General features: G+C 60.5%; 40 protein-coding genes, 1 pseudogene and 2 riboswitches (1 of these 43 running past the window's edge). Of the genes and pseudogenes, 24 read left to right on the plus strand and 17 right to left on the minus strand.

All coding sequences use genetic code 11. The annotated features are described in order from the left end of the window. The 3 genes from uvrC to KGA98_RS07690 form a co-directional block, all read right to left on the minus strand. A partial coding sequence (uvrC, locus tag KGA98_RS07680; RefSeq protein ID WP_223501966.1) for an excinuclease ABC subunit UvrC occupies positions 1–825 on the minus strand: 825 nt, incomplete at its 3' end. 2 nt (positions 826–827) lie between these two features. Beyond that, entirely contained in the window at positions 828–1,469 is a 642-nt protein-coding gene (uvrY, locus tag KGA98_RS07685) for a UvrY/SirA/GacA family response regulator transcription factor (RefSeq protein WP_032829778.1), read from the minus strand. 97 nt (positions 1,470–1,566) lie between these two features. Next, the gene (locus KGA98_RS07690) at positions 1,567–2,040 is read right to left on the minus strand and encodes a GNAT family N-acetyltransferase (protein WP_223502070.1); all 474 of its coding nucleotides are present in this window, start codon (positions 2,038–2,040) and stop codon (positions 1,567–1,569) included. 653 nt (positions 2,041–2,693) lie between these two features. Here KGA98_RS07690 and KGA98_RS07695 point away from each other — a divergent pair. Further along, on the plus strand, positions 2,694–3,770 hold the full coding sequence (locus tag KGA98_RS07695) for a 3-deoxy-7-phosphoheptulonate synthase (RefSeq protein WP_223501967.1): 1,077 nt from the start codon (positions 2,694–2,696) through the stop codon (positions 3,768–3,770). Positions 3,771–3,830: 60 nt separating this feature from the next. On the opposite strand, the gene KGA98_RS07700 is transcribed toward KGA98_RS07695, so the two are convergent. Further along, positions 3,831–4,895, minus strand: coding sequence for a hypothetical protein (locus tag KGA98_RS07700; protein ID WP_223501968.1), 1,065 nt, complete (start codon positions 4,893–4,895; stop codon positions 3,831–3,833). 335 nt (positions 4,896–5,230) lie between these two features. Between KGA98_RS07700 and KGA98_RS07705 the strand changes: the two genes are divergently transcribed. The 12 genes from KGA98_RS07705 to KGA98_RS07765 all read left to right on the plus strand — a co-directional run bounded on the left by KGA98_RS07705 (position 5,231) and on the right by KGA98_RS07765 (position 21,443). After that, on the plus strand, positions 5,231–6,112 hold the full coding sequence (locus tag KGA98_RS07705) for an esterase/lipase family protein (protein ID WP_223501969.1): 882 nt from the start codon (positions 5,231–5,233) through the stop codon (positions 6,110–6,112). Between the two features lie 106 nt (positions 6,113–6,218). After that, a complete protein-coding gene (locus KGA98_RS07710) occupies positions 6,219–6,500 on the plus strand; it encodes a peptidylprolyl isomerase (RefSeq protein WP_008051985.1) in 282 nt (93 codons plus the stop codon). 135 nt (positions 6,501–6,635) lie between these two features. Next, complete coding sequence (locus KGA98_RS07715) at positions 6,636–8,504, plus strand: extracellular solute-binding protein (RefSeq protein ID WP_223501970.1); 1,869 nt, start codon at positions 6,636–6,638, stop codon at positions 8,502–8,504. After that, positions 8,504–9,565 carry a microcin C ABC transporter permease YejB gene (locus tag KGA98_RS07720; protein WP_057714611.1) on the plus strand — a complete coding sequence of 354 codons (1,062 nt, stop codon included), beginning with the start codon at positions 8,504–8,506 and terminating at the stop codon, positions 9,563–9,565. The genes KGA98_RS07715 and KGA98_RS07720 overlap by 1 nt, the downstream gene beginning before the upstream one ends. After that, positions 9,565–10,587: an ABC transporter permease gene (locus KGA98_RS07725; RefSeq protein ID WP_154909245.1), complete on the plus strand. Its 1,023-nt coding sequence runs from the start codon at positions 9,565–9,567 to the stop codon at positions 10,585–10,587. Before KGA98_RS07720 ends, KGA98_RS07725 begins: the two co-directional genes overlap by 1 nt. Before the next feature lie 26 nt (positions 10,588–10,613). Beyond that, complete coding sequence (locus KGA98_RS07730) at positions 10,614–12,191, plus strand: ABC transporter ATP-binding protein (RefSeq protein ID WP_057714606.1); 1,578 nt, start codon at positions 10,614–10,616, stop codon at positions 12,189–12,191. 139 nt (positions 12,192–12,330) lie between these two features. Then, the gene (locus tag KGA98_RS07735) at positions 12,331–13,746 is read left to right on the plus strand and encodes a sigma-54 interaction domain-containing protein (protein ID WP_223501971.1); all 1,416 of its coding nucleotides are present in this window, start codon (positions 12,331–12,333) and stop codon (positions 13,744–13,746) included. A 286-nt stretch (positions 13,747–14,032) separates the two neighbouring features. Next, complete coding sequence (locus KGA98_RS07740) at positions 14,033–15,424, plus strand: GntP family permease (RefSeq protein ID WP_223501972.1); 1,392 nt, start codon at positions 14,033–14,035, stop codon at positions 15,422–15,424. Between the two features lie 7 nt (positions 15,425–15,431). Then, positions 15,432–16,205: a 3-hydroxybutyrate dehydrogenase gene (locus tag KGA98_RS07745; protein ID WP_223501973.1), complete on the plus strand. Its 774-nt coding sequence runs from the start codon at positions 15,432–15,434 to the stop codon at positions 16,203–16,205. 205 nt (positions 16,206–16,410) lie between these two features. Beyond that, positions 16,411–18,366 carry an acetoacetate--CoA ligase gene (locus KGA98_RS07750; protein ID WP_223501974.1) on the plus strand — a complete coding sequence of 652 codons (1,956 nt, stop codon included), beginning with the start codon at positions 16,411–16,413 and terminating at the stop codon, positions 18,364–18,366. Between the two features lie 193 nt (positions 18,367–18,559). After that, entirely contained in the window at positions 18,560–21,097 is a 2,538-nt protein-coding gene (locus KGA98_RS07760) for a PAS domain-containing sensor histidine kinase (protein WP_223501975.1), read from the plus strand. Between the two features lie 70 nt (positions 21,098–21,167). After that, positions 21,168–21,443 carry a peptidylprolyl isomerase gene (locus KGA98_RS07765; RefSeq protein WP_007898282.1) on the plus strand — a complete coding sequence of 92 codons (276 nt, stop codon included), beginning with the start codon at positions 21,168–21,170 and terminating at the stop codon, positions 21,441–21,443. A gap of 145 nt (positions 21,444–21,588) precedes the next feature. Here KGA98_RS07765 and KGA98_RS07770 read toward each other — a convergent pair whose 3' ends face one another. From KGA98_RS07770 to KGA98_RS07785, 4 genes are all read right to left on the minus strand, one after another. Further along, positions 21,589–22,521 carry a sugar kinase gene (locus KGA98_RS07770; protein WP_223501976.1) on the minus strand — a complete coding sequence of 311 codons (933 nt, stop codon included), beginning with the start codon at positions 22,519–22,521 and terminating at the stop codon, positions 21,589–21,591. Between the two features lie 128 nt (positions 22,522–22,649). Then, a complete protein-coding gene (locus tag KGA98_RS07775) occupies positions 22,650–23,867 on the minus strand; it encodes an amino acid deaminase (protein WP_223501977.1) in 1,218 nt (405 codons plus the stop codon). Positions 23,868–23,906: 39 nt separating this feature from the next. Beyond that, positions 23,907–24,671: an IclR family transcriptional regulator gene (locus tag KGA98_RS07780; RefSeq protein ID WP_223502071.1), complete on the minus strand. Its 765-nt coding sequence runs from the start codon at positions 24,669–24,671 to the stop codon at positions 23,907–23,909. A 171-nt stretch (positions 24,672–24,842) separates the two neighbouring features. Beyond that, complete coding sequence (locus tag KGA98_RS07785) at positions 24,843–25,232, minus strand: RidA family protein (protein WP_057714589.1); 390 nt, start codon at positions 25,230–25,232, stop codon at positions 24,843–24,845. A 293-nt stretch (positions 25,233–25,525) separates the two neighbouring features. On the opposite strand from KGA98_RS07785, the pseudogene KGA98_RS07790 reads away from it, so the two are divergent. The 3 genes and pseudogenes from KGA98_RS07790 to KGA98_RS07800 form a co-directional block, all read left to right on the plus strand. Next, positions 25,526–25,639, plus strand: a pseudogene (locus KGA98_RS07790) (GGDEF domain-containing protein); the annotation flags it as partial. 185 nt (positions 25,640–25,824) lie between these two features. Continuing rightward, on the plus strand, positions 25,825–26,550 hold the full coding sequence (locus tag KGA98_RS07795) for a hypothetical protein (RefSeq protein ID WP_223501979.1): 726 nt from the start codon (positions 25,825–25,827) through the stop codon (positions 26,548–26,550). Positions 26,551–26,746: 196 nt separating this feature from the next. Further along, complete coding sequence (locus KGA98_RS07800) at positions 26,747–27,970, plus strand: NADH:flavin oxidoreductase/NADH oxidase family protein (protein ID WP_223501980.1); 1,224 nt, start codon at positions 26,747–26,749, stop codon at positions 27,968–27,970. Between the two features lie 145 nt (positions 27,971–28,115). Here KGA98_RS07800 and KGA98_RS07805 read toward each other — a convergent pair whose 3' ends face one another. From KGA98_RS07805 to cobW, 4 genes are all read right to left on the minus strand, one after another. Continuing rightward, positions 28,116–28,661: a vWA domain-containing protein gene (locus KGA98_RS07805; RefSeq protein ID WP_317848785.1), complete on the minus strand. Its 546-nt coding sequence runs from the start codon at positions 28,659–28,661 to the stop codon at positions 28,116–28,118. Between the two features lie 119 nt (positions 28,662–28,780). Continuing rightward, the gene (locus KGA98_RS07810) at positions 28,781–29,788 is read right to left on the minus strand and encodes an ATP-binding protein (RefSeq protein WP_102671353.1); all 1,008 of its coding nucleotides are present in this window, start codon (positions 29,786–29,788) and stop codon (positions 28,781–28,783) included. Positions 29,789–29,938: 150 nt separating this feature from the next. Next, positions 29,939–33,775, minus strand: a complete 3,837-nt coding sequence (gene cobN / locus KGA98_RS07815) for a cobaltochelatase subunit CobN (RefSeq protein ID WP_223501981.1) — start codon at positions 33,773–33,775, stop codon at positions 29,939–29,941. 3 nt (positions 33,776–33,778) lie between these two features. After that, positions 33,779–34,849, minus strand: coding sequence for a cobalamin biosynthesis protein CobW (cobW, locus tag KGA98_RS07820; RefSeq protein ID WP_317848786.1), 1,071 nt, complete (start codon positions 34,847–34,849; stop codon positions 33,779–33,781). A gap of 102 nt (positions 34,850–34,951) precedes the next feature. Next, positions 34,952–35,165: riboswitch (cobalamin riboswitch) on the minus strand. A 177-nt stretch (positions 35,166–35,342) separates the two neighbouring features. Then, positions 35,343–35,569: riboswitch (cobalamin riboswitch) on the plus strand. 120 nt (positions 35,570–35,689) lie between these two features. On the opposite strand from cobW, the gene KGA98_RS07825 reads away from it, so the two are divergent. The 4 genes from KGA98_RS07825 (at position 35,690) to cobM (ending at position 37,838) form a co-directional block, all read left to right on the plus strand. Next, positions 35,690–35,881 carry a CbtB domain-containing protein gene (locus KGA98_RS07825; RefSeq protein WP_057714565.1) on the plus strand — a complete coding sequence of 64 codons (192 nt, stop codon included), beginning with the start codon at positions 35,690–35,692 and terminating at the stop codon, positions 35,879–35,881. Positions 35,882–35,892: 11 nt separating this feature from the next. Continuing rightward, positions 35,893–36,600, plus strand: a complete 708-nt coding sequence (locus KGA98_RS07830) for a CbtA family protein (RefSeq protein ID WP_150814461.1) — start codon at positions 35,893–35,895, stop codon at positions 36,598–36,600. Further along, the gene (locus KGA98_RS07835) at positions 36,597–37,010 is read left to right on the plus strand and encodes a cobalamin biosynthesis protein (protein ID WP_102671349.1); all 414 of its coding nucleotides are present in this window, start codon (positions 36,597–36,599) and stop codon (positions 37,008–37,010) included. The genes KGA98_RS07830 and KGA98_RS07835 overlap by 4 nt, the downstream gene beginning before the upstream one ends. Positions 37,011–37,091: 81 nt before the next feature. Then, on the plus strand, positions 37,092–37,838 hold the full coding sequence (cobM, locus tag KGA98_RS07840; RefSeq protein ID WP_223501982.1) for a precorrin-4 C(11)-methyltransferase: 747 nt from the start codon (positions 37,092–37,094) through the stop codon (positions 37,836–37,838). Between the two features lie 142 nt (positions 37,839–37,980). Here the strand turns inward: cobM and nfuA are convergent, their stop codons facing one another. Then, positions 37,981–38,565 (minus strand): Fe-S biogenesis protein NfuA, encoded by a 585-nt coding sequence (gene nfuA, locus KGA98_RS07845; protein WP_007912592.1) that lies wholly within the window; start codon positions 38,563–38,565, stop codon positions 37,981–37,983. Positions 38,566–38,751: 186 nt separating this feature from the next. Continuing rightward, complete coding sequence (locus KGA98_RS07850) at positions 38,752–41,061, minus strand: fatty acid cis/trans isomerase (protein ID WP_223501983.1); 2,310 nt, start codon at positions 41,059–41,061, stop codon at positions 38,752–38,754. A gap of 156 nt (positions 41,062–41,217) precedes the next feature. Between KGA98_RS07850 and metH the strand changes: the two genes are divergently transcribed. Next, positions 41,218–44,928, plus strand: coding sequence for a methionine synthase (gene metH / locus KGA98_RS07855; RefSeq protein ID WP_223501984.1), 3,711 nt, complete (start codon positions 41,218–41,220; stop codon positions 44,926–44,928). Between the two features lie 54 nt (positions 44,929–44,982). On the opposite strand, the gene KGA98_RS07860 is transcribed toward metH, so the two are convergent. Further along, positions 44,983–51,561, minus strand: coding sequence for an NEL-type E3 ubiquitin ligase domain-containing protein (locus tag KGA98_RS07860; protein ID WP_223501985.1), 6,579 nt, complete (start codon positions 51,559–51,561; stop codon positions 44,983–44,985). A 175-nt stretch (positions 51,562–51,736) separates the two neighbouring features. Between KGA98_RS07860 and KGA98_RS07865 the strand changes: the two genes are divergently transcribed. Continuing rightward, positions 51,737–51,955: a DUF2970 domain-containing protein gene (locus KGA98_RS07865; RefSeq protein WP_057714552.1), complete on the plus strand. Its 219-nt coding sequence runs from the start codon at positions 51,737–51,739 to the stop codon at positions 51,953–51,955. A 6-nt stretch (positions 51,956–51,961) separates the two neighbouring features. Here the strand turns inward: KGA98_RS07865 and KGA98_RS07870 are convergent, their stop codons facing one another. Continuing rightward, positions 51,962–53,047: an ABC transporter substrate-binding protein gene (locus KGA98_RS07870; protein WP_223501986.1), complete on the minus strand. Its 1,086-nt coding sequence runs from the start codon at positions 53,045–53,047 to the stop codon at positions 51,962–51,964. 523 nt (positions 53,048–53,570) lie between these two features. On the opposite strand from KGA98_RS07870, the gene KGA98_RS07875 reads away from it, so the two are divergent. Further along, positions 53,571–55,229, plus strand: coding sequence for a nitrite/sulfite reductase (locus tag KGA98_RS07875; RefSeq protein ID WP_057714379.1), 1,659 nt, complete (start codon positions 53,571–53,573; stop codon positions 55,227–55,229). Then, positions 55,213–55,707: a DUF934 domain-containing protein gene (locus tag KGA98_RS07880; RefSeq protein ID WP_057714377.1), complete on the plus strand. Its 495-nt coding sequence runs from the start codon at positions 55,213–55,215 to the stop codon at positions 55,705–55,707. The genes KGA98_RS07875 and KGA98_RS07880 overlap by 17 nt, the downstream gene beginning before the upstream one ends. Positions 55,708–55,758: 51 nt before the next feature. Here KGA98_RS07880 and KGA98_RS07885 read toward each other — a convergent pair whose 3' ends face one another. Continuing rightward, a protein-coding gene (locus tag KGA98_RS07885) for a dermonecrotic toxin domain-containing protein (RefSeq protein ID WP_223501987.1) crosses the window boundary here: on the minus strand, positions 55,759–57,671 show its 3' portion. 1,975 nt of this gene lie beyond the right edge of the window; only the last 1,913 of its 3,888 coding nucleotides appear in the window; its start codon lies beyond the right edge, outside the window — the gene reads right to left on this strand; the stop codon is at positions 55,759–55,761.

The raw sequence follows: 57,671 nt of genomic DNA on the forward strand, positions 1-57,671 counted from the left end.
TACCCGCCCGCCCCGCACGCTGATCAAGTGAACACAGGCGCCGCCCGGGTTGACGAAGGCGGCAATCACATCGACGTCCCCGGTCCCGCCCTCCATGCTCTGTTGATCCTGGACCCGGCGCAGTAACGCAATCTGGTCCCGCAACTCGGCTGCTCGTTCGAATTCGAGATTGATCGCCGCCTCTTCCATCCCGGCGGACAACTCGTCAGTCAGCGCATTGCTGCGCCCTTCAAGAAACATCACCGAATGGCGGACATCCTCGGCGTACACCTGCGGCTCCACCAGCCCGACACAGGGCGCCTTGCAGCGTTTGATCTGGTATTGCAGGCAAGGGCGCGTGCGGTTCTTGTAATAACTGTCTTCGCATTGCCGAACGAAAAACGTCTTTTGCAGCAGGCTCAGGCTTTCGCGGATCGCGCCGGCACTCGGATAAGGCCCGAAATACTTGCCCTTGGCCTTTTTCGCGCCGCGATGAATGCTCAGGCGCGGAAACTCTCCGTCGGAGAGAAAGACGTAGGGGTAGGATTTATCGTCGCGCAGCAGGATGTTATAGGGCGGGCGCCATTCCTTGATCAGCGTCTGCTCAAGCAGCAAGGCTTCGGTTTCGTTGGCGGTGATCGTCGTCTCGACCTGGGCAATACGCGCTACCAGCGCGGCGGTCTTGGGGGCAAGCCCGGTCTTGCGAAAGTAGCTCGACAGGCGATTCTTGAGGTTCTTCGCCTTGCCGACGTAGAGCAACCGCGCTTCGCTGTCGAACATGCGGTACACACCGGGGCGCCCGCTAACGGTCGACAGAAAGGCGCTCGGATCAAAGGTGTCGTTCATTTTCAGAGGCTGGCGTCGACCATGCCATGACGAACCGCCAACAGCGTCAACTCGACATCACTGCTGATCGAAAGCTTTTCGAAGATGCGGTAACGGTAGGTGTTCACGGTTTTCGGGGACAGGCACAGTTTATCGGAAATGATCTGTACTTTCTGGCAGCCGACGATCATCAGCGCGATCTGGATTTCCCGCTCCGACAAGGCATCGAAAGGCGAATCGTTGGTCGGCTGGAAGGACTTGATCGCCAATTGCTGGGCAATTTGCGGACTGATGTAGCGTTGCCCGGCAAACACCAGGCGAATGGCCTGGACCATTTCCGGCAAACCTGCCCCCTTGGTCAGGTAACCTGCCGCACCGGCCTGCAACAGCCGCGTAGGAAACGGGTCCTCTTCACACACGGTCACCGCGACGACCTTGATATCCGGATGACTGCGCAATAATTTTCGAGTGGCTTCAAGACCGCCGATACCCGGCATCTTGACGTCCATCAACACCACATCGGGTTTCAGCTCGCGCGCCTTGATCAGGGATTCCTCACCCGACTCGGCCTGGCCGACTACTTGCAGGCCATCGATGTCAGCCAGCATTCGTGTAATGCCTGTACGAACGAGATCATGGTCATCGACTACTAGCACCCTAATCAAGCAGACACCTCGCGATTTGGTCTTATTGGGTTGTCAGACACCTTAGCAAAAAGCATCTGGCAGACCTAGCGGAAAGCGTCAGATTAAAAGTTTCAATTCATCTTGAAAGGCTTGCCGCAAGCGTGTTGCAGCGATCCAGGCCGGGGATATCCAGCTGCATCCTCAGGAAACATTCGTCCTTGCCCACCACCCTCAATCCCTTACGCTCGTACAACGCTTGCGCCGGGTTGTTTTCGAAAACCGTCAGGCGCAACGCCGGGCGCCGTTCCTGGCGCGCCAGAACCAGTACCTGATCGATCGCCCAGGATCCAGCGCCCTGCCCACGAAACGCTTCGACGATATGCAATTCACGGATATACAAGGCCCTGGCATCACGGCTCAGGCTGACATAACCCAGCACTTTGTCGCCCCATGCGATCAAGCGGTTGTCCCGCCCGGCCCAGGCCACGTCAAACGCTTCGTCCAGCCACAACAGGTCATGCTCAATGTAGTAACGCAGCATGCCCCTACGGGTCAGTTCGCGGGCAAATTCCAGGTCATCCGGTGTTGCCGGGCGCCATTGGCGTTCCATCATTCCAGCTCCACGGCGAGGGTCAGGTGCGTCCTTGTGACGATATGTTTTTTATTGAAGCGCAGAGTGTGTCACATCCTTCGGGGTACTCAAGCGATAGAAAGGGACGACGTTGGCCGATAGCATTTTCTGATTGAATCTGCGTACCGGCCTCTAGTAGGCTCGACCCATCCATCGGAGACAGACCATGTTCAACGCCCTCTTACAGCTTGGTACCGCCAGCGCCCCGCGCTCGGTTGCTGCTGCCCGGGTGAACGACGGTTGTGCTCCGGTCAACTTTTATTTTGGGTATTGGTTTAGCCACTGGCGCGCCTGATACCCACACGGCGCCCACTTTAAACGGGTCGCCACCAGAGAATTCTCAACCCCCGGTCGGCCTCCCGACCGGGGGTTTTGTTTTTTCAGCCCCAACACTTTTAGCGACACACCAGACATTCAGAGGATTAAGAACATGAACTACGCCACTTATTACCGTTACGACAGTTTTACCGCCTGGCGATTTACCACCCTCCGCTCGGGACAGCCTGCCGCCTCCGATCGGTCACCCACAGGTGGCAAGCACACACACGCAGCCAATCCGGCCAATTGTCGAACACCCCAGTAGGGCCGAGCGCGCGGGCACGAACCCGCCACCAGCCCAGGAAGCCTTGAATATGAACTCGTCCGTCTCTGCACTGCCGCTGTCCACCTTGAGCCCTGCCAATGAAGCGCTGACCCTGCGTCTGCCCAGCTCATTGCAACTCAAACAGCAATTGCCACTCGGCAACGCCCTGACCCGGCAAGTCACCGCCCACCGCCAGGCGGTTCGCGCGATCCTCAACGGTGAAGATTCCCGCCTGCTGGTCATCGTCGGCCCCTGCTCGATACACGATCCCGAATCAGCCCTCGAATACGCTGGCAACCTTGCCCGCCTCGCCGCCGAAGTCAGCGACGAAATGCTGCTGGTGATGCGTGCCTACGTCGAAAAACCCCGTACCACGGTTGGCTGGAAAGGCCTGGCCTACGACCCGCACCTCGATGGCAGCGATGACATGGCCGCCGGCCTGACGCTGTCCCGCGAGCTGATGCGCGAAATGCTCCGCCTGGGCCTGCCCGTTGCCACTGAACTGCTGCAACCGATGGCGGCCGGCTACTTCGATGATCTGTTGAGCTGGGTCGCAATTGGCGCCCGGACCACGGAGTCGCAGATCCATCGGGAAATGGCCAGCGGCCTGGGCATGCCTGTAGGGTTCAAGAACGGGACAGACGGCGGTGTCGGCGTCGCCAGCGACGCCATGCGCTCCGCCGCCCATCCCCATCGCCATTTCGGTGTCGATAGCCAGGGACATCCGGCGATCATTCAAACCCCGGGTAATGCGGACACGCACCTGGTACTGCGCGGCGGCCATCGCGGCCCGAACTACGACAGCGCCAGCATCGCCCAGGTGAACAGCGACCTGACCAGGCTCAGGATTCCGGCTCGAATCATGGTCGATTGCAGTCATGCCAACAGCGGCAAAGACCCGTTGCGCCAGCCAGCCGTTTTCAACGATGTACTTGAACAACGCCTGCAAGGTGACCGTTCGCTGATCGGCATGATGATCGAGAGCCATTTGTTCGAAGGCTGCCAGCCATTGAGTTCGTCATTGAAATACGGTGTGTCGGTGACCGATGGTTGCCTCGGTTGGGTCGGGACAGAACAACTGTTGCTTGAAGCGGCAGATCGGCTGCGAGCGTCAAACAACGCCTGATAATCGGCATCATCTGTGCGCCCTCCGGCCTTCATGGGAGGACTGGAGGGCAAATGGCAATCAATGTCCCATCAGGGACTGCACTTGAACCAGCGTCACCTCCGATTGCTGTCGGGTGCCGTCAAGGCGCTCGACTGAATAGGAAACACGGATCGCCGAATCTCGATGTTCCCTCCAAAACGGGTAGGGCACGATGAACACCAACGGCTCGCCAGCGGTGCCCCTGGTTATTTCGCGGTCGTCATGGTGATTGAGTTTCTCCCCGTCGCACTCCAGGTAAATCCGTTCTCCTTTTTCAGCGCTGGCGTTCTCGATGACGACGGTCACGCCATCCTGCGCATCCTGCAGGTCCACCCAACCTTCGTCGGCTTCCAGCACAGTGGGTGCTTGCAGTGGTCGGCGCTCCAGGATGCCAATCATCAGTGCCGTTACTTCAGAATAACGAGGCCCCTGCCCTACTTGCTTGACGCAATAATCGACGGACACTGAGGAGCCCAGATTCAGCGTAATGCACTCCGGACTGACCCAAAACGACAGTTCGTCCCCCACAGCGAAGGACTCGACCTTGAGTGCATCACTGAAACTTGAGTCGACCGAAACGCCCGCCCAGGTCAGCAACACCCAGTCGCCCGCTGCCATGCGCGCATAGGGTTTGATCGTAACGATCGCCCCTTCTTTCACCCTATCCGGATCAAGCGTTCTACCCACCGCATCGTTCACCGTCGCGGGCAACAGGTCGCATTGCACGTCACCGACACTCAGCTGCAGACGATGGGAATGCACGGGCTCGGCAAATCGAGTGCTCGTCAGTGAGTAACCGAGTTCCAGTGAACCACCCTCAAGCGCCGCGATATGTGCACCACCTACGGCAAAGATGATGTCCTCGCCGACCCGTTCCTCACTGACGAAACGCGCCACCTGATGATTGCAGGCGAGGCCATCGGCATCCAGCCCCGCCCAACTCAATAGTAATTTGTCGCCGCAGGTCATGCCTGGATACGGCTGGACCCTGATGACGGCTTTTTTGTCGGAAGGGTTCAGAACACCGTTTTGCGCCTGCTCCAGCATGGGTGGTGGTAATGGTTGCTGCGCGAGATTCAGGGCATCGTGTTCATAAACAGTCATTCATTCGCTCCATTCCCTGGAATAGACACCGGACAGGTGGCCGGCTCTGGAGGGCTATTTAACCCCATGGCAAACAATCGCGATGTCGGCCTCAAACGCTGACCCGCTCGGAAAGTCGATACACGCAAAGTAGGTCTTTGATCAGCAGCAAGCTGATTGCCGCGAAAAGTCCTCAAACGATTCCGACCAAGGCTTCAGCCACTCTTGGGTATTCGCACTTGTTCTATTCCGTTTTCCGCAAGTTTCGCCGGACTTTTCATACATCGCGCCAACCTCGAGTGTTTTAGAGTGAAGCGCCATGCAGCCCCAATGAACTTCTGCGTAAAGGTATGAACATGCAAAGGAATGCAAGCACTTGTTACCCAATACTGCTGGTCCACGGCCTTTTCGGCTTCGAAAGAATCGGCAAGTTCGAGCTCTTTCACGACATCAGGCAGGCGCTGAGGAACGCCGGAGCCAGGGTGTTCGTTCCCCACTTGTCGGCCATCCATGATAACGAGGTACGCGGAGACCAATTGCTCGCTCAGATCGAGCGGGTACTGGAAGGAACCGGTGCACACAAAGTCAACCTCATAGGTCACAGCCAGGGCGCACTGACCGCACGTTATGCCGCGGCGATTGCGCCACACAGCGTGGCATCGGTCACCTCCGTCAGCGGGCCGAACCATGGTTCGGAACTGGCCGATTTCCTGCGCAAGGCATTGACACCGGGCTGCCTGCCGGAACATGTGGCCGAGACAGTGGTGACCCTGTTCGCCGACTTCCTCGCGGCATTAAGCGACAATCAGTATCTACCGCGGAACGCCATTGCCGCCCTCAACGCGCTGACCACCGAAGGCGTAGGCGCATTCAACGACAAATACCCACAAGGACTGCCTGCCACCTGGGGTGGCAAGGGGTGCGAACGGGTCAACGGTGTTCATTACTACTCGTGGAGCGGCGTGCTGCCGTCGAATGCGCTCGAAGAAGGGCTTTATGCGCTCGATCCGCTCAACGCCTTCTGCCGAGCCCTTTCCGGTTATTTCGTCACGGAAAGCGAGCAGAACGACGGTTTGGTCGGTCGTTTCAGCTCCCATCTGGGAACGGTTATCCGGTCCGACTATCCACTGGATCATCTGGACACCATTGGCCAACCGGCCGGTCAACTGCGTAAAGGTGTCAACCCGATTGAACTGTATGTCCAGCACGCCAGGCGCTTGAGGGACGCCGGCCTTTGAGGTGCGACTGCCGCGGATCCCGCGTGGAACGGAACTTTGAGGAGAAATAGCTCACTGAATCCGGTAGGCTCAGCACTTTATCGAGTATTGAAAGGAGTATTTTCCCATGGCTAAAGCCACTGCCCGTCACATCCTTGTTGCCTCCGAAGCCAAGTGCAACGAACTCAAGGCCCAAATCGAGGCTGGCGCCGATTTCGCCGAAGTTGCCAAGGCAAACTCCACCTGCCCTTCCAGCCGCCAGGGCGGTGACCTGGGTTCGTTCGGTCCGGGCCAGATGGTCAAGGAATTCGACACCGTGGTCTTCAGCGCACCGCTCAACGTGGTCCAGGGCCCGGTCAAGACCCAGTTCGGTTTCCACCTTCTGGAAGTGACCAGCCGTCAGGACTGATCGACGCTTGAGCTATTCACTCAACGGCCCGCCTATTGGTGGGCCGTTGTGTTTTCAACGCGCAATACGGCTGGCGAGGGACGCGCCGCTAGCGTACAAATTGTCGTTAACGACCTCCCGGTTCTAAGGCTGACAATGCGACTGGCTTTCCCTACTTTGCTGTTCACGGCCGTGGCCCTGCTGATGGGTGCCTCGGGTGTGCATGCGGCACCGCAACCGGCAATGACCGTGTACGGCGAACCGGCGAAATACCCTCCCGGCTTCAGTCATTTCGCCTACACCAACCCGCAGGCCCCCAAGGGTGGCACGATGCGGCGCTCGGCGATTGAAATCGGTCAGTTCGACCATGTTTTGCCTTACATCGACAAAGGCATCGGCGTTACACAGATTGACGGCTTGATCTACTCGCCACTGGCCCAACGCTCGCTGGACGAGCCTTATACCGTTTACGGTCTGGTGGCTGAGAAGATGGAGCGTTCAGAGGACGGCCTGTCCCTGCGCTTTTACCTCAACCCCAAGGCGCGTTTTGCCGATGGCAAACCGATTACCGCCCAAGACGTGCGCTACACCTTCGACCTGCTGATGACCCAAGGCAGCCTGCGCTACCGAACCCAATTCGCCGACGTCAAAAGCGTCGAAGTGGAATCGCCACTGACCATCCGCTTTGATTTCAAGAACAACGAAAATCGCACCCTGCCCCTCGATATCGCAACCTTGCCGGTGTTTCCCGAACACTGGTGGAAGAGCCGCGATTTCGCCGGTGGCGGCGGCTATGAAGCGCCGTTGGGCAGCGGCCCCTACAAAGTAGGCAAGATCGATTCGGGGCGCAGCATCACGTTCGAACGCAATCCCGACTGGTGGGGTAAGGATCTGCCGGTCAGCCGTGGCCTGTACAACTTCGATCATTTCAGCATCGAGTACTTCGGCGATACCGACGTGGCGCGCCAGGTCCTGCGCGGGGGCGCCTATGACTACAACCGGGAATTTTCCGCCACCGCTTACTCCATCGGCTACGAAAGCCCGGCCCTGAGCGACGGTCGCCTGCAAAAAGCCCACCTCGCCACAGAGGCGCCGCAACCGGCCCAGGGTTTTGTGTTCAATCTGCAAAAGCCCCTGTTCCAGGACCGTCGCGTGCGCCAGGCGCTGGTGATGCTGTGGGACTTCGAGTGGAGCAACCGGCAGATGATGCGCGACATGTACATCCGCCAGCAGAGCTTTTTTTCCAATACCGATCTCGCGGCCCGGCAACTGCCGGATGCCGGTGAGCGGGCGATTCTCGAACCGCTGCGCGGGCAGATTCCGGACGAAGTCTTCACCCAGGTGTTCGAGGCGCCGAAGACCGATGGCAGCGGCGTGATTCGTGACAAGCAGTTGCAGGCCCTGGACTTGCTCGAACAGGCCGGCTGGAAACCCGATGGCGACCAACTGGTCAATGCCCACGGCGAACCGCTGAGCTTCACGTTCCTGGTCAGTCAAAACGGCATGGACCGCCTGCTGTTGCCCTATAAACGCACGCTGAAACAGATCGGCATCGACCTGAACATCCGCCGCATCGACTCGTCCCAGTACGTCAATCGCCTGATGAGCCGCGACTACGACATGATCGTCACCGGCTACCCGGTCACCACCTCTCCGGGGGGCGAACTGGTCAATTACTTCGGTTCGGAGGCGGCCACCGACCCTGGCTCCAACAACTACATGGTGTTGCAGAACCCGGCGGTGGACACCCTGATCACCGGGCTGATCCGCGCCAATACCCAGGCTGACATGTTGCATTACGCCCATGCCCTGGACCGGGTGCTGCAATGGAATTACTACTGGATTCCCAACTATTACCCGCCGGGCACCTCAACGGTGTGGTGGAACCGCTTCGGCATCCCGAACGTGCAAGCGAGTAATGACGAAGCCATCGAGAGCTGGTGGGAGATGAGCACCACGCCATTGACCAACCAACAGATGACGGCCGAGCGTATCAGCCGAGGCAAACCCGGAGGGCCGCACTGATGTGGGCTTACATATTGCGGCGCCTGCTGCTGATCATTCCGACGCTGGTGATTATTCTCCTGGTCAACTTTGTCATCGTCCAGGCCGCGCCGGGCGGGCCGGTCGAACAGGCCATCGCGCACCTGCAAGGCATTGGCGGCGCCGCGGTTGGCGGCGGTTCCGGCGAGTCCGTGAGCGGCAAGTCCCGTGCCAGTCGCGGGCTCGACCCGCAGCTGATCAAGGACATTGAAAAACAGTACGGTTTCGATAAGCCGGCACACGAACGCCTCTGGCTAATGCTCACCAGCTACGCGCGCCTGGACTTCGGCAAGAGTTTCTTCCGCGGCGCCACCGTCACCGACCTGATCCTCGAAAAAATGCCCGTGACCATTTCCCTCGGACTCTGGGCGACGCTGATCACCTACCTGGTGTCGATTCCCCTGGGCATCCGCAAGGCCGTGCACCATGGCAGCCAATTCGACATCTGGAGCAGTACCGCGATCATCATTGGCTATGCCATGCCGGCGTTCCTATTTGCGATGTTTCTGATCGTGATCTTTGCCGGTGGCACTTCGCTGAACTGGTTTCCAGTCCGCGGGTTGGTCTCGGACAACTTCGAATCGCTGTCGACCCTTGGCAAGGTGGCCGACTACTTCTGGCATCTGGTGTTGCCCGTGACCGCCCTGGTGATCGGCGGATTCGCCACGCTGACCATCCTGACCAAGAACTCGTTCCTCAATGAAATCACCCGCCAGTACGTAGTCACCGCCCGGGCCAAGGGCTTGAGTGAACGACGGGTGCTCTACGGGCACGTGTTCCGCAACGCCATGCTACTGGTGGTGTCGGGCATTCCCCAGGCGTTCATCAGTGTGTTTTTTGCCGGTTCCCTGCTGATCGAGGTGATCTTCTCCCTCGACGGTCTCGGTCGCATGAGCTACGAAGCGGCAGTATCCCGGGACTATCCGGTGGTGTTCGGCTCGCTGTTCATCTTCACCTTGTTTGGCCTTCTGATAAAACTGGTCGGCGACCTCTGCTACACCCTGGTCGACCCGCGTATCGACTTCGCCGCGAGGAACGCCTGATGCTCAAGCTTTCACCGCTGGCGCGTCGCCGCTTCGAGCGCTTCAAGAAAAACCGTCGGGGCTGGTGGTCGCTCTGGTTGTTTGTCGGCCTGTTCCTGATGACCCTGGGCGGCGAACTGATCGCCAACGACAAACCGCTGATGGTCAGCTATCAGGGCCAGTGGTATTTCCCGGTCTTCAAGCGCCACACCGAACAGGCCTTCGGCGGGCAACTGCCGTTCCAGGCCGACTACCGCAGCGACTATGTGCAGAAACTGATCAAGAAGGATGGCGGCTGGTTGCTGTTTCCACCGATTCCGTTCAGTGACGACACCCCCAACTACGACCTGAACAAGCCTGCCCCCAGCCCACCCTCCAGCGTCAATTGGCTGGGCACCGACGACCAGGCACGGGATGTCCTGGCCCGGGTGATCTTCGGGGCACGGGTGTCGATCCTGTTTGCCTTGATGCTGACCTTTGTCAGTGCCCTGATCGGCATCGCGGCCGGAGCCCTGCAAGGCTATTACGGCGGCTGGGTGGATTTGCTCGGCCAGCGTCTGCTGGAGGTGTGGTCCGGGTTGCCGGTGCTGTACCTGCTGATCATCCTGTCGGGCTTCGTCGAGCCGAATTTCTGGTGGCTGCTGGGAATCATGGCGCTGTTTTCATGGCTGGCGCTGGTGGACGTGGTGCGCGCCGAGTTCCTGCGCGGGCGCAACCTGGAATACGTCAAGGCCGCGCGCGCGCTGGGCCTGACCGACCGCAAAGTCATCGTGCGGCACATTCTGCCCAACGCCATGAACGCGACCTTGAGCTACTTGCCGTTCATTCTGACCGGGGCGATTTCCACCCTGACGGCGCTGGATTTCCTCGGCTTCGGCATGCCTGCGGGCAGCGCTTCCCTGGGTGAACTGATTGGCCAGGGCAAGCAGAACCTGCAAGCGCCATGGCTGGGCCTGACGGCGTTCTTCACCCTGGCGCTGATTCTTTCTTTACTGGTGTTCATTGGCGAAGCACTGCGCGACGCTTTTGATCCCCGGTCTTGACCCTCGATCTTGATGCGGATGTTAATATGACCAACCTGATCGAAATCCGTGACCTCAGCGTGGCCTTCAGTGGCCAGACCGTGGTGCGCAATCTGTGCCTGGACATCCGCCCCGGCGAATGCCTGGCGCTGGTGGGCGAATCGGGCTCGGGCAAGTCGGTGACGGCCCACTCGATCCTGCAACTGCTGCCGCAAACCGATACCGAGACGACAGGCAGCATCCGCTATCGCGGCCAGGAACTGGTGGGCGCCGATGCCGGCAAGTTGCGCAAACTGCGCGGCAATCGCATCGCGATGATCTTCCAGGAGCCGATGACCTCCCTCAACCCGCTGCACAGCATCGAAAAACAGATCGGTGAAACCTTGCTGGTGCACAAAGGCCTGGCGGGCAAGGCGGCGCAAGCGCGGATCCTCGAATTGTTGCATCTGGTAGGTATCCAGAAACCCGAAGAACGCCTCAAGGCCTATCCCCATCAATTGTCTGGCGGACAGCGCCAGCGGGTGATGATCGCCATGGCCCTGGCGTGTGAACCGGAACTGCTGATTGCCGACGAACCGACCACCGCGCTGGATGTGACGGTGCAGCGCAAAATTCTGCTGCTGCTCAAATCCCTGCAACAGCGGCTGGGAATGTCGCTGCTACTGATCAGCCATGACCTCAATCTGGTGCGCAGCATCGCCCAGCGCGTGTGCGTAATGAAGGCCGGGGAAATCGTCGAGCAGGCACCGTGCGAAACCCTGTTCACCGAACCCAGGCACCCTTATAGCTGCATACTGCTGCACGCCGAACCCGAGGGAGAAGCCTTGCCCCGGGACGAGCGCGAAAACGTACTGGAGGTGGACAACCTGCAGGTGCGGTTTCCCGTCGGTGGTGGCCTGTTTCAGCGCAAGACCTGGCTGCGTGCAGTGGATGGCATCAGCCTGAATATCCAACGCGGCAAGACCCTGGGCATCGTCGGCGAGTCCGGTTCGGGAAAGTCCACCCTTGGCCAGGCGATCCTGCGTTTGCTCGACTCCGAAGGCGGTATTCGCTTTCAAGGCCAGGCACTGGACGGTCTGACGCAAAAACAGCTACGGCCGTGGCGCAAGAAGATGCAGGTGGTGTTCCAGGACCCTTTCGGCAGCCTCAGCCCGCGAATGTCGGTCGCGCAGATCATCAGCGAAGGCCTGGAAGTGCACAGCCAGTTGAGCACTGAAGAGTGCAATGCCGAAGTGATCCGGGCACTGAACGAAGTCGGCCTTGACCCCCAAAGTCGCCATCGCTATCCCCACGAGTTCTCTGGCGGGCAGCGTCAACGTATCGCCATCGCCCGGGCGCTGGTGCTGAAACCGGCACTGATCCTGCTCGACGAACCAACCTCGGCGCTGGACCGCACGGTGCAAAAACAAGTGGTCGCCCTGCTCCGCCAGCTTCAGGAAAAATACGGATTGACCTATCTGTTCATCAGTCATGACCTGGCAGTGGTGCGCGCCCTGGCCCACGACATGATCGTGATCAAGGACGGAAAAGTGGTGGAACGCGGCGCCAGCCATGAGGTGTTTGACTCACCGCAGCATCCGTACACCAAGGAGCTATTGGCGGCGGCGATGTTGGGGCAGGCATAATCTGGCCGTTAGACCGCATCGCGGCCATCGCGAGCAAGCTCGCTCCCACAGTTGATCGGTGTCGTTCACAGATCCCATGTGGGAGCGGGCTTGCTCGCGAAGGGGCCGCCACAGGCAATAAATCATCAGGATCAAACCCATGAACACCACCGAAAGCCTCAAGGACTACCAGCGCGTTCGCTTGCTGGCGATCCGTTCGCTGTTCGAAATCATCGAACAATCAAGCGAGGGCACGGTGATTGTCGACCGCGATGCCAACATCGTCTGGATGAACGAGCGCTATGCCCGGCGCTTCGGCCTGCCATCGGCCGAAGTCGCGATCGGCAAGCCCTGCGAAAGCGTGATCCCCGGCAGCCTGCTGCGTGAGGTGGTGCGCACCGGCCGGCCGATACTGCTGGATATGCAAGACACCTCCAAAGAACCGCTGGTGGTCATGCGCCTGCCGATTCACGACGATGCCGGCGTAGTCATCGGTGCCATCGGTTTCGCCCTGTTCGACGAGTTGCGCAGCCTGTCGCCGATGCTCAAGCGCTACATGAGCATGCAGGAAGAACTGGCCTCCACCCGCTCGCTGCTGCGGGCGCGGCAGACCAGATACAACTTCGCCCACTTCATCGGCACCAGCGCCGCCAGCCTGGAAGTCAAACGCCGCGCCCGGCGCAGTGCGAGCACCGAATCGCCGGTATTGCTGCTCGGAGAAACCGGCACCGGCAAAGAGTTGCTGGCCCAAGCCATCCACAACGCCTCGCCCCGCGCGCACAAGGCGTTCGTGAGCATCAACAGCGCGGCGATTCCTGAATCGCTGCTGGAAGCCGAATTCTTCGGCACTGCCCCCGGCGCGTTTACCGGTGCCGACCGCAAGGGCCGCGCCGGCAAATTGCAGATCGCTCAGGGCGGCACGCTGTTCCTCGACGAAATCGGCGACATGCCGCTGCCCCTGCAAAGCAAACTGCTGCGTGTGCTGCAGGAAAAGGAATTCGAGCCGGTGGGCTCCAACGAAGTGATCCAGAGCGATGTGCGGGTGATCGCCGCGACCTCTACGGACCTGGAAGCCGCGATCAAGCGCGGCGAATTCCGCGCCGACTTGTACTACCGGCTCAACGTGCTGCCGATCCAGGTTCCACCCCTGCGTGACCGCCTCGATGACGTGCCGGCGCTCAGTGAGGCCATTCTCGAAGAACTGCGCAGCCAGCATGAATTGCACCACGAAGCCCTGGAACTGCTGGGGCAACACGCCTGGCCGGGGAACATCCGGGAGCTGCGCAATGTGCTGGAGCGGGCCGCGCTGCTCAGTGATGATTTGCGCCTGACGGTGGCGGACATCCGCGGGGCGATTGGTACATTCATACCGGTGGAACGCGTGGCGCCCTTGACCATCGAACCGCTTGCCCACGAGACGTTCAGTGTGGCGCGGGAGCGATTTGACCGGCAATTGATCGAAACCACCCTCGCGCGATGCGGGGGCAAGGTGGTTGATGCAGCGGCGCGGCTGGGGCTTGGGCGGTCGACGTTGTACAAGAAGATGGTGGCGCTGGGGATTGTCGAGTCTCAATAAAGAGACATTAGTCTCCATTGTTAGACAAACCATCGCGAGCAAGCTTGCTCCTACAGTAGACTGCGTTCTACTGAACTACTTAGTCCCCCTGTGGGAGCGAGCTTGCTCGCGATGAGGCCAGCACCATCGCCAAAAGTCTCGAAGTAGAGACAAAGCATTCGAACCCAGCCCACAACAATCAAATATATCCTTATATTTCAATAACTTAGCAAGATGGCACAAAACTCGCTATACGCCTCTCCCACCAGGCTTCACCCAACAAAAATAACAACCCAGGAGACACACCATGAGTGTGATCATTGCCTTGGCAGCCCTCGCGCTGCTGATGCTGGCTGCCTACCGTGGCTACAGCGTTATCCTTTTTGCCCCGATTGCCGCCCTCGGCGCTGTCCTGCTGACCGACCCGTCTGCCGTCGCCCCCGCTTTCACCGGGGTGTTCATGGAAAAAATGGTCGGCTTCATCAAGCTGTATTTCCCGGTGTTCCTGCTCGGCGCGGTGTTCGGCAAGCTGATCGAACTGTCCGGTTTCTCGCGCTCCATCGTCGCGGCAGCCATTCGCCTGCTCGGCACCCGCCAGGCGATGCTGGTGATCGTGCTGGTCTGCGCCTTGCTGACCTACGGCGGCGTATCGTTGTTTGTGGTGGTGTTCGCGGTCTATCCGTTTGCCGCTGAAATGTTCCGCCAGAGCAACATCCCCAAGCGGCTGATCCCGGCGACCATTGCGCTGGGCGCCTTCTCGTTCACCATGGACGCCCTGCCCGGCACGCCGCAAATCCAGAACATCATCCCCAGCACCTTCTTCAACACCACCGCCTGGGCGGCGCCGTGGCTGGGCGTGATCGGCACGATCTTCGTGTTCTGCGCCGGCATGCTGTTTCTCCAGCGCCAGCGCAACAAGGCCCAGCGTACCGGTGAAGGCTATGGTTCGGACCTGCGCAACGAGCCGGAAACCGCCGCCGACCTGAAGCTGCCCAACCCGTGGCTGGCGCTGTCGCCACTGCTGGCGGTGGGCATCATGAACCTGCTGTTCACCCACTGGATTCCACAGGTGTACGGCAAGACCCACAGCCTCGCGCTGCCGGGCATGGCCACGCCGGTGACCACGGAAATCGCCAAGCTCACGGCGATCTGGGCGGTACAGGCAGCCTTGCTGGTCGGCATCCTCATGGTGCTGGTGTTCGGCTACAAGGCGATCAGCCGCAAGCTGGCCGAAGGCAGTAAAAGTGCGGTCAGCGGTGCCTTGCTGGCGGCGATGAATACGGCCTCGGAATACGGTTTCGGCGCGGTGATCGCGTCCCTGCCGGGTTTCCTGGTACTGGCCGACTGGCTCAAGAGCATTCCCAACCCGCTGGTCAACGAAGCGATTACCGTGACCCTGCTGGCCGGCATCACCGGTTCCGCCTCGGGCGGCATGAGCATCGCGCTGGCGGCGATGTCCGAGCAGTTCATCAGCGCAGCCCATGCGGCGAACATTCCGCTGGAAGTGCTGCACCGGGTCGCCGCGATGGCCAGCGGCGGCATGGACACCCTGCCGCATAATGGCGCGGTGATTACCCTGCTGGCGGTCACCGGGCTGACCCACCGCGAAGCTTACAAAGATATTTTCTGTATTACGCTGATCAAGACCCTGGCGGTTTTCGTGGTGATCGGCACTTTCTACGCCACTGGCATTGTGTGAGGTATTCATGACGACTCTTTCGGGCAAGACCGCACTGGTCACCGGCTCCACCAGCGGCATCGGCCTGGGGATCGCCCTCAGCCTGGCCAAGGCCGGGGCCAACCTGATCCTCAATGGCTTTGGCGATGCCTCCCAAGTGATCGCCCAGGTGCAACAGTTTGGCGGCAAGGTCGGCCATCACCCGGCCGATGTCAGCGATCCGGCACAAATTGCCGACATGATCGCCTACGCCGAGCGCGAGTTCGGCGGCGTCGACATCCTGGTCAACAACGCTGGCATTCAACACGTGGCAGCAGTGGATGAGTTTCCGGTGGAGCGTTGGGATTCGATCATCGCCATCAACCTGTCGTCGGTGTTCCACAGCACCCGCTTGAGCCTGCCGGGCATGCGCGCCAAGGGCTGGGGCCGGGTGATCAACATTGCGTCAGTGCATGGTCTGGTCGGTTCGGCGGGCAAGTCAGCCTATGTCGCCGCCAAGCATGGGGTGATCGGCTTGACCAAAGTGGTCGCGCTGGAAACCGCAACCACCCAGGTCACCTGCAACGCGATCTGCCCAGGCTGGGTATTGACGCCGCTGGTGCAAAAGCAGATTGATGATCGTGCCGCCAGCGGAGTTGACCCGCAGCAGGCGCAGCACGATTTGCTCGCTGAAAAGCAGCCATCGCTGGAATTCGTGACACCGCCGCAACTGGGTGAACTGGTGCTGTTCCTGTGCAGCGAAGCCGGCAGCCAGGTGCGGGGCGCGGCGTGGAATGTTGATGGTGGGTGGTTGGCGCAGTGACTGGCTGATAGACCCTTGTGGCGAGGGGGCTTGCCCCCGTTGGGTGGCGAAGCCGCCCCAAAAACTCACAGACGATTCAGGTTGTCTGATTCACGACTGCTTCGCAGCCGAACGGGGGCAAGCCCCCTCGCCACACAAGCTCCCTCGCCACAAAAGCCGGCTCCACATCAGCCTGTGTGAAGGCATAAAAAAGAAGAGGCAAACCATGTCCGACATCCTCTGGCAACCCGACGCCAAACGCATTGGCAAGACCCGCATGGAAGCCTTTCGGCGCTTCATCAATCAGCGACACCACCTCAAGATCGACGACTATCCTGCCCTGCACCAGTGGTCCATCGATCAGCGCCCGGACTTCTGGCAGGCCATCGTCGACTTCTTCGACATCCGCTTCCACGAGCAACCCGACGCCGTGCTGCTCGAAGGCCCCCGGATGCCCAGCGCCCAATGGTTCCCCGGTGCAACGCTGAACTTTGCCGAACACCTGCTACAGCGTCGCGACGATGCGATCGCCGTGATAGCCGTCGGCGAAAACGGTCAGCGTGAGCATTTGACCTGGGCTGAACTCGCCGAGCAGGTCGCCGGTTTTCAGAATGGCTTGATCGCCGCCGGCGTCGGTGTGGGTGACCGGGTCGCCGCGTGCATGCCCAACACCTGGCAGACCCTGGTGGCCATGCTCGCCACCACCAGCCTTGGCGCTATCTGGTCCTGCTCCTCACCGGACTTCGGCACCCAAGGGGTGGTTGACCGTTTCGGTCAGATCGAACCGAAAGTACTGGTGACCTGCGCCGGCTACCGCTATGCCGGCAAGGAGATCGACCAGAGCGCCAAGGTCAACGAGATCCTCCAGCGTCTGCCTTCGCTGCAACAGCTGATCGTCGTGCCTTACGCCCGGCCACAGGCGCACATCGAAGAATTCCACACCCAGGCCAACGTGACGCTGTGGGACGATTTCTACGAACCCGGCGGCGAGCCGGATTTCGTCCCCGTGCCCTTCGCCCATCCGCTGTACATCCTCTACTCCAGCGGCACCACCGGCGTGCCCAAATGCATCATCCACAGCACCGGCGGCGTGTTGCTGCAACACGTCAAGGAACACGGCCTGCATGGCGATCTAGGCCCCGGTGAACGGCTGTTCTACTACACCACCTGCGGCTGGATGATGTGGAACTGGTTGGTGTCGGCACTGGCCACAGGCAGCTCCGTGGTGCTGTACGATGGCTCACCGTTCCAGCCCGAGCCACAACGCTTGATCGACCTGATCGACGACGAACGCATCAGCGTCTTCGGCACCAGTCCCAAATACCTCGCAACCTTGGAAAGCAGCGGTATCAAGCCCCGCGAAAGTCATGACCTGAGCAGCCTCAAGACATTGCTTTGCACCGGCTCGGCGCTGTCGCCGCACAGTTACGACTTCGTCTATCGCGACTTCAAGGCTGACGTGTGCCTGGCTTCGATGTCCGGCGGCACCGACATCGTCTCGTGCTTCGTCAACGGCAACCCGATGTCGCCCGTGCGGCGCGGCGAAATCATGGGCAAGAGCCTGGGCATGGCCGTTGAAGTGTGGAACGACGAAGGCCACCCGGTGATCGGTGAAAAAGGCGAACTGGTCTGCACCCGGCATTTCCCGGCGATGCCCATTGGCCTGTGGAACGATCCTGATGGCGAAAAACTGCACAAATCCTATTTCAGCCTGTTCCCCGGCGTCTGGGCCCAAGGTGATTACGCCGAACAACTGCCCCATGGCGCAATGATGATCCACGGACGCTCCGATGCCGTGCTCAACCCCGGCGGGGTGCGCATCGGCACGGCGGAAATCTATCGCCAGGTGGAGAAAGTCCCCCAGGTGCTCGACTGCGTGGCGATCGGTCAGCAGTGGCAGGATGACGTGCGAGTGGTGCTGTTCGTACGCTTGCGCGACGGGCTCGAACTGGACGAGGCCCTGCAACAGCAGATCCGCCAGGTGATTCGCGCCAATACCACGCCGCGTCATGTGCCGGCGAAGATTGTGGCAGTGACGGACATTCCCCGGACCATCAGCGGCAAGGTCGTTGAGTTGGCGGTGCGCAATGTGGTGCATGGGCAGAAAGTGAAGAACACTGATGCCTTGGCCAATCCCGAAGCGCTGGAGCAGTACCGAAACAGGCCCGAACTCCAGTCTTGAAGCGCCACAAAAACCTGTGGGAGCGGGCTTGCTCGCGAAGGCGGCAGGTCAGCCAACAAAGATGTCGACTGACACGCCCTCTTCGCGAGCAAGCCCGCTCCCACAGTAACCGCTCAAGCCTTCGAATCAACCTGCGCCTGTCACCTGTGCAAGAATAGACGCCAGCTATAGCGAATTGGTGCAGGACTCCTTGATGAACGCAATACCAACCGCCAGCGATGCCCAGGCCTTGATCGCCCGAATCGACTGGGCGAGCAGCCCGCTGGGCGCTGCCAGCACTTGGCCACAAAGCCTGCGAACCGCCGTGGACATCGTCATTCACTCACCGATGCCGATGCTGCTGTTATGGGGCCCGCAACTGACGCAAATCTACAACGATGGCTTCGCCCTGCTCGCCGGAAGCAAGCATCCGCACGCTTTCGGACAACCGACGCACCTGATCTGGCCAGAGTTGCAAGACTTCACCGACCCGATCTACAGCGCCGTCCTGCAAGGTCAGGTGCGCACCTACAGCGAGCAGCGCTTTACCCTGCAACGCGGGGGCCGGGAGTCTGACTTCTGGCTCGACCTGACCTACAGCCCGATCCGTGACGAAGGTGCCCAGGTGTCCGGGATCCTGGTCACCGCCATCGAAACCAACGAACGCCGGCGCATCGCCCTCGAACTCGAACAGCGCTCGGCGGCCAGCCTCAAGGCCCAGCGTGAAACCGAGGAACGCCTGCAACTGGCCCTCGCCGCCACCGATGCGGTCGGTACCTGGGACTGGGACATCAGCGAGGACCGTTTCATCGCCGATGCGCATTTTGCCCAACTGCATGGCATCGACCCGGCCATGGCCAGTCAATTGCCGATCAGTGAATACCTGCACGGCGTACACCCCGAAGACCGCGCCCTGATCGCCCGCAGCATCAAGCATTGCATCACCCATGGCACCGAATACGCCGAGGAGTATCGCCTGCTGCAAACCGACGGCCAGATGCGCTGGGTATTTGCCCGCGGTCGCTGCTACAAGGATCACCATGGCCGGCCGGTGCGCTTCCTCGGCGCCGCCCTGGACCTGACCGAGCGCAAACACACCGAACAGGCCCTGCGCCAGAGCCAGACCGAGCTGCAACTGATCATCAACGCCATGCCGGTCCTGATCAGCTACGTCGACCGCGAAGAACGCTTTCGCCTGAACAATGCGGCGTACCTCGACTGGTACGGGCTGACGCCGCAAGAGCTTTACGGGCGAACCATTCTTGAAGTGCTCGGCGAAGAAGCCTATGCGCTGCGCGCTCCGCACATCAAGGAAGCGCTGTCTGGCCGGCCCTGCTGTTTCAGCATCAGCACGCCACACCGCGACGGCAGCATCCGCCAGGCCTTGATGAATTACCTGCCACGCCACGGCGCGGATGGCGCCGTGAACGGTTTCTACATCTTCGTGATCGACGAAACCGAGCGCAAAAAGACCGAAGAAGCCCTGCGCAACCTCAACGAAACCCTTGAAGAACGGGTTGCCGCCCGCACCCGCCAACTGGCCGAAGCCAACGAGCGCCTGCAGAACGAGATGTTCGAGCGCGAACGTGCCGAAGACGCCTTGCGCCATGCGCAGAAAATGGAGGCGGTCGGCCAGCTTACCGGCGGCATCGCCCATGACTTCAACAACATGCTCACCGGTATCATCGGTAGCCTCGACCTGATGCAACGCTACATTGCCGACGGCCGTGCCAGCGAGATCGGTCGATTCACCGAAGCGGCCGTGTCCTCGGCCAACCGCGCCGCCGCCCTCACCCATCGCTTGCTGGCGTTCTCCCGGCGCCAATCACTCAATCGCAAGCCGCTCAACCCCAACGAGCTGATCCACTCTCTGGAAGACTTGTTCAGGCGTACCAAGGGCGACCATATCGAGCTCAACCTGCAACTGGCCGAGAACATCTGGCGGGTCAACACCGATGTCAGCCAGCTGGAAAACGCCCTGCTCAACCTGGTGATCAACGCCCGGGACGCCATGCCCGATGGCGGCGAATTGCAGATCGAAACGGCCAACGTGTACCTCGACGGCAGTGACATGACGACCCTGGAACCGGTCAAGGCCGGTGACTACGTGATGATTGCCGTCAGCGACAACGGCACCGGCATGACGCCCTCGGTGCTGGCCAAGGCATTCGACCCCTTCTTCACCACCAAGCCAATCGGCCAGGGCACCGGTTTGGGCTTGTCGATGATTTACGGTTTCGCCCAGCAATCGGGGGGCCACGTCACTCTGTTCAGCCTGCCGGGACGGGGCACCAGCGTGCGTTTGTACCTGCCGCGCCTGCATTCGACCGAGTCGGAAAAAGTTTTGTCGCCCGTCATCGGCGAGGCACCGGCGGCGATTGCCGGCGAAACCGTGATGCTGGTCGAGGACGATGCGGCGGTGCGCATGCTGGTATTGGACCTGCTCAATGAGCTTGGTTACCGAGCCCATGAAGCCGAAGATGCCAAGGGCGCCCTGCCGCTGCTGGAGTCGGACCTGCGGGTGGACCTGCTGGTGACCGACGTCGGGTTGCCGGGCATGAACGGCCGCCAACTGGCGGAAATCGCCCGCCAGCATCGTCCCGAACTGAAAGTGCTGTTCATGACCGGTTACGCCGAGATCGCCGCCGAGCGCCAGGGTTTTCTCGAAGAGGGCATGGACATGGTAGCCAAGCCGTTTTCCATCGATCTGCTGGCCAACAAGATTCGCACGATGATCAGTCAACCGGACTGAGTTGAGGCATAATCGCGCGCCCCCCCCGCTGCCACCCACATAGCCACCACCGTTGCAAGGTAACCGCCACATGAAAGCTCAAGCCCGCCATATTCTGGTGAAAACCTCGGAAGAAGCCGAGCAGCTCAAACAACGCATCGCCAAGGGCGAAGCGTTCGACGTGCTGGCCAAGAAGTATTCGACCTGCCCATCGGGCAAGCGCGGCGGCGATCTCGGTGAAGTGCGGCCGGGACAGATGGTCGGCGTGATTGATGCGGTGATCTTCAAGAAACCGCTGCGGGTGGTGCATGGGCCGATCAAGAGCAAGTTCGGGTATCACCTGGTGCAGGTGTTTTACCGGGATTGATGCTCTGTTGGCTTTCGGGCCCCATCGCGAGCAAGCTCGCTCCCACAGGGATTTGTGAGTTGCAATAGGTTGCAGCCACACCGACTACCACTGTGGGAGCGAGCTTGCTCGCGATCCGATGGCGCAGCCAGCGGCCATTCAACTTTTACTTGGGAATCAGCGCCCCCGGCACCTGAATCACCCGGCTCGCCAACCGATGCCCGGCCTCGGCGGCTTGCGAGGGGCTGCCGCCCTTGAGCCGCGAAGCCAGATACGCCGCGCTGAACGAATCCCCCGCCGCCGTGGTGTCCACCACCCGCTCGACCTTCTGCGCCGGCACTTCGAACGACTCTCCATCACAACGAATCAGGCACGCTTGTGCGCCGCGCTTGAGCACCACTTCCGGCGTACCGATCTGCTCATACGCGGCAAACACCGCGTCACCGTCGGCATAACCAAACAACGCCTGTTCGTCATCCACCGTCAGCAACGCCAGGTCGACATACGCCAGCACACTGCGATATGCCGCACGGGCGTCCTCGACCGATGCCCACAGCCGTGGCCGGTAGTTGTTGTCGAACACGATCCGCGCATCGCGCTGGCGGGCTTCGATCAGGGTTTCCAGCAGTTTTTCCCGACCTTGCGCACCGAGTACCGCCAGGGTGATGCCGCTGAAGTACAGCACATCAAAATCCGGCAGCGCGGCGAGAATCGGCGCGGCGGCCGGGGTGGTGAAGCAATCGCGGACGGCCGCTTCGTTGCGCCAGTACAGAAAGCGTCGCTCACCGGCGGTGTCAGTCTGGATGCAATACAAACCCGGCAGGCGTCCGGGCAGACGCTGGACCATGGCGAGCCCGATATTTTCCGCCGCCCAACTCTGGCACATCGCGTCGCTGAAACTGTCATCGCCCAGGGCGGTGACGTAGTCCACGGAGCCGTCCTCTCCCAGTTCCCGGGACAGGTACACGGCCGTGTTCAATGTATCGCCGCCGAAGCTCTGTTGCAGGCTGCCGTCGGCGCGATGCTGCAACTCGATCATGCACTCGCCGATCAGGGCGATGCGTGGAGTGTCGGGGCCGAAGGTGTTGATGGTGTTCATACGCGGGTTTCTCTTTTTGTCTGGTAGGGCCTCTTCGCGAGCAAGCCCGCTCCCACATTGGATCTTCGGTGTACACACAACCCTGTGGGAGCGGGCTTGCTCGCGAAAGCCGCGCCGCGATTTCAGTCTTAGAAACAGGTTTCCATGGTCTCGATGACGTTCAGTTGCTCATCCACCAGGCAACCGACACGCCACTTGTCGAACGTCAGGCACGGGTGCGAAGTGCCAAACGAAATGATGTCGCCCACACGCAGATCAACCCCCGGTGCCACGGTCATGAACGCATGCTGGTCCATCACCGCAGTCACCTTGCAGACGCTCACATCATCGCCTTCGGCCGGCACGACGCCCGCCTTGTAGCGCAGCAATGGCACCGGCAAACCGGCGTCGTAGGCCACGTCGCGCTTGCCCAGGGCAATCACCGCAAACCCCGGCTCCGGCAGCGACTGCACGTGCGCCCACACCTCCAGCGCCGGACGCAGGCCTTCGTGCAGGTCGCTGCGACGGTCGAGCACGCAGCACTGCGCCTCCTTGTAGATGCCATGGTCATGGGCCACGTAACTGCCGGGACGCAGCACACTGAGGAAACGCCCGGCGGCGTTCTGTGCTTCAAACGACTCGGCAATCAGGTCATACCAGGCCGAACCCGACGCGGTGATGATCGGCTTGGGAATGGCGAATGCACCGCTGTCCTGCAACTGCACCGCCAGACGCACCAGTGATGCGGCGAAATCGCGGATACCGGTCACTGCGTGATCGCCGTGGATCACCCCTTCGTAGCCTTCGATCCCGGTCAGGGCCAGCGCCGGTTGCGCGGCGATGGCCTTGGCCAGGTCGAGCACTTGCTGCTCGCTGCGGCAACCGCAGCGACCACCGACCACGCCGTATTCGATCATGACGTTCAAACGCATGCCACGGGAGGCGAAATAGGCACCGAGGTCGGCGACGTTGTCCGGGTGATCGACCATGCAATAGAAGTCGAACGTCGGGTCGGCCAGCAGGTCGGCAATCAGCGCCATGTTCGGCGTACCGACCAACTGGTTGGCCATCAGCACCCGGCGCACACCATGAGCGTAGGCCGCACGGGTTTGGGTGGCACTGGCCAGGGTGATGCCCCAGGCACCGGCGTCCAGTTGGCGCCGGAACAGCGCCGGGGTCATGCTGGTTTTGCCATGGGGCGCGAGTTCCGCTCCGCTGTCGCTGACGAACGCCTGCATCCAGCGAATGTTGTGTTCCAGCGCCTCGCGGTGCAGTACCAGCGCAGGCAGGCTGACGTCACGCACCAGGTTCGCGCCCTTGGGTGCGGTGCCTTTTTCCACGGCGGCAGTATTGGGGGCAGAAGACATGGTCGAACTCCTCGTTCACGCGGCCGCAGGCAGCCGCTGTTATTCGTTGATGCGACGGGCCAGGCTATTGGCGCTTTCGATCAGCACCCGGCGGTAGTCGTTGTAGTTGTTCTTGGCATCGGCCCGGGGGGCGACGATGCACAGGGTCGCGATGGCCACGCCGTTGGGGTCTTTGACCGGTGCGGCGAAGCAATGGGTAAAGGTGTCGGCGACGCTATCGAAGGAAAAGAAACCATCGATACCGGCCTGACGGATTTCCTTGAGAAATTGCTCCAGCGGCAAGTGTTCGCCATTGGGCAGGATGAAGTCGTCGTGGTCGATCAGGTCGACGATTGCCTGGTCGCTCAGGTGCGCCAGCAGCAAGCGCCCGGATGCGGTCCAGGGGATGGGCGCGTTTTCGCCGATGTCCGAGGATATGCGGAAATGCCGCTCCCCCTCCTTCATCAGCGCAACGGTGTACTTGCGCCCGTTGAGCAGGCACATCTGCGCCGTTTCACGGGTCTGACTGACGATTTCCTGCAAGGCGTGATCGGCCTCGCGAGTCAGGTCGAAATGTCGCAGGTGTGCCTGCCCGAGAAAGTACAACTGGCGACCGAGGTAGACATGACCATCCTTGCCCACCGGCTCCAGGATGCGTCGTTCCAGCAGCGAGGCCACCAGTTCGTAGACCGTGGATTTGGGGCTGCCGATGCCGTTGGCGATGTCGTTCGGGCGCAGGGGCTGGCCGATCTCCTTGAGGAAATCGAGGATATCGAACGCCCGGTCCAGCCCGCGTGCCCGGCGCTTGATGGTGTCTTCGGTCATTTCAGTGGTTCCCATTCATGGTCGCCTGGAGTTTACCCAGTGTGCCGCGCTGACCGTCAGGCCGCCTTCGCGGGCAAGCCCGCTCCCACAGGGAATGGTGGTGTGTCTGCAATCTGTGGCAGTACACAAACCTGTGGGAGCGTGGCTTGCCCGCGATGGGCGCGACTCGGTTCAAGCCTTTTTCTTGTACGCAATGCAGTCGATCTCGACCTTGCAGTCGACCATCATGTTCGCCTGCACGCAGGCCCGCGCCGGGGCATGTTCTGGCTTGAAGTACTCGGAGAACACCTTGTTGAAGCTCCAGAAATCCCGCGGGTCTTCCAGCCACACGCCGGTACGCACCACGTCTTCGAGGCCATAACCGGCCTCTTCAAGGATAGCGATCAGGTTCTTCATGGTCTGGTGAGTCTGCTCGACGATACCACCGACAATGATCTCGCCATCCAGCGCCGGCACTTGGCCGGACACGTGCAGCCAGCCATCGGCTTCGACAGCGCGGGCGAATGGACGAGGCTGACCGCCGCCGGCGGTGCTGCCGGTGCCGTAACGAGTAATGCTCATGGGTGTTTCTCCTGATTGAATGTGAAGGTTGAAAGCGCGTGCTTTTGAAAAGTCCTGGAGGTGCCAAGGCGCATTCGTTCTGCCGGCAACCACAATCAGTTTGTCGCGGACCATAGCGCTATCGAGCTTACTGTCCGCCGCCTCATTAATTCCGCTATAGCGGAACTTGGTATATAACAACGGAATAGACGGCAGAAAGTGTGCCACAGGATGCGGAGGGAATGTGAGGCAGATTGAAATTTGTTTTGAATCAAAGGATGCGTAAAACAGAAAAAAAACGTTACCAAACGCACGGCCTGGCCCGGGTGCTCGACGGTGACACACTGAACCAGACGCTGATCAAGGCCGATGCGGCCTTGTATGAGTCAAAACATACCGGGAAGGATCGCTACACATTTCATCAATAGAGCTATCTATCCCACCTACTGCACAGCGCGTCCTCATCGCTAACCGAGCGATGTGTGCCATCGAAAAAAGATCTGTTTAAACCCGACCAATCTGATAGCTACTGTCAACTATGACAGTAGACGCTTCTGAGCAGGCAAGGAAATACTGGCGCCGCATCGACTATCGACACCAAAGGGGATCGAACATGAATACGGCGACAACTTTATTTTTTTGCGCGACGCTGGGGATGGGTTTAACGGGTTGCAATATTGAGCCGGACGCGACTGTTTCCACGGTCAGCGAAGAGTGCAGCAGCTTGGTCAATGGAAAGTACATCGGCCAGAATGGCCCTGAAGTTTGCATCACGACACCGCTTTCAAAAAGTGCCACATCCATCTCGGGCACGATCGTTGGGACCACGGCTACAGGCCCGTTCATGGTAACGGCGAAAACCAGCGATGACGTCATTTTGAAGCAAGTATCCACGCTGCCTAACGGTAACTTCACGATGTCACAATTGAATCTGCAAAACCTGCCAGGCAAGGGCATTTCATTTTCGGTTGTGGTAACGGGTGTAAGTTCACCGCCCACCAAACTGGTAGTCGGCCAGGAGCCACCGTCAAAATGTTCACAAGGAGCTCCGAACTATCCGTTATGTGGCACTTACCCTGGCGCGATCTTTTTTCCAGTTAAAACCTCCATTACCACCATTTTCTCTGTTCCACCTGGCGAACTTTATACGGGGGCTACTTTAATCCCGTATCTCATAGGCTTGGATACAACCCGCTGGAAGCCAGACCGATACATCAGCTCTTCACGAAACGTTCCTGCTCCCATAAAGCCGGGAGAGGAGCAAACCGTTTTTGCGACTATCGATAACACTGAGTCTTTTGCCTACCCTGCCACTCAAACTGTTTTGCCCGCTCAATAGTAAAAATCCCCCTTCGGGCCGGGCCTGGAGGGTGTCGATCCAGCCCGGCAACTGCGCCTTGCCATGGGCCATCCGCGATGCGGTCAACCCGCTCAACTGCGCCAATTCACCGATCTTCATTGCGGCCCCATTTATCTGCTTGACATTAAAGTTAACTTTAAGGTTAGCCTCTGCTCATTACTACGAGGAGCCAAGCATGTCGCCCTTTCAAGCGTTGAATTTGCCCAACGGCCAGACCATCGGCAATCGCATTGCCAAAGCCGCGATGGAAGAGAACCTCGCCAATACCGATCAAGTACCCGACAAGGCACTGCTTCGCCTGTATCAGGCCTGGGCCGAGGGCGGGGCCGGCTTGTTGCTGACCGGCAATGTAATGATCGACCGTCGCGCCATGACCGGTCCCGGCGGTGTAGCGCTGGAAGACGAGCGTCATCTGGAGCGCTTCCGCCAGTGGGCCAGCGTCGGTCGGGCCGGCGGCGCGCATTTCTGGGTGCAGCTCAACCATCCTGGCCGCCAGACCATGGCCAACCTTGGCCAGCAAGCTCTGGCGCCATCGGCGGTTGCGCTGGATCTGGGCCCGTTCTCGAAGATGTTCGCCGAACCCAAACCCATGAGCGCGGACGACATCCAGGAGGTGATCCGACGTTTCGCCACCAGCGCCGCACTGGCCGAAAAAGCCGGTTTTACCGGCGTGCAGATCCACGCCGCCCACGGCTACCTGATCAGCCAGTTCCTTTCGCCGCTGACCAATCGGCGCACCGATCAATGGGGCGGATCCCTGGAAAATCGCGCGCGTCTGCTGTTGTCCGTCGTCGAGGCGGTTCGCCAAGCGGTGTCGCCGCAATTTTGTGTGTCGGTAAAACTCAACTCAGCAGATTTCCAGCGCGGTGGTTTCGATGCCGATGATGCTCGGCAAGTGATCCAGTGGCTCAACGAACAACCGATCGACCTGCTGGAACTCTCCGGTGGCAGTTACGAAGCGCCTGCCATGCAAGGCGAGGCACGCGACGGCCGAACCCTGGCGCGGGAGGCGTACTTTCTGGAAATGGCCCGCGAACTGGCCAGCGTGGCGCGGATGCCGGTGATGGTGACTGGCGGGATCCGGCGTCTGGCAATCGTCGAACAGGTCCTCGACAGCGGCCTTGCCATGGCCGGCATCGGCACCGCGCTCGCTGTGGAGCCACACCTGGTCAAGCACTGGCGCGAAGGCCAGGACAGCCATCCGCAACTGCCGCCGATCCGCTGGAAGCGCAAGCCCCTGGCGGCGCTGGCGAGCATGGCGGTGGTCAAGTTCCAGCTGCATCGCTTGAGCCGTGGACGCAAAACCCGACCTGAAGTCTCGGCGTTGTGGGCGTTGATTCTCGACCGGTTATACATTGGCAAGCGCACCCGGCAGTATCGGCAGGCGATGGGTAAGTAATCTGGAATTGATGTTGACTGACCCACCGCCTTCGCGAGCAAGCCCGCTCCCACAGGGATCATTCGGTGTTCACAGACTTTGTGTTCACCCGGACCAATGTGGGAGCGGGCTTGCTCGCGAAGAGGCCGGAACTGCCAAACAGATCTCAGCCAGGAAGCAGCTCGTCAATGTGCCGATACTCGGCCTGCAACTGCGCCGCCAACACCCTGCTGCGCCCGAGCCGGATCGGCCCGCGCTCGATGTCGATCAGCACCCCCGGGCACTCCAGCACGGGCAACAACGGCCAGTCCTTCAGCCGTCCATCGGTCACCAGCAACAACCGCTGCTGCTCTGCCGGAAAACGCTTTTGCCGTGCACCAAGCCATCGCCCCGCTTCGCCCAACGCGGCCAGCAACGGCGTACCGCCCCCGGCGCCAAGGCCATCGAGCCAATGGCGCAACCCGGTCGAGGCCTTCAATCCCTGCACCTGCCACTTCGGTGCAGCACCACTGGCTGTGAGCAGCGCCAGACGCGCACGCTGGCGATAGGCATCGTCGAACAACTGCGCCAGCAAGCCCTTGGCATCGCTCAATGCCTGATGACGGCGGGTCGATGCGGAGGCATCAACGATCACCAGCCACAGTTCGTGGGGCGAGCGAGTGCGCAGCTGAAACAACAGGTCGTCGCGCTGACGCGGTCGGCCATTGAGCAAGGTGCCAGGCCAGTTGACCGAACCGCTACGGGCCGTATGACGCTTACCCTGTTTGCCGTGGTCCAGCCGCCCGGCTCGGGGTCTGGCATTCGCCCCCGCATCGGAGCGTGGGCGAATGCCTAGGGCTTTTTTGGCCAGCTCGGCACTTCACGTCGTGCACCGACCGCCAGCGCCTGGGCAGGCAACTCGCCCCACTGGCCCTGCCCTTCGCTCGGGTTGGCGTGCTGAGGCGCCGATTGTTGCGTCGCCTGGGATGACTGAGGCGTCGGTGCGCAATGTTCGCGACGGCGATGGCGCAAGGCGAACTCGGCGACTGCGTCGATATCTTCCTCGGCGATGGCGTTCGCCCCGCGCCAGGCAGCGTGAGCCCGGGCAGCGCGCAGCCAGACCAGATCGGCGCGCAAACCATCGACGCCAGCGGCGAAGCAGCGTTCGGTGATGTGTGCCAGCGCCTGGTCGTCGAGGGGAATGCTTGCCAGTGCATTGCGTGCGTTCTGGCAACGGTCACGCAGAGTCGCCTGTGCGGATTCCCATTCGGCGCAGAAACCTTGCGGGTCGGCGTCGAAATCCAGGCGGCGACGGATGATCTGACCACGCTCGACCGGCGCGGTGTGACCACCGAGGGCGACGTTCAAACCGAAACGGTCAAGCAATTGCGGACGCAGTTCTCCCTCTTCCGGGTTCATGGTGCCAATCAGCACGAATTTTGCCGAATGCCTATGGGAAATGCCGTCACGCTCCACCAGATTGGTGCCGCTGGCGGCCACATCGAGCAGCAGGTCAACGAGATGATCGGACAACAGATTGACCTCGTCGACATAGAGCACGCCACCGTCAGCCTTGGCCAGTACGCCGGGGGAAAACTGTGCGCGACCTTCGCCCAGTGCCGCATCGAGATCGAGGGTGCCGACCAGCCGCTCCTCAGTGGCGCCCAGCGGCAAGGTGACGAACTGACCGCTCGCCAGCAGATCCGCCAGACCGCGGGCCAGCGTCGACTTGGCCATGCCCCGCGGGCCTTCGATCAGGACACCGCCGATTTTCGGGTCGATGGCGGTCAGGCACAGGGCCAGCTTCAAATCGTCGGCGCCGACCACGGCGCAGAGCGGGAAATGCGGGGTGTCGGTCATTGTTCTATCTCGGTCATGGTCGGTGATCTTCACAGGCACCTCAAACCCTGTAGGAGCGAGCCTGCTCGCGATGGTGGAATGTCAGGCAACATTTTTGTCGACTGAACGCATGTCATCGCGAGCAAGCTCGCTCCCACAGGTTTAAGTGCGTCAGCCATCTTCTTCTATATCCAGCAACAGATTCTCCAGCGCCTCGCGGTACTCGCCGGGCTCCTTCCACATTCCCCGTTGTTGCGCCTCGAGCATGCGCTCGGTCATGTCGCGCAAGGCATGAGGATTGTGTTCGCGGACAAAATCCCGGGTGCCCGGATCGAGCAAATAGGCATCGGCCAGCAACGCGTACTGGTGATCGTCGATCAATTGCGTGGTGGCGTCGAAGGCGAAAAGGTTGTCGACCGTCGCAGCCATTTCGAACGCCCCTTTGTAGCCGTGACGTTTAACACCTTCGAGCCACTTCGGGTTGGCCGCCCGGGAGCGGATCACCCGGTTCAGCTCTTCCTTCAAGGTGCGAATCTTCGGCAGGTCCGGTTGGCTGTGGTCGCCATGATAGCTGGCCGCCGCCTCGCCTTTCAGGCTCTCCACCGCCGCGAGCATACCGCCCTGGAACTGGTAGTAATCGTTGGAGTCGAGCAGATCGTGCTCGCGGTTATCCTGGTTTTGCAGCACCGCCTGTACCTGGCTCAGGCGCTGGCTGAACTGTTCGCGGGCGGCGGTGCCTTCGTCGGAACCGCCGTAAGCGTAGCCACCCCAGTTGAGGTAGACCTCGGCCAGGTCCTCGCGGCTCTGCCACAGGCGACCGTCGATGGCGCCCTGCACACCCGCGCCGTAGGCACCGGGTTTGGCCCCGAATATCCGCCAGCCGGCCTGACGTCGCGCTGCGTCTTCATCGAGCCCCGCCTGCAGCAAGGCTGCACGCTCGGCGCGTACCTTGGCCGCCAACGGGTTCAGGTCGTCCGGCTCATCGAGATCGGCCACCGCTTGCACCGCTGCGTCGAACAAACGAATCAGATTGGCAAAGGCATCACGGAAGAAACCGGACACACGCAAGGTCACGTCCACCCGCGGGCGGTCGAGCAAACTCAACGGCAGAATTTCGAAATCATCGACCCGCTGGCTGCCGGTGGCCCAGACCGGACGCACGCCCATCAGCGCCATCGCCTGGGCGATGTCATCGCCACCGGTGCGCATGGTTGCGGTACCCCACACCGACAGGCCGAGCTGGCGCAAATGATCGCCGTGGTCTTGCAGGTGCCGTTCGAGAATCAGGTTGGCCGACTGGAACCCGATGCGCCACGCCGTGGTGGTCGGCAGGTTGCGCACGTCCACCGAATAGAAGTTGCGCCCGGTGGGCAGCACGTCAAGACGACCACGACTGGGCGCGCCGCTGGGACCGGCCGGGACGAAGCGACCACCAAGCGCGTCGAGCAATCCGCGCATTTCCGCCGGACCGCAGGCGTCCAGACGCGGAGCAATGACGTCACGCAAACCATCGATAATGACTTGCACCTCAGTCCAGTCCGACTCCTGTAGGAGCGAGCTTGCTCGCGATGGTGTGTCAGCCACATGGGTGTCGACTGACACACCATCGCGAGCAGGCTCGCTCCTACAGTTCAATGTCTGTGAGATCAGTTGTGTAGCGAACAGCTCAAGACGTTCGCGGGTATCGCCTGTGGTACGCCAAAGTTCGTCGCCGAGTACTTGCAGTTGTTCAGGTCGTGGTCCAATCCACGGCTCGGCCAAGGCGCAATCAAGCGGATCGAATCCTAGTCCGAAGGCCTTGGCCAGCGCCCGCAGCAGACTCGACTGCGCACCCCGGCCATCGCCCCGTGGAATGCGCAACAGCGCCAGCAAGGTATCGATGCGCAATCGCCCGGTGGGCGATTCGCCGAACACATGCAGGCCATCGCGGATCTGCGACTCCTTCAAGTCGCACAGGTAAGTGTCGAGTCGCGGCAACCAGATCGCTGCGTCGGCATCACTGTCGAGCTGTTCGTCCAGTTGCAGTTCACGGTCGATGTGGGTGTCGCGCACCAATTGCAGGATGTCGCGCTGCAACTCTCGGGCGCGGCGCGGATCGAGCAGCTGCGCTTCGTAATATTCGTCGGCCAACAGCTCGAGGTTACGCAGCGGGCCGTAGGTTTCGGCGCGAGTCAGCGGTGGCATCAGGTGATCGATGATCACCGCCTGGGTACGCCGCTTGGCCTGGGCGCCCTCGCCCGGGTCGTTGACGATGAACGGATAGATGTTCGGCAGCGGCCCGAGCAAAGCATCTGGCCAGCAATGTTCCGACAGCCCCACGCCCTTGCCCGGCAGCCATTCGAGGTTGCCGTGTTTGCCGACGTGGATCACGCCGTGGGCGCCATAGGTGTTGCGCAGCCAGAAGTAGAAAGCCAGGTAGCCGTGGGGCGGCACCAGGTCCGGGTCGTGATACACCGCGCTCGGGTCGACCTGATAACCCCGGGCCGGCTGAATGCCGACGAAGGTCAGGCCAAAACGCAGGCCGGCGATCATCATCCGCCCGCTGCGACACATCGGGTCGTTTTCCGGCGCACCCCAACGTTCGAGCACCGCCGCGCGATTGGCTTCAGGCAGGGCGTTGAACATCACTAGATAATCATCCATGCCCAGGCTTTGCTGGCACGGACGCAGGTCAAGGGTATCGAGGTCGTTGCTGACGCCGCCCAGTAACTGCTGGATCAGCGCGGTGCCGCTGTCTGGTAACTCAGCCGGTAATGGATAACCTTCGGCATGCAACGCCTGCAGGATATTCAGCGCAGCTGCCGGGGTATCGAGGCCGACGCCATTGCCGATGCGACCGTCGCGGGTCGGGTAGTTGGCGAGAATCAAGGCAATGCGTTTTTCAGCATTGGGCACCCGCGCCAGATCGATCCAGCGCCGCGCCAGTTCGGCAACGAAGTCCATGCGCTCCGGTTGTGGCCGGTAGCAGACTACATCCGACTGACTACGCTCACTGCGCCACGCCAGGTCCTTGAAGCTGATCGGGCGGCTGATGATGCGCCCGTCCAGCTCAGGCAACGCGATATGCATCGCCAGGTCACGGGGGCCAAGCCCCTGTTCGCTGGCGCGCCAGCCGGGTTCGTTGTCCTGGGCGCAAATCGCCTGGATCACCGGGATATTGCGGCGAAACGGGCGCAGATGAGGTGCTTCCGGACTGGATTGAGCGAAGCCAGTGGTGTTCAGAATCACTGAAGCTTCGACTTCATCCAGCCAGTCCTCGACCACCGAGAGGCAGCCGGGCTCTTTCAAGCTGGCCAGCGCAATCGGCAATGGATTCAACCCCGCCGCCTGCAAACGCTGGCAAAAAACATCAATGAACGCGGTGTTCGCCGCCTGCAAATGCGAGCGGTAAAACAGCACCGCCGCCACAGGTTGATCGGCATGCCAATCGGCCTGCCAGTCGCTCAGCGCGGCAGAGTGTTTGTGCGGATGGTAAATCGCCGTACGCGGCAGGATTTGCGGCTCATCCCAGGTGTAATCACGGGCCAGCCAGCGGTTGGCCAGGCAGCGGAAGAAGTCGAGGGCGTTGCCCATGCCGCCCTGGCGCAGAAACTGCCAGAGGCGATCGCGATCCTCGGCACCGACGGTGCTCAAGTCGCTGAGCTCCGGGTCCGGGCGATCATCACCTGGCACCAGAATCAGCTGCACGCCGCGCTGCGACAGCTCGACCAGACGCTCGATGCCGTAACGCCAATAGGCGATGCCGCCGTGCAGCGAGATCAGAATGACCTTGGCGTGGCGCAAGACTTCATCGACGTACAGGTCAACCGAGGCATGGTTCTGCACCTGCATCGGGTTGGCCAGGCGCACGCTCGGGTAATCGTCGGGCAACTGCTGCGCCGCTTCGGCGAGCAGCGCCAGGCTGGAATCGCCGCTGCACAGGACCACCAGCTCGGCGGGGGTTTGTCCAAGGTCGGCAATGTTGTCATCCGACACGAAACCGCCGGGCTGGGTCCTGAGCAGGTGCATGGCTTACACGCTGAGCGCGGCGCGCAATTGCGCTTCGAGAACAGTGGCGTCCAGTTCCTGGCCGATCAGCACCAAGCGGGTGACTCGCGTTTCTTCGGCGCCCCACTGGCGGTCGAAATGCTTGTCAAAACGCGTACCCACGCCCTGGATCAGCAGGCGCATCGGTTTGTTCGGAATCGCCGCAAACCCCTTGACGCGCAGGATGCCGTGCTGGACCACCAACTGGGTCAGCGCGTCCAGCAGCAGGCTTTCGTCGGCTTGCGGCAGTTCGATGGAGATCGAATCGAAGGCGTCGTGATCGTGGTCATCATGATCGTCGTCGCCATCGTGATGATGGTCGTGGTGGCTGTGGCGGCTGTCGATGTGTTCTTCGGAGCCGACACCGAGGCCGATCAGCACGTCCAGCGGCAGGCGACCACTGCTGGCTTCGATGATTTTCACCGCTGGCGGCAATTCCTCGGCGACTTCCAGGCGCACACGGGCCAGGTCCGTCGGGTTGATCAGGTCGGTTTTGTTGAGGATCACCAGGTCAGCGCTGGCCAATTGGTCGGCGAACAGTTCGTGCAGCGGCGATTCGTGGTCCAGGTTCGGGTCGAGTTTGCGCTGGGCGTCGACCTGATCCGGGAACGCGGCGAAGGTGCCGGCGGCCACGGCCGGGCTGTCGACCACGGTGATTACCGCATCCACCGTGCAGGCACTGCGGATTTCCGGCCACTGGAAGGCCTGCACCAGCGGCTTGGGCAACGCCAGACCGGACGTTTCGATGAGAATGTGGTCCAGATCGCCGCGACGCGCCACCAGTTCGCGCATCACCGGGAAGAACTCTTCCTGGACGGTGCAGCACAGGCAGCCGTTGGCCAGTTCATAGACACGGCCGTTGGCTTCTTCTTCGGTGCAACCGATGGAGCATTGCTTGAGGATTTCGCCGTCGATGCCCAATTCGCCAAATTCGTTGACGATCACCGCGATGCGGCGACCCTGGGCGTTGTCGAGCATGTGGCGCAGCAGCGTGGTTTTACCCGAGCCGAGAAAGCCTGTAACGATGGTGACGGGGAGTTTGGCCAGTGTTTTCATCGGATGCCCTATGGCTAAGCTGGCGGGCATACGGGACGACGACCGGCAACGCGCACGCGCGTGCCTGAAGAGTTCGCCACCGGATCACCCCGCCCGGTTGAAAGTGAGAATCTGTGACGAGGCAGGTCTCCTGGCTGACAGTGTGCCGGGCTTGAGCCAGGCATTCGCTGCGCCTTCCCGCCGGCCTCATGGATTGAGTCAGCAGTGGCGTGGCAACGAACATCACCGTTCACAGTTGCGGGGGCAGCCGCGGCATTGACCGCGTTCCCTTCTTAGCTTCGACAAACGCCGAAGAACCTCGAAAGCGCAAGGCTACGCATGGTATTGGGGCGGGTCAATGTTCACTTGAAATCGGCGGTGCCCCCTTCGCGAGCAGGCTCGCTCCCACATTGAAGTGCGTTCCCCTGTGGGAGCGAGCCTGCTCGCGAAGAAGTCACCACGATTCCGAGTTGAGAACCCCTGCCAATTGACGCCCAACCCCCGCCCATGCTCTCCTACACACCTTGTTACGGGTGCCCTTCACAGGGTGAAACGGGAAACCGGTGAATCATGTGCTTTACTCTTAAGCCATGTCAGTCCGGTGCTGCCCCCGCAACGGTAAGCGAGCGAAGCGTCAGATCCACTGTGCCACTGCGGCATGGGAAGGTGATGCTTTCAGGTCCAGGCGCAAGCCTTTGCCCCTCGTGAGCCCGGAGACCGGCCCGCAACACAAAGTGACCAGTACGATCACTGAACCAACAAACCCGCGGTGGGCGGGCGCTGTTTGAAACCTTGCGCGCCTGGTCGTGCGGGGTTTTGCATGCGCTCTTATTCCCCGCTGACAGACCAGAGGGAAACGCCATGTCGATCATCAGCAGCGCCGAACACACAGCCGCAAGCACCACCTCAACCCTGACCCAACGTCTGGCCGCCGCCGTCTGCGCGTCGATCCTGGGCGCGTGCCTTGTGTATTTCGCCGGTTTCTCGCACATCGAAGCGGTGCACAACGCCGCCCACGATACCCGCCACAGCTCCGCGTTCCCGTGCCATTGAGAGCTGTCGACATGATCAAGCGTATTGCGCAAACCGCAGGTTTCACCGGGCTGCTGGCCGCCCTGTTGCTGACCCTGCTGCAAAGTTTCTGGGTCGCCCCGCTGATTTTACAGGCCGAGACCTACGAAAAAGCCGAACCGGCCGCTGTTGAAATGCATGAACACGCCGACGGTGCTGTGGCTGCCCACACTCATGATGCACAAGCCTGGGAGCCGCAAGACGGCTGGCAGCGCGTGCTGTCGACCACCGGCGGCAACCTGGTGGTGGCGGTCGGTTTCGCCCTGATGCTGGCCGGCCTGTACACCTTGCGTGCGCCGACCAAAACCTCTCAAGGCCTGCTCTGGGGCCTGGCCGGTTACGCGACCTTCGTGCTCGCCCCGACCCTTGGCCTGCCACCTGAATTGCCAGGCACTGCCGCCGCCGACCTGGCACAACGGCAACTGTGGTGGGTCGGTACCGCCGCCTCCACCGCCGTCGGTATTGCGCTGATCGTGTTCAGCCGTCACTGGCTGATGAAAGTCCTCGGCGCGGCGATCCTCGCCGTTCCCCATGTGATTGGCGCGCCGCAACCGGAGGTGCATTCGATGCTTGCTCCAGAGGCGCTGGAAACCCGGTTCAAAATCGCTTCGCAACTGACCAACGTGGCATTCTGGCTGGCCCTGGGCCTGATCAGCGCCTGGTTGTTCCGTCGCAAAAGCGATGGTCAATACAACGCATGACTGACGTCAGCACAGCGCCGACCCTGGTAGTCGGCCTGGGCTGCCAACGGGGCTGCCCCGTCAGCACGTTGCTGGCGCTGCTCGATCAGGCGCTGGAGGCGCACCAGATAGCTCGTCATGAGATCAAGGCGCTGGCCAGCATCGATTCGAAGCGCGACGAACCTGCACTGATCGAACTGGCTCAGCAACTCGGCCTGGAACTGATGTATTTCAGCAGTGAGCAACTGGCCGCTTATGAACCGCAACTCAGCCATCAATCGCAAATAGCGTTTGAACGCACCGGTTGCTACGGCGTTGCGGAAAGCGCCGCACTGGCCCTGGCCGAACAACTGGCCCAGGCCCCGGCAAAACTGCTGATTCCACGACAAAAATATGCCCAGGCAACCCTGGCATTGGCTGGCGCTGCGTAAAAACCGATAATCCCCGCCTTCGATCATGAACATTCTTCATCTGAAGACCTGTTCAGCCCCTTTTTCCCACAGGAACCGACGATGACCGTCTACTTCATTGGCGCAGGTCCCGGCGACCCCGAACTGATCACCGTCAAGGGCCAGCGGCTGATTCGCAGTTGCCCGGTGATCATTTATGCCGGCTCACTGGTGCCGGCCGCCGTACTGGAAGGTCACTGTGCCGAACAGGTGGTCAACAGCGCCGAACTGCACCTGGAACAGATCATCGACCTGATCAAGACCGCCCACGCCAAAGGCCAGGATGTGGCCCGGGTGCACTCTGGCGATCCGAGCCTGTATGGCGCCATTGGCGAGCAGATTCGCTATCTGCGTGAACTGGGCATTGCGTTCGAAATCGTACCCGGCGTGACTGCCACAGCCGCTTGCGCAGCGCTCTTGGGCGCGGAACTGACCCTGCCGGACATTTCGCAGAGCGTGATCCTGACTCGCTACGCCGACAAAACCGCCATGCCACCCGGAGAGGAATTCTCCAGCCTGGCGCAGCACGGCGCGACCATGGCGATTCATTTGGGGGTCAGTCACCTGGCGAAGATCGTCGAGGAACTGCTGCCGCATTACGGCGCTGATTGCCCGATTGCGGTGGTGCACCGCGCGAGCTGGCCGGATCAGGATTGGGTGGTGGGCACGCTGGCAGATATTGCCGGGAAGGTTGAATCGAAGGGATTTCGTCGTACGGCGTTGATTCTGGTGGGTCGGGTGCTGGGCAGTGACCACTTCAGCGAGTCATCGCTGTATCGTGCGGGGCATGCGCATTTGTATCGCCCGTAGGGCCCCATCGCGAGCAAGCTCGCTCCCACATTGAAATGCGGCCACCTGTGGGAGCGAGCCTGCTCGCGATGGCGTCGGCAAATTTCACCCATAAAAAAACGGCGCTCACGGGGCGCCGTTTTTTCAATTCGCAGCGAACACCTTAGTAGTAGGCGTTTTCTTTCTGCGTGTGGTCGGTCACGTCGCGAACACCTTTGAGCTCCGGGATGCGCTCGAGCAAGGTGCGCTCGATGCCTTCCTTCAGCGTCACGTCGGCCTGGCCGCAGCCCTGGCAACCACCACCGAACTGCAGGACGGCGATGCCGTCTTCGACCACGTCGATCAGGCTGACCTGACCGCCGTGGCTGGCCAGCCCCGGGTTGATCTCGGTTTGCAGGTAGTAGTTGATGCGCTCGTTGACCGGGCTGTCGGCGTTGACCATCGGTACCTTGGCGTTTGGCGCCTTGATGGTCAGCTGGCCGCCCATGCGGTCGGTGGCGTAGTCGACAACGGCATCGTCCAGGAAGGCTTCGCTGAAGTGGTCGATGTACGCGGTGAAGCTTTTGAGCCCCAGCGCGGTGTCTTCGGGTTTTTCTTCGCCCGGCTTGCAGTAGGCAATGCAGGTTTCGGCGTACTGGGTGCCAGGCTGGGTGATGAAGACGCGGATGCCGATGCCAGGGGTGTTCTGCTTGGAGAGCAGATCAGCCAGGTAATCGTGGGCGGCGTCAGTGATGGTAATAGCGGTCATGGAAACTCCTCGCAGGCTTGGGCGCAGTTTACGCCAATCAACGCGCCGGACAAAGTCCTAGTATTTTTGTCGGGAAAGAATTGTGGGAGCGGGCTTGCTCGCGAAGGCGTCGTGTCAGGCAAATCAATTGCGACTGACACACCGCTTTCGCGAGCAAGCCCGCTCCCACAGGGGATCTGCGGTGGTTCAGAGGTTCTCGTAGCGGTTCATGTCCAGTACGCCCTCTTCCACCGGATCGGTTTCGTGGATGTAGCGGCTCAGGTCATGGAAATAAGCCCAGAATTGCGGATGACTGCGGCGTATTCCCCAGCGTTCGACGATTTTCTCGAAGCTGTCGGTGTCCTTGGCGCTCTCCATCGCATCCACAAACGCCGGCACTTGCCCGGCCGGGATGTTGAACATGAAGTTCGGGTAGCTGCTGAGCACACCCGGGAAAATCGTCAAAGTGTCGAGCCCCGGTTGATAGCGCAGTGATTCACCGAGCAAAAACGCCACGTTGCTGTGGGCACGGTTACGCAACAGGCTGTAGACCTCACGCTTGCCGCTGCCGGTTTCAATACGCAGCAGCGTGGCCTCCGGCAACTGATCGATGACCTTCAGTCCGGCGGCCGGACGCGAAGTCAGGCGGCTCAATGCCTGCTCGGCACTTTGCAGTTCCGGGTCGATGTTTGGCCGCGAACAGTAAGCGCCGTCGCAGCGATTGATCGGGTCGGGCCTTGCATTGAGATCGCCATAACGGGCCAGCAATTGCATGGCAAAGTCGCGCTTGGGGTCCAGCGCGTCAAGCTTCAGCGCGGTCGGCTTGTCGTCGTCGATGGTCTCGTAGTCGAGCCACATCTTGAATTTGCCACTGTTCTGATACCAGTCATCAAGGTAGTCATCCCGGGAGTCGGCGGGCATCAGGCGCAGGAAATTCTGTTCGGCGCCGTTGCGGATCAAGTCGAAATACAAGCGCGTCTGAGCCTGATGGGACAGGTTCCCGAACACATCGAAGTTCACTGCCAGTTGATAGTAGGTGCGCTCCAGCAGCGGATAGTCGAACAGCCATATCGTTTGCGGCACCTCGCCGATCAGGCCTTTGGTCACCGAAGCACTGTCGAAATGGCGGAAGATACTCAGCAACGCATTGTCGTTGCCGGCCCACAGGGTCGACCAGCTCGGTGCTGGCTCATCGGCGTAGCTGTCCCGGCGCAAGGCTTCATACTCGTTACGCTTGTCGCGGTAGTCGTGCCACAGGCTAAGGACGCTGCCGACATCATCGTTCTGCCCCGGCATCGCCAGCAATGGCGTGGCCTGCCCGCGATAATTCGGATCCGTGACATACAGGTCGTGCTCGGGCGCCTGGAACAACGCCCAGAAATTATCGCGGATCACGTCCGTGGCGATCTGGCCGCGACACACTGGCCCACGAATGAACGTGCGCACAAAGTATTCGGCGTTATCGAGCATGAACTGATAGCGCGCCTGGGCCGGAATCGCTTCGAAGGTGGCAAACGGGTTGGCCCGGCTCTGCGGTCCATAGCCCGGCAATGCGTCGACCTGCCAGTTGCCGCTGTAGAACAGGCTCTTGACCCGCGCCAGCTTCGCCGGACCCAGCGGATAGGTGATGTGGGTCTTGTGCACGATCACGCCCTGTACCGGCCACAGGCGATAGTAAAACTGCGTGCCCGGATCATCGTTCGGGCGACGGGTGTTGATCAGGTCGATCGGCTGGCCGGTCGGGGTGCGCGAACGCACCCACTGGAAGAAATGCCCAGGTTCACCGTCCTTGAAGTAGAGATGGGCCAGGAACCAGTGCTCGTACAGCCAACGCCCCACCAGGCTTTCCCGGGCTCCCGGCGAATTGAGCAGGTTTTCCCATTGCACCACCTGCAAGGCTTCCCTGGCGCTGGGCGCCAGCGCCTGCTGATCGATCGGCGCGCCTGCCGCCAGCCAGCGTTGCAGCGTCTGGTACTGCTGGTCGGTCAGGCCGGTCACTGCCAGCGGCATGCCCTCCTTCGGATGCTTGGCGGCGTAGCCGTCGAACTCCGCGGGCATGGCACACATGTTTTCCCGGTTCAGGCCCAGGACGATGTCTTCCGGCAGCTTCGCGTTGGGTTGCAACGGAGTGTTGTGGCCAAGCTCCAGCATCCGCGCCATCAGTGCGGCCTGACTGCCCTGGGCATCAAGCACCGAATAGAAGCCCTTTTGTTGCCAGGCCTGTTTGCCGGAGGCGTCATAGAACAGTCGGGTCGGTGCAACCGCCTGGCGGCGGTCACCGTCGTAGACCGGGACTTTGGTTGCGCCACGTGCCGCGCCCTCACCGCTGCCCAAGTTGAGCTGACAGGCGGCGTCATTGCAGGCGTGGCAGGCCACGCACTTTTCAGTGAAGATCGGTTGAATGTCGCGGCTGTAGGAGATAACAGGTGACATGGCAGAGGAAATCACCGGGCCTTGCGCCACGGCGCCCCAGCTTAAAAACAGCAGCAATGTGCCGATGACGAAGCGATACGACATGTCCCTGGTCCCGAATCCTGAAAAAACGTCGCGATTCTACCGGTCTGTCACCCTTACCAACATGAACGATATTCATGCAAATTCGAGTCACGCTCCAAAAGCGCACAGGTTTGCTATCATCCCGGCCCTTCGTCATGGCCTTACCGAGTAGTCCAAATGTCCGATCGCAGCGTTCGCCTTCAAGCTCTCAAGCACGCCCTCAAAGAGCGCATCCTGATTCTCGATGGCGGTATGGGCACGATGATCCAGAGCTACAAGCTCGAAGAGCAGGATTACCGTGGCAAACGCTTCGCTGACTGGCCAAGCGATGTCAAAGGCAACAACGACCTGTTGGTCCTGACTCGCCCGGACGTGATTGGCGGCATTGAAAAAGCCTACCTGGACGCCGGCGCCGACATTCTGGAAACCAACACCTTCAACGCCACCCGGATTTCCATGGCCGATTACGGCATGGAAAAACTGGCGTACGAATTGAACGTAGAAGGCGCTCGCCTGGCGCGCAAGGTCGCCGATGCGAAAACCCTCGAGAACCCGGACAAACCACGTTTTGTTGCCGGCGTGCTCGGCCCGACCAGCCGTACCTGCTCGTTGTCCCCGGACGTCAACAACCCTGGTTACCGCAACGTCACCTTTGATGAGCTGGTGGAGAACTACACCGAAGCCACCAAAGGCCTGATCGAGGGCGGCGCCGACCTGATCCTGATCGAAACCATCTTCGATACCCTCAACGCCAAGGCCGCGATCTTCGCCGTACAAGGCGTGTTCGAAGAGCTGGGCGTCGAATTGCCGATCATGATTTCCGGCACCATCACCGACGCCTCCGGCCGCACCCTGTCGGGCCAGACCACCGAAGCCTTCTGGAACTCCGTGGCCCACGCCAAGCCGATTTCCGTCGGCCTGAACTGCGCCCTCGGCGCCCGCGAATTGCGCCCGTACCTCGAAGAGTTGTCGAACAAGGCCAGCACCCACGTTTCCGCGCATCCGAACGCCGGCCTGCCGAACGAGTTCGGCGAGTACGACGAATTGCCGTCGGAAACCGCCAAGGTCATCGAAGAGTTCGCCCAGAGCGGCTTCCTCAACATCGTCGGCGGCTGCTGCGGTACCACGCCGGGCCACATCGAGGCCATCGCCAAGGCCGTGGCCGGTTATGCGCCGCGCGAGATTCCGGACATCCCGAAGGCTTGCCGCCTCTCGGGTCTGGAGCCGTTCACCATCGATCGCAACTCGCTGTTCGTCAACGTCGGCGAGCGGACCAACATCACCGGTTCCGCCAAGTTCGCCCGCCTGATCCGTGAAGACAACTACACCGAAGCCCTGGAAGTCGCCCTGCAGCAGGTCGAAGCCGGCGCCCAGGTGATCGACATCAACATGGACGAAGGGATGCTCGATTCGAAGAAGGCCATGGTGACCTTCCTCAATCTGATTGCCGGCGAACCGGACATCTCCCGCGTACCGATCATGATCGACTCCTCCAAGTGGGAAGTGATCGAAGCCGGCCTCAAGTGCATCCAGGGCAAGGGCATCGTCAACTCGATCAGCATGAAAGAAGGCGTCGAGCAGTTCATTCACCACGCCAAACTGTGCAAGCGCTACGGCGCCGCCGTGGTGGTGATGGCCTTCGACGAAGCCGGCCAGGCCGACACCGAAGCGCGCAAGAAGGAAATCTGCAAACGTTCCTACGACATTCTGGTCAACGAAGTGGACTTCCCGCCGGAAGACATCATCTTCGACCCGAACATCTTCGCCGTGGCCACCGGTATCGAAGAACACAACAACTACGCCGTCGACTTCATCAATGCCTGTGCCTATATCCGTGACGAACTGCCGTATGCGCTGACCTCCGGTGGCGTGTCCAACGTGTCGTTCTCGTTCCGTGGCAACAACCCGGTGCGCGAGGCGATCCACTCGGTGTTCCTGCTGTACGCGATCCGCTCCGGGCTGACCATGGGTATCGTCAACGCCGGGCAACTGGAGATCTACGACCAGATCCCGGTGGAACTGCGCGATGCCGTGGAAGACGTGATCCTCAACCGCACCCCGGAAGGCACCGACGCCCTCCTCGCCATCGCCGACAAGTACAAGGGCGACGGCAGCGTCAAGGAAGCCGAGACCGAAGAGTGGCGCAACTGGGACGTCAACAAGCGTCTGGAGCACGCACTGGTCAAAGGCATCACCACCCACATCGTCGAAGACACCGAAGAATCGCGCCAGTCCTTCGCCCGCCCGATCGAAGTGATCGAAGGCCCGTTGATGGCCGGCATGAACATCGTCGGCGACCTGTTCGGCGCCGGCAAAATGTTCCTGCCTCAGGTAGTGAAATCCGCCCGCGTGATGAAGCAGGCCGTGGCCCACCTGATCCCGTTCATCGAACTGGAAAAAGGCGACAAGCCGGAGGCCAAGGGCAAGATCCTGATGGCGACCGTAAAAGGCGACGTGCACGACATCGGCAAGAACATCGTCGGTGTGGTGCTGGGCTGCAACGGCTACGACATCGTCGACCTGGGCGTGATGGTGCCGGCGGAAAAAATCCTGCAGGTGGCCAGGGAACAGAAGTGCGACATCATCGGCCTGTCCGGCCTGATCACCCCGTCGCTGGATGAGATGGTCCACGTCGCCCGTGAAATGCAGCGCCAGGACTTCCACCTGCCGTTGATGATCGGTGGCGCCACCACTTCCAAAGCGCACACGGCAGTCAAGATCGAGCCGAAATACAGCAACGACGCGGTGATCTACGTCACCGACGCTTCCCGCGCCGTGGGCGTGGCGACCCAGTTGCTGTCCAAGGAACTGAAGGCCGGTTTTGTCGAGAAAACCCGCCAGGATTACATCGAAGTTCGCGAGCGCACCTCCAACCGCAGTGCCCGCACCGAGCGCCTGAGCTACGGCGCAGCCATCGCCAAGAAGCCGCAATTCGACTGGGCGACCTACACGCCGGTCAAACCGACCTTCACCGGAGCGCGGGTGCTGGACAACATCGACCTCGACGTGCTGGCCGAATACATCGACTGGACGCCGTTTTTCATATCCTGGGACCTGGCCGGCAAGTTCCCGCGCATTCTCCAGGACGAAGTGGTCGGTGAAGCCGCCACCTCGCTGTACAACGACGCGAGGGAAATGCTGCGCAAATTGATCGACGAAAAGCTGATCAGCGCTCGCGCGGTGTTCGGCTTCTGGCCGGCCAACCAGGTGCATGACGACGACATCGAGCTCTATGGCGATGACGGCAAGCCAATGACCAAGCTGCATCACCTGCGCCAGCAGATCATCAAGACCGACGGCAAACCGAACTTCTCCCTGGCCGACTTCGTCGCGCCCAAGGACAGTGAAGTGACTGACTACGTGGGTGGTTTCATCACCACTGCGGGGATCGGCGCCGAAGAAGTGGCCAAGGCCTACCAGGACGCCGGCGACGATTACAACTCGATCATGGTCAAGGCCCTGGCCGACCGCCTGGCCGAAGCCTGCGCCGAGTGGCTGCACCAGCAGGTGCGTAAAGACTATTGGGGTTATGCCAAGGATGAAGCGCTGGATAACGAGGCACTGATCAAGGAGCAGTACAGCGGCATTCGTCCGGCTCCGGGCTACCCGGCCTGTCCGGATCACACCGAGAAAGCCCAGCTGTTCGCCCTGCTAGACCCAGAGGCCCAGGAAATGCGCGCAGGCCGCAGTGGTGTATTCCTCACCGAGCACTACGCGATGTTCCCGGCAGCAGCGGTCAGTGGCTGGTACTTTGCTCACCCGCAGGCGCAGTACTTCGCCGTGGGCAAGATCGACAAGGACCAGGTGCAGAGCTACACGTCGCGCAAAGGCCAGGAACTGAGCGTTACCGAGCGCTGGCTTGCGCCGAATCTCGGTTACGACAACTGAGTGATCAACTGAAAAAACCTTGTGGGAGCGAGCTTGCTCGCTCCCACAGGTGATTTACCTGTTTGAGGCAACCGTCAGCTCCACGACCTCCTGTCGGGACAATTCGATCATCTTCGCGTTGCGCGCCGCCCTCTGTTCGAAAAGCTGAGTCAGAAATGCCGCATCGTCAGCGCTTTCAACTTCCTCCTGAACATCCATCTCATCCAGAGCCTTGAACACGTCAGGATGTTTTTCCTTGAGATAACTCACCCAATAGTCGCGCTGGATCAAGTCTTCAAAGAAACCATCGGACTGCTCTGCGTTGACGATCTCGATTCGCGCGTCCGCCAGTTGTCGAGCGGTCACTCCCGAGGCATAGGTCATGTGTTTCGGTTGCCCTGGCAGCTCCAGGCCGTCCGCCCATCCTTGTGTCAGCCCGATTCGATAGCCTAAACGTATTTCGGCCTCATCCTGCCCGGTTTGCGCGGCGATTTTCCTCGCGAGATCGTCGACCTTGTCCAGTCGAAACAGCTGCCGGGATAAATTCAGCAGTGCATGTCCCTTCACACTCGGGCGCCCGAAGGGAATATCAAGCAAGGCATTGTGGGTGAAGACTCTGCTTTCCAGTCCGCTGAACGTCAGGATTCGACCGTCGACACACGTGCCGTGGGTGCTGGAACTGGCAAACAGGATCTCCCGCAGTTCAGAATTGCTGGCGGCGGCTTCAATGACCGTCCAGACCCGCCGCGTCAGATCGGCGTTTGCCACCCTGAACTCCTGCGTATCCTGCAGTCGCGAAAGCAGGTGAAAGAACGCCGCATTGTCCGGTTCCGCCGCGAGCTGATTCCATATCCCGGTTTTACCGGCCACTTCCCCGGCAGGAAGATTGGCCAACCACGGTGTTTTTTGCTCGGGTTCCGGCTCGGTCTCTGACAGTTCCTCATCCGTATCGATGCCTTCACTGCTGTCGCCGCCATTGCCGTTGGCGTCATCGATCAACCCGTCAAGATCGGCCCGCGAGATCCCCAGCACCATGTCGTGCAAACCCGCTTCACGGTAATCCCTGAGTCGCTCAAGGCTCTCAAGCGACAGGTTGTAGTTGTCGCTCAAATCCGTACCGGCCATCAGACTGTCGTGGTCGCCACTCAGGGCCTGTTCGGGGATCGACGTGATGTCATTGCCACTGAGATTGAGCGTGCCAAGGTGTTGGCTGTCGAACACCCCTTCCGGCCACTCGGTCAAATTATTGTTGCGCAGATCCAGCGTATCCAATCGCTCGAAAACGCCGATATCAAAGGCATCCAGTTCGTTGTAGCTCAAGTCCAGCCAGCGCAAACGCTCCAGCTTATTCAATGCGGCATACAGCAGCTCGGCATCGTCCATCCGGTTCGAGGACAACTCCAGACGCTCGAGCCTGTCCATGTCACAGACCGGCTCGGGAACGCCATCCAGCCCATTGCCATTGAGGTCCAGGGTTTTCAGGCGGGTAAAGGCCTTGAGGAACCCATCGGAACCTTGCCGGGTAAGTTTTACGCTCGTCAGTTTCAATGTGCCGACATGCTCGAACGATGCCGGTACCTCAGGCAGGTCACCCAGTTGCAGACCGTTGAGATCCAGCACCGCATCAGCCACCGCGCCCGTGCCGCTCAGACCTGTTTGCCAGCATTCGACGATCCGCAAGGCAGCCTGCCTGCGAATGCTGGAAGACGTCATCCAGCCGTTTCCGCGAGATCCCCGGGTGAACAGCCAGCCATTCAATTGGCGCGTGAGCGTTTCATAGGTTTTCTCCCATTCGGCAATTTTCACGCTCGCAGCTTCGCTGCCCTGCATCTGTTCGATCATTTGCAAGGCGTCATCATCGGCGAGTGTCGGTTTCAGGCGTTGCAGGCGCTTTGTTAAAACTGCAACCCCTTCTCCCGCCGGGACTTCCGGCAGCGGCAACAATTGATGTGCAATCGAACTGCCGCTTTCGAACGGTGGGAAATCCTGTGGCACCTGTTCCAGGTCGAACCGTTCCAGCGCGCCGACCGGAAGACCTTTGGCCATTTCCATTCGATGCCGGGCTGCGTTGCGCATCGCAACGGCTTGAGGGGTTAAAGGTGTGCCCGTGAGGTTGGCCTTGAGCAGCGTCTCATCCGCAAGCGGCTCCGGCAGCGCGTTGACCTTGCTGTCCCGCAAGTCCAGCCAATACAGCTCTGGCAGCTCTTGTGCCCCGGTCGGCCATTCTTGCAGCGTTGTGCCACTTAGATTCAAGGACTTGAGGCGGGTCATTGCACTGACATCCAAGGTATTCAACGGGTTGTTGCTCAAGTTCAGGTATTGCAGTGCCTGCAATCCATCAAAAGCTTGCTGAACCCCGGTGTCGCCAACAATCCCGTTATTGGAAAGATCCAGATCAGTCAGTTTTTCAAGATCACCGGGCTCAAAGGGCACTTCGGTCAGACCGCTGCCATTCACGTCGAGTTTTTCAAGCTCGGGAAACTTGCGTACGAAACTGCGGATCTGCTCGACGGGGGCTCTATTACCCTTCAGATACAAGGTTCGTACTTCAGGGAAGGCGCCGTCAGGCAATTCGGGAAATTCACTCATCGCCAGACTCGGCAAATCGAGTACCGAGGCATCGGCCGTCGAGCCGTAGCGTTTGAATGCGCCATTGCGCCAACAGGTTCTCAGGGCATCGGCCGTCCAGATACGTCCCATGATTTCGTTGGCCGCTGCAGGCACTCGCAGCGCGCGTTGGGACCAGTCATCAAGCTGCCGGTTGAGCTGATAATGCTGCTCGCTCAATGCTTCGACGGCGTCGAATCTCGCCCCTGCGTCTTGCCACTGTTCGACAAACTGATCGAACATTCCCGCGAACGGGTCATTGATGCCCTCACCAAGACGTTTCAACTCGCCCCTGCTGTAGTCCCTGACCATTTCTTCCAGATCAACAAGGTGCTGGGGCTGACGCCGGAGATACTCATAGGCCTGCTTGAAGTTTGGACGCAGCATGTTCGACCAATCCAGCGACAACCCGGACCAGAGTTTTTCATGCCCTTCGAAAATTCCGTCGGGGAATGTACTGATGGCTGTCCCGGTCAGGTTCAGACGTTCAAGATGGGGCAACTCCAGAACCCCGGTTGGCCACTGATCCATCGACGGCGCGATCACGTCGAGCAGACGCAGATTGCGTAGCCGGCTGACGTCCAACGCCACGGGAACGCCCCAGGTTGAGTACACCCTGAGCTCCTCGAGCGCCGTCAACGCACCGAGTCTCGACGGCATTTCTGCTGCGAAGGGCGCGGCTGAATACAGGCTCAGACCCCTGAGGTCCGGCATGCTGTTCAGCACTTGGGGCACGGTGCTGAAATCGTTGCCCGTGGCATTGATCCGCAGTCTTTTGAGCTTGGGAAAATTCACCAACAACGCATCGACATTGGCGTCAGTGATGCTTCGACCCCGGACATACAGATCACCCACATGGGAAAAGTCCGCCGACAGTGCAGGGATCGGGTCGTCACAGACCAACTCAAGCATTCTGTAGCGCGGATGCTCCCCGGCCAGCGGCGAATTACGCCAGGATTGCTTGAGGCTCTGCGCGACCGAGGCCTTGCCTCCGAGCATCGACTCCAGGACAGAACCCGCTATCGGCTCGCCGACCCATTGATCGAGCGTCGCCTCGAGGGTCTCCCACTCGCGCATACGCGCCTGCAGGAGGCTATAAATCTGTGCGTCGGTTTTACCCGCGCGCAGCTGCGCCAGGATAAACCCATTGGCCTGCTGATCCGACAGCGCCGGATAGACATCCTGAACCCGCGACACCAGAGAAGGATTCAAACCTTGCCCGCGCCCGCTGGCGTAGTAGCCGAGCCGGCGCTCCGTCACGCGTACGGGCGGCTTGAACGCCTTGCGGTGACCGCTGCGCTGTTCCAGCATTTGCGACAATTGCGCCCGATGCTCGAAGGCCGAGTCGATGACAGCCTGCTTCAGTTCGACGCTTTGGCCCACGTGTGGAACGCCCAATGCGCGACGGGATTCATCGGGCAATGCGTGCATGATCGAGGCGAAAAAGTTATCGCCGGTGGCGGGCACGCCATTGAGCGTCTCGCCACGCTCATCAAATGCCTGATAGGACGGGCCGTTTTTAACCACGTACTTGCGGACCGTCGCGGCCTCGCTGCCAATGCCGTCGATGAGCGGTCCCTCGATGTGGCCATCGCGAATCTCCAGCCGCACCTCGCCGGACCACCCCGGCATTTTTTCCAGGGCATGCAGTGCGAGCCAGCGGCTATCAGCGGACAGCGCGGATTCCATGCGCAGGCCAGTGAAAGCCCCGGCCTGACGCCCCTGTTGTGCATACCAACGGGCTTCCTCCAGCAATTTCAGGGGAATTCGACTCGTTGTTTTGAGGCGGGTGAGCTCTTCGGCATTGGCATCGAGCAGAACCCTGCGGGCTGCGGTATTACTCAGCCCCGGGCTGGCGCGTTGCAATTTTTCGAGCAGTGGTCCGCCAGTGCCGGGGTCGGCTTCGAACAACCGCAAGGCGTGCGCCAGCTCCGGTGGCGGCGCAAGATGATCCATGTGCATCTTGCGCAAGGCACTGTCCTCGACACCACAGGCCTCGGCGATGTCGAGCAGTTGCTCATCGGAAAAAGCCTCGGTGATATGGCCGATGCGCCGCAGCAGGGTCAGCCGATCCCAGGTCCGGGGACGCTCCAGCGCATGGCGCCAGGCGCCATGTCCGTTGTGTTCGAGTATCGGCTGCCAGGCGCTGGTATCCGTCGGATGCCGGATGCGCCATTTCTTCAGCGAAGGGTCAAAGGTTGTTTCGTAGACCCTGCCACCCTGCCGAATGAAGGTTTTGCCATGTATCCGGTGCAGCCCCGACGCATCAGGGACTGAATGGCGAGGCAGGATGAGGTTGCGTTCGTATCCGCTCAGGTCAGGTTTCCATAAGCGGGTTTTGCCGTCGGCGCGCTGGATGGGCTGCAGGCGTTCAACCAGCGGTTCGGGTTTCACCGCCGTCAGCTTGGCCAAGCCTTTGCCCGCACCGGCCATCACCGCGGCCAGCGCCAGATTCTCGGCCACATCGACCAGGTGCGCCTTGGCCGCCGTTCGATCCCCTTCACTCCACTCGATCGCCCCCTCAAACGACTCGTACAGCAGCTGACCCGCCATGACCGTCAGCATGATCTCCCCCAGCACCGGCACGAACATCGACACCATGTTCAGGCCCAGCAGGCCGAATTCCAGCAGATGATTGAGCTTTTGCGCCCGTACTCGCGCATCGACGTCCGCCGTGGGCACCGCATGGCTGCGTGCGTCGGCGATGACTTTCTTGCGGTTTTGCTCGTAGAGATAAGTCCACAGATCACTGTTGGCGGACCAGATGCCCGCCACGCCTTCGCGAATCATCCCGAATGGATTGAGATAAGGATCTTCCACCGGCTCACGTTTACCCGCAGGTTCTGGCGGCAGCTCTTTGATGCGGGCGACGGACGAAAACGGGGGCACGTACTGTGCGACCTTCATCCAGAACGAATGCAAGGGATCGGTCACAGAGTCGGCGGCCTTGCGGGTGAACTGGCTGAAGTAATAAGGGCGGTCGGCGTAGGCGACGAACTGGCTGAAAAAACGCTGGTGGGCGGTCGGCTCGCTGCCACTGGCGGGCAACGCGTCCTGGGTGGTGAACTGGCGCTTGAATTCTTCACGCAGCTGCTCAGAGGTATAGCGTTTGAGCGGGTGCTCGGGATCGTGGGGAATGTAGACGATGTAGTCGTTGGTATAGCGATATTGTTCACTGATGCTGAACACGACGCAGCCCGTCATCCTGCGCTTCATCAGGTTCAGGTCGCGAAACCAGACTGGCCTGTTGCCGACACGGGGATGGACTTCGCCATCAACCACCGAAAGGATCATTGCGTAATCGTCGGGTTCGATGTCTTTTTTCAGCAGCGCCAATTCAGCGGCTGCTCTCATTGCCGCTTTCTGGCTGGCAATGAATTGCTCGGACACTGTCGATTCCTTCTGCGCATCCGTTGCCTGGAAAAACGCCTCGACACAGGTTTGATACCGCGTGCCGATATCCAGCTTGCGGCAGAGTGAGAGGAATTGCGTGACCGACATGTTGAGGGCAGCGACCTCGAACGTCCCTGGCGTGGAAGTCTCGACCACAAACCCCGACCCGCGCTGAAAGGCGCCCGCCTCGCATTCGGACGCTTCGAAGTTATGCAGTACCGCCTGCAACAACGAAAGCTTCATCACCTCGAATGTGCCGATTTCGATTTCAAGATCGCTGACTTCCAGCGCTCGCCTCAGACACACCAGGGTTTTGTTGACGTCGGCCTCGACCCCGAACTGATCCTTCAGCGCCTTTTGCAGTATCGGCTCGGCAAAGCTTTCGGCATCGGGCAGCGACGACATGGTTTTGTCGAGCCGGGCCTGGGAAACAAAGCTGTCGTTGAAACGGTCTTTCAGTGCCTGCTGTTGCTCGATGGACGCTCGCGAGTACCAGCGCGGCGCGAGCGAGCCGCTGGCTTTTATGGCGGCCCGCCGCTGCGGCGTGGCATCGATCAACCAATCAGGCGTCAGCTGTTCAAGAAGCTCGCGGTGAATGCTGGTTTGGCCCGCAACCAAAGGTTGACGGGGCACAGAGGGGGGATGGGTAGACATTGTGTCGCTCCTGAAAAATGGAACGACAGAACATCATTTCACTGAACCGTATCTGCGGTAGATAGTTATCGCATCGGCCCAGACTGATTTCAAAATGCGTCGACTCGCAGGCCGGCCGCACCACTGGCCGGCGGATTGTCTATGCTCTGAGGACTTACTGACAGGCGAGGGATTTATGGACGATCCAGTCGACAACAAGCCGCCAACCTTCTGGCAGATGTTGCACAGTGTCATGGCGGCAGCGTTCGGAGTGCAGAGCAACAAGAACCGGGCGCGGGATTTTACCCACGGCAAGCCCAGTCACTTCGTGATCCTGGGGATTTTGTTCACCACGGTATTTGCCCTGACGCTGTTTGGCATCGTCAAACTGGTGTTGCTGCTGGCAGGGATCTGAAACGGCTCAGTGCATCAGGATTTGCAGGCTGAACGGATAGCGGTAGGACGCTGGTCGCCCCTTCGCCGACAGCTTGTGGAAATCCACCCCGAAATTCCGTGCGCTGCCCAACGCCAGCAGTTGTTTGGCGTGCGCCCGGTTAATCAGTTGCAACAGCGGAAGTTGTCGGTCCCGACCGCCGTACTGGCTGATGTCGACCCCTTGGTCATAGTCATGCAGCTCAACCAGTGCCCAGCCACCCAAGGTGAAATGCCCGCCCAGCAACACGCTCAGGCGGTTGTCGAGCAGCGCTTGCAATGCTGCGGGTGAATTGTTGATGGCGCCGAACAATGCATCCTTGCCCGGAACACCGCCCGACTCGACGTACGCCTGCATGACGCCAAACGCCATTTCGTCGTTGGCCGCCCACACCAGTGAAGTCTGCGGATAACGCGTGAACAACAGTTTGGCTTGCTCGTACGCGCGCTGACGTGTCCAGCCGCCGTACACCAACTGACGCAAACGCACTTGCGGGTGCTCGGCCAGCGCCCGACGCATGCCCTTCTCACGCAACTGCGCCGACGGCGTGACCTTCAAACCGGAAAAAGCCAGCAGGTCAATCATCTGGCCCGGGGCCACCGGGGGATGCAACCGAATCAACTCCTTGAGCATCAGGTAGCCGCCCTCCTCATCGTTGGGCACCAGGCTGCCGATCCAGTCGGGATACTTGTCGGGTCGGGCGCCGAGCAGTTTTACCTGATCCACAGTCAAGGCATTGTTGACCAGAAACAACTTCACCCCGCTGCCCTGTGCCAGGCGCAGCACTTCGGGGGCAACGGATTGTTCGTTGACGAACACAAGGTAGTCGGGACGATTGTGTCCCTGGAGGGCTTCGCGCGCCTGCTTGATGATGTTTTCAGGCACCCGGTCGGAATACTGGATCCGCAGGTCCATGCCCAGATCTCTGGCGGCGGCCTGCATGAACTGCGAGTAACTGACCCAAAAAGCTTCCTTGGTGGTTCCCGGGTTAAGGAACAGCACTGACGCCGCTTGAGCGCACGGTCCCGCGACCATGCCCAGCGCCAGTAATACACCACTTAGAAACTTCAACATGTGTCGTCCGAGCCCCCGGAAATTCGCCGCGCATTATAGCCAGCGAACGTCCGTAAAACGGCGACTTTTCCGGTTTTTGTCAGACAATCGTCGGAACCGGGCCCGGACGGGGTCGCTTACTGATGACTGACCCAGAATACCGCGGTCCCCACGACCAGAATGATCAGGAACAAAATGGCCCATGCATCAACGGTGCTATCGCTTTTCCGTGCTTTGGTTGGGTTGCTCATTGCATCGCCTCTTGTCGGTTTTATCGGTGATTGCATAAAGACTCGAGCAGAGTAAAGACGACGATTGCCCGCATCACAAACAGGGTCTTCGTAACAACGACTCTCATTAGTCGATTTGGTTCTTTACATATGCTCAAACATCACTTTTACGCATAACTGCAAACTGGTATCGTGCCCCGGCTCCGTAGGGAGTGCGCGGCCGTGCGCGCAGAATTGCCGAGGTATTATCGGACGCCAGCAAGCCAAAAAACGCCGCTGTTTCCGACCGGCCCAAGCCTGAGAACAGGACTTATATGTACGTATACGACGAATACGATCAGCGGATCATCGAGGACCGCGTCAAGCAGTTCCGTGATCAGACCCGACGCTATCTGGCAGGCGAGCTGAGCGAAGAAGAATTCCGCCCCCTGCGCCTGCAAAATGGCCTTTATATCCAGCGTTTCGCGCCTATGCTGCGAGTCGCCGTGCCTTACGGCCAATTGACTTCGCGCCAGATGCGAATGATGGCCAGGATTGCCCGCGACTACGACAAGGGCTATGCCCACATCAGTACCCGGCAGAACGTGCAGTTCAACTGGCCGGCCGTGGAAGACATTCCGGACATTCTCGCTGAACTGGCCACCGTGCAGATGCACGCGATCCAGACCAGCGGCAACTGCCTGCGCAACGTCACCACCGACCAGTTTGCCGGTGTCGCCGCCGACGAACTGATCGACCCGCGCCCATGGTGCGAGATCGTCCGCCAATGGACCACGTTCCACCCGGAATTCGCCTACCTGCCGCGCAAATTCAAGATTGCCGTCAACGGTTCGACTTCCGACCGTGCCGCCATCGAAGTCCACGACATCGGCCTTGAGCCGGTGCACAACGCAGCCGGCGAACTGGGCTTCCGCGTGCTTGTCGGCGGTGGCCTGGGTCGTACGCCGGTGGTGGGCGCGTTCATCAATGAATTCCTGCCGTGGCAAGACCTGTTGAGCTACCTCGACGCCATCCTGCGGGTCTACAACCGCTATGGCCGTCGCGACAACAAGTACAAGGCGCGGATCAAGATCCTGGTCAAAGCGCTGACGCCTGAAGTCTTTGCGCAGAAAGTCGATGCGGAAATGGAGCACCTGCGCGGTGGCCAGACCACGCTGACCGAAGCCGAAGTGCAGCGCGTCGCGACTCACTTCGTCGATCCGGACTACAAGGCGCTGGACAACCAGACCGCCGCCCTGGCCGAGCTCGACCAGCAGCACCCGGGCTTCGCCCGCTGGCGCGTGCGCAACACCCTGGCCCACAAGAAGCCGGGCTACGTGGCCGTGACCTTGTCCCTGAAGCCAACCGGCGTTGCACCGGGCGACATCACCGACAAACAGCTCGACGCCGTGGCCGACCTGGCCGACCGCTACAGCTTCGGTCAACTGCGCACCTCCCACGAGCAGAACATCATCCTGGCCGACGTCGAGCAGGACAAGCTGTTCGCCCTGTGGGGCGAGTTGCGCGAGCAAGGTTTCGCCACGCCGAACATCGGCCTGCTGACCGACATCATCTGCTGCCCGGGCGGTGATTTTTGCTCCCTGGCCAACGCCAAGTCGATCCCGATCGCCGAATCGATCCAGCGCCGCTTCGACGACCTGGACTACCTGTTCGACATCGGCGAACTGGACCTGAACATCTCCGGTTGCATGAACGCCTGTGGTCACCACCACGTCGGCCACATCGGCATCCTGGGGGTGGACAAGAAAGGCGAAGAGTTCTATCAGGTTTCCCTCGGCGGCAGCGCCAGCCGTGACGCCAGCCTGGGCAAGATCCTCGGCCCGTCCTTTGCCCAGGAAGCCATGCCTGACGTGATCGAAAAGCTGATCGACGTGTACATCGAACAACGTACCGAAGACGAACGCTTCATCGACACCTATCAGCGTATTGGTATCGACCTCTTCAAGGAGCGTGTCTATGCAGCGAATCATTAAGAACAACGAGGTCGTCGACGAAACCTGGCACCTGCTGCCCAAGGACTTCAACATCGACGAGATCAGCAACTGCGACGATCTCATCGTGCCGTTGCAACTGTGGCGCGAACACAGCCGCATGCTCCTGGCCCGCGACGGCGGCCTGGGCATCTGGCTGGACGCCGATGAAGAAGCCGAGGAAATCGGTGAAGACGTGGCGCAGTTCCAGGTCATCGCCCTGAACTTCCCGGCATTCACCGATGGCCGCAACTACTCCAACGCCCGCCTGCTGCGTGACCGCTACGGTTTCAAGGGCGAATTGCGGGCCATTGGCGACGTGCTGCGTGACCAGTTGTTCTACATGCATCGCTGCGGTTTCGACGCGTTCGCCATTCGCGCCGACAAAGACCCGCACGAAGCCCTTGAAGGCCTCAAGGACTTCTCGGTGACCTACCAGGCCGCTGCCGACGAACCGCTGCCGCTGTTCCGTCGTCGCTGACCGTCACCCCTTGAACCCCGGCCCGGGGTTCAAGGGGTTTTACCCTTCGCGCTAAAACACCGGATTATCCACCAGCGGAATCGGACGCCCCATGGCGACCCAGTCGCGGTACAGCCGGACTCGATCTTCCAGCACCACGAACAGCCTGAACGGATTGTCCGCATCGGCCATCCGCGTTTCGACACAGTGCCGCAACCAGCCCCACAACTCTTCTGACGCATCCGCTTCGTGGAGCAAGCGCCACACACGCGCCTGCAGCGACCAATAACCGACCCGGAAATCCGCCGTCAGGCTCAACCCATCCATGACCCGGAGCAACGCACTGCCCGATGGCTTGGCGGCCAATCGTTGCCAGATCTGTTGCCGCGCCTCGCGCACGCTTTCATCACCCTCCTCCAGCCAGGGCGTCGCACTGCCGTAATCGGCACCCGGCTCACTCAACCACAAATTGATACCGGTGCGCTCACGATGACTCACCAGGCGCAACAACGTGTCTTCATCCGTCAGCGGATTACCCCACAGTTTCACCCGGTCCCGGGACACCGCCTGACTCAGTATCGAGTAGGGAACCCGACCGATCCGGTTGCCTCGCAAGTCGAGCGAGGAGAAGTACGGCTGATCGGCGATGCCTATCGGACAATGGCTGATTCCGGTGTTTCTCAGGTTCAACACACGCAGCTCATTCATCCCCAATACCACGGGCGGTACAGTCAACGGGTTGTCACTCAGATCCAGCATTTGCAAGCTCGCCAGCTCACGAAACTGCGAAGCCGTGCGCTCCTGAAGCTGCAAAAAGGTGGAACTCAGGTTGAGCGTAGTGAGGCGGGTCATTTGCCGAATCGGTGGAGGCAACACACCTTCCAGCACGCCGTCTGCGTTGAGCCGCCGCAGGTCGACACGTTCCAGGTTCAGGGAACGCAGGTTCGGAAAACTTTCGAGAAAGGCGCTCAGGCTCTCGCGCTCGACCAGGTGCAAGCCCCGCATCGATAGCTCGACGACCTCATTGAAGCGCACGTTCATCGTTGGCAACCTATGGTAGTCCTCGAAACCCAGATCCAGCCTGTAACCAGAGAACGTCTCGCCGGACATGACTCTATTGATCTGGGGCGGGCATTTTTGCCAGATGCCCATCAGTTCGTCGCCCAATTCAATTCGCGTTTCACGCTCATAGCCAATCACGGTTTGCAGCAGTTCGACATTGTGTGCCGCCACCTGCTCAGGGCTCATGCCTGCGGCGTCATCATCGTCCACCGCAAGAAAATCCACCTCCATGTCATCGACATCCAGCACGGCCTGGTCGATCCACTGGCGCAGATCGGCATGCAACTGCTGCATCTCGAGAATCAGGCGATCCACCAGCGCTTGAGCGCCGTTACCCGCCATCAGGAGCAGCTCATCCGCCTGGGCATCGGTGAAATCCGGATACAGATTCTTGACCTGCAGTCGCATGATTTCATGGGTCAGCGCAGCGGCCTGTGGCGTATTCGGAAAGCCGCCGCCGCGCAACCCCGTGGCTTCGAAGGGCAACCGCGAATCCATTCGACTCAAGCCGAGTATCAGCTCGGAGCGGGGCAAGGCATGTGTGCCAATACGCAGGCGCAACTGGCTGGCCGCGTCTGGGGAGCGCAGCGACATCGCCGCGCGCTCCTCCCCTGACAATAGATCGACCAGTGCGGTAAACAGATCCGAACCCTCGCCGTCGGTAGCCGCCATCGTGGAGTACCGATAGCGATCACCGGTCTTGATCAAGCGCCGGCAATCCGCCGAATCGAGCGGGCCGCAACGGTCCAGGACCCGGCCACTGATTGACCCGTCGTGCACTTCGATGCGCAAGTCTTTCGGCCAACCGGGCAGGCGTGGCAGGGAATGCAACGCCAGGACATCGGTTTCCGGATGGACGATCGAGCGCAAGTACAGACCTTCATAAGCCCGGTTGAGTCGTACATGTTGTTGATACTCCCGCG

This window comes from Pseudomonas sp. BF-R-24 (assembly GCF_019947335.1).
In the GTDB taxonomy this organism is placed as follows: Bacteria; Pseudomonadota; Gammaproteobacteria; order Pseudomonadales; family Pseudomonadaceae; genus Aquipseudomonas; species Aquipseudomonas jessenii.

Excerpts from the sequence above, each read along its gene's own strand:
- KGA98_RS07690 (WP_223502070.1), bottom strand. The coding sequence starts at position 2,040 with ATGGAACGCCAATGGCGCCCGGCAACACCGGATGACCTGGAATTTGCC.
- KGA98_RS07695 (WP_223501967.1), top strand. The coding sequence starts at position 2,694 with ATGAACTCGTCCGTCTCTGCACTGCCGCTGTCCACCTTGAGCCCTGCC.
- KGA98_RS07700 (WP_223501968.1), bottom strand. The coding sequence starts at position 4,895 with ATGACTGTTTATGAACACGATGCCCTGAATCTCGCGCAGCAACCATTA.
- KGA98_RS07705 (WP_223501969.1), top strand. The coding sequence starts at position 5,231 with ATGCAAAGGAATGCAAGCACTTGTTACCCAATACTGCTGGTCCACGGC.
- KGA98_RS07710 (WP_008051985.1), top strand. The coding sequence starts at position 6,219 with ATGGCTAAAGCCACTGCCCGTCACATCCTTGTTGCCTCCGAAGCCAAG.
- KGA98_RS07715 (WP_223501970.1), top strand. The coding sequence starts at position 6,636 with ATGCGACTGGCTTTCCCTACTTTGCTGTTCACGGCCGTGGCCCTGCTG.
- KGA98_RS07720 (WP_057714611.1), top strand. The coding sequence starts at position 8,504 with ATGTGGGCTTACATATTGCGGCGCCTGCTGCTGATCATTCCGACGCTG.
- KGA98_RS07725 (WP_154909245.1), top strand. The coding sequence starts at position 9,565 with ATGCTCAAGCTTTCACCGCTGGCGCGTCGCCGCTTCGAGCGCTTCAAG.
- KGA98_RS07730 (WP_057714606.1), top strand. The coding sequence starts at position 10,614 with ATGACCAACCTGATCGAAATCCGTGACCTCAGCGTGGCCTTCAGTGGC.
- KGA98_RS07735 (WP_223501971.1), top strand. The coding sequence starts at position 12,331 with ATGAACACCACCGAAAGCCTCAAGGACTACCAGCGCGTTCGCTTGCTG.
- KGA98_RS07740 (WP_223501972.1), top strand. The coding sequence starts at position 14,033 with ATGAGTGTGATCATTGCCTTGGCAGCCCTCGCGCTGCTGATGCTGGCT.
- KGA98_RS07745 (WP_223501973.1), top strand. The coding sequence starts at position 15,432 with ATGACGACTCTTTCGGGCAAGACCGCACTGGTCACCGGCTCCACCAGC.
- KGA98_RS07750 (WP_223501974.1), top strand. The coding sequence starts at position 16,411 with ATGTCCGACATCCTCTGGCAACCCGACGCCAAACGCATTGGCAAGACC.
- KGA98_RS07760 (WP_223501975.1), top strand. The coding sequence starts at position 18,560 with ATGAACGCAATACCAACCGCCAGCGATGCCCAGGCCTTGATCGCCCGA.
- KGA98_RS07765 (WP_007898282.1), top strand. The coding sequence starts at position 21,168 with ATGAAAGCTCAAGCCCGCCATATTCTGGTGAAAACCTCGGAAGAAGCC.
- KGA98_RS07770 (WP_223501976.1), bottom strand. The coding sequence starts at position 22,521 with ATGAACACCATCAACACCTTCGGCCCCGACACTCCACGCATCGCCCTG.
- KGA98_RS07775 (WP_223501977.1), bottom strand. The coding sequence starts at position 23,867 with ATGTCTTCTGCCCCCAATACTGCCGCCGTGGAAAAAGGCACCGCACCC.
- KGA98_RS07780 (WP_223502071.1), bottom strand. The coding sequence starts at position 24,671 with ATGACCGAAGACACCATCAAGCGCCGGGCACGCGGGCTGGACCGGGCG.
- KGA98_RS07785 (WP_057714589.1), bottom strand. The coding sequence starts at position 25,232 with ATGAGCATTACTCGTTACGGCACCGGCAGCACCGCCGGCGGCGGTCAG.
- KGA98_RS07795 (WP_223501979.1), top strand. The coding sequence starts at position 25,825 with ATGAATACGGCGACAACTTTATTTTTTTGCGCGACGCTGGGGATGGGT.
- KGA98_RS07800 (WP_223501980.1), top strand. The coding sequence starts at position 26,747 with ATGTCGCCCTTTCAAGCGTTGAATTTGCCCAACGGCCAGACCATCGGC.
- KGA98_RS07810 (WP_102671353.1), bottom strand. The coding sequence starts at position 29,788 with ATGACCGACACCCCGCATTTCCCGCTCTGCGCCGTGGTCGGCGCCGAC.
- cobN (WP_223501981.1), bottom strand. The coding sequence starts at position 33,775 with ATGCACCTGCTCAGGACCCAGCCCGGCGGTTTCGTGTCGGATGACAAC.
- cobW (WP_317848786.1), bottom strand. The coding sequence starts at position 34,849 with ATGAAAACACTGGCCAAACTCCCCGTCACCATCGTTACAGGCTTTCTC.
- KGA98_RS07825 (WP_057714565.1), top strand. The coding sequence starts at position 35,690 with ATGTCGATCATCAGCAGCGCCGAACACACAGCCGCAAGCACCACCTCA.
- KGA98_RS07830 (WP_150814461.1), top strand. The coding sequence starts at position 35,893 with ATGATCAAGCGTATTGCGCAAACCGCAGGTTTCACCGGGCTGCTGGCC.
- KGA98_RS07835 (WP_102671349.1), top strand. The coding sequence starts at position 36,597 with ATGACTGACGTCAGCACAGCGCCGACCCTGGTAGTCGGCCTGGGCTGC.
- cobM (WP_223501982.1), top strand. The coding sequence starts at position 37,092 with ATGACCGTCTACTTCATTGGCGCAGGTCCCGGCGACCCCGAACTGATC.
- nfuA (WP_007912592.1), bottom strand. The coding sequence starts at position 38,565 with ATGACCGCTATTACCATCACTGACGCCGCCCACGATTACCTGGCTGAT.
- KGA98_RS07850 (WP_223501983.1), bottom strand. The coding sequence starts at position 41,061 with ATGTCGTATCGCTTCGTCATCGGCACATTGCTGCTGTTTTTAAGCTGG.
- metH (WP_223501984.1), top strand. The coding sequence starts at position 41,218 with ATGTCCGATCGCAGCGTTCGCCTTCAAGCTCTCAAGCACGCCCTCAAA.
- KGA98_RS07860 (WP_223501985.1), bottom strand. The coding sequence starts at position 51,561 with ATGTCTACCCATCCCCCCTCTGTGCCCCGTCAACCTTTGGTTGCGGGC.
- KGA98_RS07865 (WP_057714552.1), top strand. The coding sequence starts at position 51,737 with ATGGACGATCCAGTCGACAACAAGCCGCCAACCTTCTGGCAGATGTTG.
- KGA98_RS07870 (WP_223501986.1), bottom strand. The coding sequence starts at position 53,047 with ATGTTGAAGTTTCTAAGTGGTGTATTACTGGCGCTGGGCATGGTCGCG.
- KGA98_RS07875 (WP_057714379.1), top strand. The coding sequence starts at position 53,571 with ATGTACGTATACGACGAATACGATCAGCGGATCATCGAGGACCGCGTC.
- KGA98_RS07880 (WP_057714377.1), top strand. The coding sequence starts at position 55,213 with ATGCAGCGAATCATTAAGAACAACGAGGTCGTCGACGAAACCTGGCAC.